The following is a 57,671-nucleotide window of genomic DNA, read 5'->3' as shown; positions in this document are numbered from 1 at the left end:
TGATTACAACCCTCAGTATGACGAGCGTCTTACCGGCGAACATAACTCCAATCCGCTTTTGGGCGATCAGCGCGAATATGAACGCCAGAATATGCATGAGGCCCTGCATCGCTTTCTTAATCACGAGCTAAATCCTCTGCAGAGAGATTTGCTGCAGGAATTTCTTCTGGAACAGATCAGCGGACCTCCTAAATCAACGGCCGAACTGATGGCTGAAGAGATGCGCAGCAGGGAGATATCCCCCGAAAGCTTTGCCCAGCTGACCCATATCGCTATCTCTCTCTACTATTACCGCAATTACATTTATCAGGCTCTCGTTCAGCACGCCAGTAAAGAGACTCCAATCAATGAATCCGGTCTGATCATGCCTCATGTTGTTGCCATGAGTGAACAGCTGATCAGCCAGATACCCTATGCCAAACCCTTCACCAACCTGGCACTGGTTATCCCTGTCGCGATCAAGCTGTTTTATGACAATATCAAGCAGGCTCGTGAAATTGATGGCCAGGGAAGAGATGGTTCAGATTTTCGAGTCAAGGCTTATGCTGCCAGCAGTTACGCGGTAATGCTGGGGCTTTTTGCCCAGGCTTCTGCAGGCTTTCTCACCAAGTTCACAACATTCCAGAGTTACCCGGCTGGCATGCTCGCCAGTGCCTATCGCAACTGGAAAACAGGGGATTTCTGGCAGGTTGCCATTGATGGTTTTATGACCCTTCAGAGCCTGAAGCATCGCAGGGGGCTGGTCTTTGCAGCTGTTGCCGCAACCGTGCTAAATCACCACAACATTCCTAATGAGGTTGAGTCCAACAGAAAATGGTATGAGCACCCGCTTGATGCCAACTACATGATCCCCACCCTGCTCTCCATATGTATGACCCACGATTGGGGCTCATCACTGGTGACGGGCTTTATCCTGGCCATGAACCAGCTTCTCTTTATGGGACGGGATAAGTTCCTGGAACCCGGGCACCTCTATGATGGCAGCCAGCCCTACATTATGGGATTTGCCGGATCAGCCATAGCCATGGCTGCGACTCTTTCCGTTTACTGGAAAAATATTCCCAGCCGGGAAAAAGCCCGAGAGGGGCTGAATTACCTGTTAACGGAAACTGCTGACTGGACCAGCTACCTGCTAATGATTAAAGGCGTTGTACGTCCTGACTGGGAGCGCAGTGGTTTCCTGAACTGGATGACTGATTACTATGCCTGGGCAACTCTCAACCGCTACCACGGCGAGCGCCATATTGTCAGTGACAACACCTGGAGCAGCGATTCTGCACGCATTCAGGGGAATGAACCCGGTTTAGGCAAAAAAATGAGCAGCTGGTACAGCTACCTTATGGGATATGACCGCAAGGATCTAACGGAAGATCTGCGAATCGATCCAGAAAATGAACCCGGTTCAGATACTCAATCTGAAGACAGTCGTGAGGAGATGTCAGCCTGGGACGAGTTTAATACTCCCCCCGAGACTGATTAACAATTTAACAAACCTGACGTTTTAGTCGGTACTGCGCGGATAGCTGCGAGCACTGATACCGGCCATGCTATGCAGGATACGATTTACCTGGCAGCTATAACCAAACTCATTGTCATACCAGACATAAAGCACTGCGCGTTTACCATCCACGATAGTGGCTTCGGCATCCACAATACCTGCATACCTTGAGCCGACAAAATCACTGGATACCACTTCCCGTGAATTCACAAAATCGATCTGCTTCTGCAGGTCTGAATACAGTGAACACCAGCGCAGGTAATTATTGAGGCTGTCCGCATCTGTCTCTTTTTCAAGATTCAGATTCAGGATGGCCATTGATACATTGGGAGTAGGAACCCTGATGGCATTACCGGTCAGTTTCCCTTCCAGCTCAGGCAGTGCCTTGGACACAGCTTTGGCGGCACCGGTTTCCGTCAGAACCATATTCAGTGCAGCACTGCGTCCACGACGGTTACCTTTGTGGTAGTTATCAATCAGGTTCTGGTCATTGGTATAGGCATGAACAGTTTCCACATGACCATTCTCCACACCGTATTTATCCATCACTGCCTTCAGAACCGGGGTAATGGCATTGGTGGTGCAGGATGCAGCCGAGAGAATACGATCATCAGTACTCAGCGCATGATCGTTTACACCGTAAACAATATTCTTGATCTCGCCCTTGCCAGGTGCTGTCAAAAGAACGCGAGATACACCCGGGCTCTTGAGGTGCAACCCAAGACCCTCAGCATCACGCCAGACACCGGTATTATCGACAACAATGGCATTTTTAATGCCGTAGTTGGTGTAATCAATACTGTCTGGAGATGAAGCGTAGATAACCTGAATCCGGACTCCGTTGGCAATCAGGCAGCTGTTCTCTTCATCAACACTGAGCGTGCCCCGGAAAGGCCCATGCACTGAATCACGGCGCAGCAGGCTGGCCCGCTTCTGCAGATCATTCTGGGCAGAACCCTTACGCACTACAATCGCCCGCAGGTTAAGACCCTCACCGCCACCAGCACGCTCAATCAGCAGGCGGGCCATCAAACGACCGATACGGCCAAATCCATACAGGACAACATCCTGTCCCTCAAGTCTTTCACTGGCTCTTCCATCAACCACATCCACCAGCTCTTCCCTGAGGAAATCCTCAAGCTCGGCAATTTTGTTCTGGCGCTGGAATTTCAGTGCCAGTTTGCCAATATCAATCCTGCACTCGCCGAGATGGAGAGAATCCAGAGTTTCCAGAACTCTTAGAGAATCCCTGACTCTCAGTTCTGTACCCTCAACCTGTCTTACAAAGCGGTGAGCCTTGATAATATCGATCACTGAACGGTTAATAAGTGGCCGTCCATAAACCGACGTTACGACATGATGCTCACGATAGAGCCGACCCACCAGTGGAATCATCGCCTCGGCACGGGCTTCCCGGTCCATCCATTCAGAAAGAGTATCCTTGGTGTTTTCTGGGTTCACTGAGCTTTACCTGCTTTGACAGCCTGACACTGTTTTTTTGTAGAAATTATTTATGCATTGCACATTTTCTTTACAGCCCCAGTCACGACCTCACCAACCGTCCTTAGGCTGTAAAGTTATAATCGCGGCTATTATCCAGCTAACACGGTTATTTCACAACAGAAATGCGTTCGCTTTTGTTTACTTATGTTCGAGCAGGGTTTAGACATCAGTAAGCATGCAAACGGAAAAAGTTTCGCAACTCTGGTGAAATAATTTCACTGCACTTAAAATTCGAGTCTTTCCTAACGGCCAGACTACAGGACGTTCATGACCCTGATCGATTTTCCACTGCCAGTCCGTGCGGGTGATCGCCGCTACTGGGGGCAGGCCATTGGTGCTGCCGGTTCCTGTGCAGTGGCTGATATTGCGCGCCAGCATCAGGGGCTGACCCTGATCATCACATCAGATACCGAAAATGCCGATCGGCTTCAGCGGGAACTGGGGTTCTTTCTTAACGGGGCTAACAGTGAAGTAGAACTGTTGCATTTTCCCGACTGGGAAACCCTGCCCTACGATACCTTCTCCCCTCACAGGGATATTATCTCCCGGCGACTGAAGACCCTCTACCAGCTGCCATCTGTTAAACAGTCGATTCTTATTGTTCCGGTGACCACACTCTTGCACAGGGTGACACCCAGCCAGTGGTTGCGCGGTAACAGCCTGGTGTTCAGGAAAGGCGATATTCTGGATCGCGATCAGTACCGGCTCGATCTTGAGGCTGCCGGATATACCTGTGTGGATACCGTTCTGGCCCATGGGGAATATGCCTTAAGGGGTTCACTTCTCGATATTTTCCCCATGGGAAGTGACAACCCCTACCGTATTGATCTTTTTGATGATGAGATTGATACCTTGCGGACATTTGACCCTGACACCCAGCGGTCTCTGGAAGATATCGACTCTGTTCAGCTGTTGCCCGCCCATGAATTTCCACTGGACAAACAGTCAAGAGACAAGTTCCGGGAGCGCTACCGGGAAGAGTTTGATGTTGACTACCGCGAATGCCCGATGTATCTCGATATTGGCAAGGGCATCGCTTCTCCGGGTATTGAGTATTTCCTGGATCTTTTCTTTGAACAGACAGAAACCCTGTTTGAACATCTGCCCCGCAACACCCTGGTTGTGACCGATAAGGATCTGCAGACCGCCATTCCTCAGTTTCTTACCGAAGCCCGCAGTCGTTATGAAAACCACCGGGTAAATCCGGAACGGCCCCTATTGTCACCGGAAAGAGTCTTTCTGGGTGAGGATGAATTATTCAGCAAACTGCTGGACTATCCACGTATCCGACTTACCAATGAAGCCCAGGCTTCAAAAAGCGGCAGGGAGAATATTCCCGCCAGAACGGTTCCGGTACTGGCTGCAGAACCCCGCAGGGAGCAGCCGCTGCAAAAGCTGCTTGATTTTCTGAACGGCAACAGCCGTGTTCTGTTTACGGCCGAATCGCCAGGGCGGCGCGAAAGCCTGCTGGAATTATTGTCTAAGGCTGGTATTCGCCCGGAAACGGCTGATAACTGGCAGCATTTTTTAGCTGGCAGCAGCCCTATCGCCATTACTGTTGCACCACTTGACACTCCTCTCTGGCTTGAACAGCCTGATATCGCACTGATCACGGAGAGTCAGCTTCTGGGCGGCCAGGTGATGCAGCGCAGACGGCGCAAGAGTACAACCGACCACTCTGACCAGATTATTCGCAACCTGAGTGAACTGCGTGAAGGGGCTCCCGTTGTTCACCTGGATCATGGTATTGGGCGCTATCGCGGCCTGCAGACCATAGAAGTCGATCAGCAGCCCCAGGAATTTCTGCAGCTTGAGTATGCTGATGAGGCCAAGCTTTATGTTCCAGTTTCATCCCTGCACCTGATTGCCCGCTTTACAGGGGCTGATGATGCCCTGGCTCCCATGAGCCGCCTGGGTAATGAACAGTGGAGCAAGGCTCGCCGCAAGGCTGCTGAAAAAGCCCGTGACAGTGCCGCTGAACTTCTGGATATTTATGCCCGCCGGGAAGCCAAGAAAGGTTATGCCTTCCCTGCCCCCGATGCCCAGTACGATGCATTCAGCGCAGCCTTCCCTTTTGAAGCTACACCGGACCAGGAAACCTCTATCAACTCAGTTGTCGCTGATATGACCGCAGGCAGACCGATGGATCGCCTGGTCTGTGGCGATGTTGGCTTCGGTAAAACAGAAGTGGCCATGCGTGCGGCATTCATAGCTGTGAACGCAGGCAGACAGGTTGCCATTCTGGTACCGACAACCCTGCTTGCCCAACAACATTATGAAAGCTTCCGTGACCGCTTTGCCGATTGGGCCATTAACATTGAAGTGATTTCACGCTTTAAAACAGCCAAACAAGTCACTGAAATGAAACAGAAACTGTCAGACGGAAAGATCGATATTATTATCGGTACCCATAAACTGCTGCAGCCTGATATTCATTTCTCCCGTCTGGGCCTGCTGATTATTGATGAAGAACACCGCTTTGGTGTCCGTCACAAAGATCGCCTCAAGTCACTGCGCTCTGAGGTTGATATTCTGACCCTGACGGCAACGCCCATTCCCCGGACATTGAATATGTCCATGTCGGGTATTCGGGATCTGTCCATTATCGCCACCCCACCGGCACAGCGTCTCTCAGTCAAAACATTTGTGCGCCAGTCGGATGAGCTGCTGATCAAAGAGGCCATTCTGCGGGAGCTGATGCGTGGTGGTCAGGTCTATTATCTGCACAACGAAGTAAAAACCATTGAGAAAACAGCCGCTGACCTTGCAGAAATGATTCCGGAAGCCCGTATTGCCGTAGGCCACGGTCAGATGCGCGAACGGGAGCTGGAAGGAGTGATGCAGGACTTCTACCACAAGCGTCATAACGTACTGGTCTGCACCACAATCATTGAAACCGGTATCGATATTCCAAGTGCTAACACCATCATTATTAACCGTGCGGACAAGTTTGGTCTGGCGCAACTTCATCAGCTGCGTGGACGTGTCGGCCGTTCTCACCATCAGGCCTATGCTTACCTGCTGACACCACCTCCCCGCTCAATAACCAAGGATGCCCAGAAGCGACTGGAAGCTATTGAACAGGCCCACGACCTGGGAGCAGGCTTTACCCTGGCAACCCATGACCTTGAGATTCGTGGTGCCGGTGAGCTGTTAGGGGAAGAGCAATCCGGACAAATCCAGAATGTTGGCTTTACTCTGTTTATGGAGATGCTGGAGCAGGCGGTGGAAGCCATCAAGAAGGGCGAAACACCTGATCTTGACCGTCCTCTCAGTCATGGAACCGAGATCAACCTGAGAGCTCCCGCACTGATCCCTGATGATTATGTCCCCGACGTCCATACCCGTCTGGTGTTCTATAAGCGCATTGCCTCGGCCAAAGATAAGGATGCTCTTAATGATCTCCAGATTGAGATGATTGATCGCTTCGGGCTGTTACCGGAACCTCTGAAACAGTTGTTCCGCCAGACCGAGCTGCGCCTGCGGGCGGAGGCATTTGGTATTGAGCGGATTGATATTGGCGCCAAGGGTGGCCGGGTTGAATTTAATATGAAACCCAATATTGACCCTATGAAAGTGATTACTTTGGTTCAGCAGCAGTCACATCTCTGGAGAATGGACGGTTCATCATCACTAAAACTGTTGAAAGGCTCAGAAAAGGTTGAGGAGCGCTTCCAGATCACCCAGAATCTACTGGACAGGCTGGCGTAATATGGCGCTGGCTAATAATTCGATAAGGAAACCCAGAAATAACATGGCATTACGTGCTTCTTTTATCTGCGGACTGCTATTTGCAGCAACGTGCTCAGCGTCTGCGGTATCAGCACAGACGCTTTCCGCAACAAACCAAGAGGATTCTGCTCAGGAGTGGTACCAGTTTGATATTCTGCTGTTCAGCCAAAAAAGTCAGAGCAGTACGAAAGAACATCCACCAGCATTGACTGAACATAAATTCCCACTGAATGCAGTCAACCTCTATACCAGCGAGCAGTTGACCGTTAAAAAGGAATTTCTGCCAACTCCCGGCCTGAGAGTTGAAGAATTACCTCCACCCCAGGCAGGAGAAATCATTGATCAGGAAACCGTTGAAGTCACCAGCGGAACGGCTGTTCCACAGGAAATACTGGGAAATCCAACACCCTTGGCAGCCCCTGTAATTGAACAGCAGAACTCGGCACCTTTTGAGTACTATGAAGATTCCATGGTTCCTGATGATGCAGAGCTGAAACCGGAAGCCCAGCAGCCTGAACTTGTTGATAGAAAACCAAACCTTGCCACCGAGGCATTTATTCTGCTGCCCGATTCCCTTTCCGGACTCAAAGCAGAAAACAGCAGCCTGCGCCGTGCCAAGGATTACAAGGTTCTTTGGAAAGCCAGTTTCCGTATGCCGCTGGATCGTGACAGACATCCGGTACCGATCAAAATTGAGGCCGGCCGTAAAGTCGGTCACACCTATCAGGTGGAAGGGACAATATCCCTGTCACAAAAACGTTTCCTGCACGCCGACACTGATCTGTGGGTGAACACCCTGAATCCGGTCCGCCCGGTGGAAGAAGTTCTTGCTGGCGACTCAGTTCTTATTCCTTTGAGTATAGAGGAGGCTTACGCAATTCAGCCTCCAGTTGCTAGTGATGACCTGCCGGAAACACTGGTGAATATTTTTCCTTATACGGAGAATATGCCGGTTAAAAGCAGCAAGAGGCTTCAGTTAAGCAAGCTGAACTTTATCGATCACCCGGATATCGGAATTCTTATTAAAGTCACCCCATACAAGCTTCCTGAGCTGGAAGCAGAGCTGACTCCGGTTTCTGATTGATAGCGAGAGAGTAAGAAGATGATTCGCCAGCGACAAGCCTATCCAAGCTGGCGGATCATATGAAAAGCATTGCCGTCTTCGCAGGATTCATAGCGAATTTCATCCATCAATCGTTCAACGATAGGGATTCCCCGACCTGAAGACAGCCAGGTTTCTGGATTCGTCGGATCAGGAACTGACATTTCAGCATCCGCCGACAGAGGCTTGCTCATGGGTGTTCCGCAGTCCCGAACCACAATCTCAAGAGAGCGGGTTGGATTGAGCATAACATCCACTTCCACAGTTTCATTTGGGCGGCCCTGGTAAGCGTGCTCTATGGCATTATTAACCACTTCTACAACACACAACTCCACCCGGTTTATCTCTTCTGCTGTCAGTGAAGTCATGCCACAGACACCGCGGACTGCCATCGCCACCAGAACAGTGTCTTCAAGCTGGCTGTCAATACACAGTGTGATGCACTGAGGCTTAATGTCTTCACTTTGGCCCTGAAGCACACTGGACATGGTTATTGTATTCCTCCGGACAGGGCATCGTTGACCGAACTATGAATGGTAAAAATCTTATCCATACAGGTTAGATCAAACAGATCGTTCACTGATTTCTGTGGGCCCGCCAACTGGATTGAACCATCGCCATTCAACTCTTTCAGCGCCCCGACAATAGCGCCAAGTCCGCTACTATCCATGAAATCAACCTGAGACAGATCCAGAACCAGATCCCTCTGGCCCTGACTGATCAGATCCGTCATATAGTCTCGAAATGGTGTGGCCTGACTTGCATCCAGCCTTGCCTCATCAATTTCTACAACGGTTTTGTCGGCTTCCTGCCGGTTACTGTATCCCATACTACTTACCTCCCTGATATTCCAGAACCAGACATGTCATGTCATCATCAAAACTGCTCTGGCCCCGCCATGCACACAGCTCTTTCCAGACCTGCTCTATCATTTCTGTCATCGGCAACTCACGGCTTTCATGCAACAGCTCCTGCAGCCGCGGCTCACCAAACTGCTCCTCCCCCGGGCTTTCACACTCTGTCATGCCATCAGAATACATAAACAGACGATCACCGGGCTTCAGCTGAATCTCCCTGGTCTCCCAGCTCATATTGGGCATCATGCCAACAGGCACACCACTGTCAGCCAGCATCTGGATATCACCGGTCTGAGGTCTTACCCAGAATGTGGCCGGATGTCCGGCATGGGTCATAGTGACGCGACCACTGGGAGTATGGACAACCCCATAGATCATGGTGAAATAGAGCATGGAATCGGCAGACGCCTGAAACCGCTGGTTCAACTTGGCAACAACCTCGTGGGGAGCAAGAACCCGGTACCACGGAGGCTTTGATAACTCTTCACGCAACATGGACGTTCGCCCATCGGCATCCATCAGCAGATTGTTGAGCGCAAACGAGAATAGCGCTGAAGGAATACCATGCCCGGCGACATCCAACTGATAGAACATGACATGCTCATCATCTACTGCATGGTAGCCAAACATATCGCCACCCAGGATTTTGCTGGGCTGAAAGTGCCACTCGAAACCGACCCCATTTATAACGGCTGGCTGAGCAAGAAGTGCTTCCTGGGTGCTGGCCGCAGACTCCAGATCCTTCTCAACTGTGAGTAGCGCCTGGGACAGCTCCATGTTTTTCTGCTCAAGGCTCTGCTCAAGAGCAACAACTCTGCCGCCACCCTTCAGGCGCACTTCTAACTCTTTGTAATCGACGGGCTTATGAAGAAAATCATCGGCACCAACAGACAGGCCGCGCACAAGAGCATCATGATCGGTCTGACCGGTGAGAAGAATAAAGTAGATGTAGCGGTCGAAACGACCATTACGAATAGATTCGCACAGTGCTATGCCGTCCATATTCGGCATCATCCAGTCGCTGACCACGATACGAATTTCAGGCTCAGCTTCCAGGATTGAAAGGGCTTCAAGACCATCCATGGCCTGGTGCACCTTATGCCCCAGCTTGCGCACGATGGCGGATAGCAAATGAAGCTGATCCCGTGCATCTTCAACAATCAGTACATCCATGTACAACTGACTTCCCTGATCGATACAGCCCAGACTGCAGGCCGGATACTGAATTTATAGCATGATCAGTGCGTCAGGCAGTTGTCATTGTGAAATCAGCCGGATAAGGCCTCCGAAATAATAGCGCAGATTTTTTCCATACCTGTCTGAAGCATGGACTGCATGGCCGCCATGGTGATTTCCTGGTCAGATTTCCCCGCAGCGCGATTGACAGCCAGAGTAATGACCGAATATTTGATACCAGCCTCCCGCGCCAATACCGCCTCAGGCATGCCGGTCATACCGACAATATCGCATCCATCCTTTTCCATACGCCGGATTTCCGCCGCTGTTTCCAATCTTGGCCCCTGGGTACATCCATAAACCCCGCCAGGTTCTGCGGGAATATCGAGTTGCATGGCTGCTTTATGGAGAGCATCCCTCAACCCTGGATCATAAGGATGAGTAAAATCGATAAAAACCGGATGTTCTGACCCTTCAAAGAAAGTGGTTTTTCGTCCCCAGGAGTAATCAATAATCTGGTCAGGGATACAGATCACGCCTGTATCCATTCTTTGCGAAATACCACCAACAGCATTGACCGCAATAATGTGCCCTACTCCAGCATCCTTGAGGGCCTGAATATTGGCTCTGTAGTTGATACAGTGAGGAGGCATATTGTAACCAGCGCCGTGTCTTGTCAGAAATACTATCTCAGCACCCTTCAGAACCCCGTATACCAAAGGTGCAGACACATCTCCCCAGCGGTTGGAGACTGATTCCTGTGACTTAACCTCTAATCCACTTAATCGGGTTAAACCTGTTCCACCGATAACTGCAGTAAGCATGATGCATCCTGTTCCGGGATATTCCTGAAACCAGATTCCTACTTATCTGGCTGATCAAATAAGGGCGCTTCGGGAAGATTAATGGTCTGCGTGGGATAGGCAACGTCTGCCCCATGGCGATGGATGATTGCCAGAACATCAAGAAGAACCTGTTCTTTCTCAATATGAAACTGGGACCAGTCACAGGTTTTGGTAAAACAGTAGATAAAAAAGTCCAGGGATGAGGGTCCATAGGTGTTGAAGTTCACCATCAGGATTTTACTATGATCAATGGCCGGACTGTTTTTCAGGTAACTACGTACATCTTCGAGAATTTCGGGCAAACGAGCCGCATCGCTATACCTCAGACCCACCGTCTCCTTGATACGACGATTCTGCATTCTGGACGGATTTTCAACAGAGATATTACTGAACGTGGCATTGGGCACATAAAGAGGACGTTTATCGAAAGTACGAATGCGAGTCTGGCGCCAGCCTATATACTCGACAGTTCCTTCAATATTTTTATCTGGAGAACGAATCCAGTCCCCCACACTGAAGGGCCGGTCAAAGTAAATCATCATTCCGCCAAAAAAGTTGGCCAGCATATCCTTGGCAGCAAAACCAACGGCAATACCACCAATCCCGCCGAAAGCCAGCACCCCGGACAGGCTGTATCCCATGGTCTGTAACACAACCAGTATCGTGGTTATTATCACCACCGCTCTCAAAAGCTTGCTGATCGCCATGGCTGTCGTGGTATCAATCCGCCCGGTAGCTTCAACAGGCTTGGCAATCACCTGTCGCTCTACCCTGCGAATAAAGCGAATAAAGAACCAGCTGACAACGATAACAACAACCAGATCATTTATTGCCGTTAATCCATTGATTATGGGGGCTCCGGATACCTGCCTGAGGATATCCATAACCCACAGCAGACCTGCCAGCCAGACAAGTGCCAGGACAGGCTTTCTGGCAGCATGGAGCAGAGCGTCATCCCAGAGATTCCGGGTCTTTGCAAAACCCTTTTCTAAACGGTTTGATACCAGGTGAACAAACAGGTGCACCATTGCGGCTAACAGCAACACCAGAAACACCTGAAAAACCCAACTGTTCTGCTGGATTAACCAATTTTTTAGAGACTCAAACAATTCCATGGTGACTTCTCCCTACACCGTCACTCTACTTGCTTGATATTCTGGTGATCATTTCGATAGCTGACTGGCGACGCTCAGATTTTTCTAACTCATCCCAGGTGATTGAAGAACAACCTCTCATAGGCGCAAGGTGAGACTGTCTGCTTTGCTCATTGAGATCATATCCTTCAAAAGCTTCAACCACCTTGCGGGCTTCACCTGGATTATTGCAGACAAGAACCAGATCACACCCTGCATCCATTGCTTTTTCTGCCCTCTGTACAACAGTGCCACCGATACTGGCACCAGCCATAGAGAGACAGTCACTAAAGACAGCTCCCTGAAAACCCATCTCATCCCTCAGAACAGTCTTTAACCAGTATTTGGAAAAGCCAGCAGCCTGCTGGTCAATAGATGGGAACTGCACATGGGCAGGCATAACAGCATCAAGACCATTGCCAATGAGCTTTCTATAAGGCTTCAAGTCTTCTTCAACTTCACTCAGTTCCCGTGCATCAACCGGTAAGGCAATATGTGAATCTGCGCCCACACCTCCATGACCAGGGAAATGTTTGCCTATAGATGCCATGCCGCCTTCATGAAGACCCTCAATAAAAGCCTTGGCCATCACGGCAATCTCATCAGGGTTTTGCGAAAAACCACGGTCACCAATGACTCGACTGATGCCCCGATCAAGGTCAAGAACTGGGGAAAGGCCCAAATCTATCCCGGTCGCCGCAAGTTCAGAGGCAACCAGCCAGCCTGTCTCAGTCAATGCCGCAAGAGCCTTGTCCGGCTCATCCTTATAGAGTTTTCCATAAGCGCCCATGGACGGAATGCGGGTAAAACCACCTTCCCGAAAACGCTGAACTCGGCCCCCTTCATGGTCAGTCATTATCAGAAGGTTGGAATCAACACTGCGAATATCACTCACCAGCTTTACAAGCTGCTGGCGACTCTGGAAATTACGGGCAAATATAATGACACCAGCAACAGCTGGACGCTCAAAAAGCCTGGCTTCATCTTCGGTTAAATGAGTGCCTTTCAGATCAAGAACCAGAATTCCCTGTTTCATGGAATAAATACCAGAATTTTGAAGCGACAGACTGATGTTGGCGACCAATGCCCCTATCGTCAATGGTAGCCGGAGGATTTCTGCAGGAGATTTACTTTTTGTTTAGAAGAGGAGACCTGAATCTACCATGCCCCTGGCATGATTTATTCAGGACAAACTTTTCGACATTCTCCAGGAAAGACATTTTCAGGAATACGCCTGAAGTCAGGCGAGCCAGCATTTTGACAGCAATTCCAGCTTATGGAAGCATTGCTGTTCTCAAAACTTCCAAGGAAGATAATCGCATGATCGGATGTCCATAAATCATAGAAATTCTGTGGATAGACATGCATGGCCTGATTACCGAGAGAAGTCTCATAATATTCCTGGTGTATTCAGAATTTATCGCAACCACCTGGTTCGATATCATCCCGCCATTGTAAGTATTCCGTGAACCCCTAGCCCCCCGCCACCGGATTAGGTAACCATCTGAGGATAACCAGAGGGAGTAAAGAGGGCCAGAATACTCTTCACATGCAATCAAGAAGAGAATTTAAAGGTGAATATTGACCTTGGTTCCATACCCAGCAAGGGGGAACAGTTCCACAACATCATCGCAGTTCATTCTGATACATCCATGAGATAGTGGCACACCCAAAGGCTCACAGTCAGGAGTACCATGTATATAGATGTAGCGACGTTGAGTATCGACAGATCCAAATCGATTGAATCCAGGCTCACAACCACAAAGCCAAAGTATCCGGCCAAGAACCCAATCTCTGCCTGGCTGCTGGGCATGCAGATCCTGAGTCCAGACTTCACCTGTAGTTCGCCGCCCCTGCAATACAGCCCGGGGGGCTAAACCATAACCAATACAAGCCCGGATATAGTGCTGCCCCAATGGGGTCTGGTAGCTGCCACTTTCCTGACCTGTACCTTTCAAACCAGTCGAAACTGGCCATTCTCTATGGATGTCTCCATTATTGAATGACAGAAGCTGCCGAGTGATATCCACACTGATTGGCATAATAGTTAGTCCTTGGTGGAGAAGTCCATATCCTTGGGAGCACGCATACCAGAAACAAGGAAAGGTCCCAGACGATGCAGCGTATCTTCAACTGTAGTTGTTACACCATAGTCCTCATCAGAAATAGCATTTAAAGCATCAAACCCAGACATGGTGAAGATTACAGATCCCATCATAAAGTTAATGCGCCAATACAGCTCCTGCATGGGAAGATCAGGAGCGGCATCCATTACCAGCTGCATATAGCGGGAAAATACCGATCCATAGGTTTGCTTAAGATGGTGGCGTAAATGCCCCTGTGTTTGGTTAAAAGCCAAAGCCAGCAACTTCATAAAGACCTTTATATCATTTTCGCCTCGAGGCTTGACCTTCATAGCCCCTTGACCCAGAAGAGCGACCAGTTTTTCCAAACCGGGAGTCATGCCAGATGACTCATAATGATCAAGCTCTGCTTCAATACCGGCAACAAAGGAATCAAGAAAACGGGTAAACACAGCTTGAATCAGGACCTTTTTCGAACCAAAGTGGTAGTTCACTGCGGCAAGGTTTACTCCGGCCTGACTGGTAATGGTTCGAAGAGATGTTTCTGCGAAGCCTTTTTCTGCAAATAAAGCTTCTGCTGCATCAAGTATCCGCTCTACAGTATCCGATTGTGCCATTCATACTCCTAACCAGTGAAATCCATACAGGTGTTTCAAACATCCGTTTATAAAAACACGTTATGTACAAACTTTCCACTCCCGACCCACTTCAGGCAAATGGTTCTGGCTGAATTCTTTACTTATCAAGATTTCATGGCAGCTGTTCTTGCAGGCTGAAATAAACTGTATATAATCACAGGTACTGTATAAAAACACAGATTACTCATCCATGATCAAGCTCACCCCAAGACAGTCCGAAATTCTGGATTTCATCAAAGATCATATTGATGACACCGGCTTTCCACCTACACGTGCGGAAATTGCAAGGCAACTGGGATTCCGTTCACCCAACGCTGCCGAAGATCACCTGAAAGCTCTGGCTCGCAAAGGTGCCATTGAAATCATTCCTGGTACATCCCGGGGTATTCGCATTCCCGCTGGCAGTGAAAGCAAAAATGATGAACAGGGCCTGCCCGTAATCGGTCAGGTTGCTGCCGGTGCCCCCATTTTGGCTCAAGAGCATATTGACTCCCATTGCCAGTTAAACCCGGATTTTTTTCATCCAAAGGCAGACTACCTGCTCAAGGTTTGTGGTATGAGCATGAAGAACATCGGCATTCTGGATGGCGACCTGCTGGCTGTCCACAAAACGACAGATGTTCATAATGGCCAGGTTGTAGTTGCCCGCATTGACGAAGAAGTCACCGTAAAACGATTTGAACGTAAGAAAAATATGGTGTGGCTGCACCCTGAAAATGAAGACTTTGAGCCTATCGTGGTAGATCTGACCCAGGAACACCTGGAAATTGAAGGTCTGAGTGTTGGTGTTATCCGTCACTGATTCATTTTCAGGAGGAAATGAACATGCATAGTTTCAGCCAAAATGCATTTCCATTCAGCCAGAAATCTGAGTCATCTCCAGATACAGGAGAGGACATTATGGTGGAAGAGCGCATCAGTGAGGTTATCCTGCCCTCTCTCGGCTTCAGTATGGCAGCCCTGATCGCTCCTATGCTGACTCAACTCAGCCGCAGCCAGGATCTGCGCTGGCTCACTTTGATCTGTACAACCTCACAAGCTACGGACATTGCTCAGTGGCTAAAAACCACAGGTGTTGTCATCAACAAATTGCTTCTACTGTCTGCCGAAGATAGCGAAGGATGCCTTGAACTTGGAAAAAAAGCACTGGCAGCAGGAACCAGCCACACTGTCGTTACCTGGCTAAACCCATTCACTACGAGCGCCCTCGCCCAGCTGGAGAATGCAGCCCAATCTGGAAATAGCGCCGGCATCGTCATCAGACAGCGCAAGGCTCATTAGACAAGAGCCTTGCTGTAATTATCTATCACATGCGGCCTTTCTGTTCACCACTCCTGCAGCTGGCCACGAATATCCTGAACAAGCTTCTGCAGGGATTGCAGATAATCCCCTTCACTTCCAACACAGCTCTGGCCAGTTCTGCTTGAAGCAATTAAATTGTGAAAAGCGTTATCAGAGTCTTGCTCTTCAATATGAAGGGTTTGCTCATAATCATTGAGCAAAACACCCAACCAGCCATGCTCTTTCAGATTCTTAACCTGCTGGAAACTTCCAGAAAGCACTTTCTCGTGTGCAAGTAGCCGCTCAGCCTCTTCAAAAGTAACCGGTTGCTGCGGACGCATTAAACATCCTTCAAGAATCTCCGCCAGCAAACCAGAAACAGCACAAGCACAGTGAAATAAAAAGCCCTCACGAAATCCCTGGCGAGTAATTCCTTCAGTATCAACTGCCGCCAGCCAGCTAACACGAGCCATCATCAGTTTTTTATTTGTATATTCAACAAACTGCCGGGACATATTCACCCCCTTAATGAATACGAGGCCAGATTACTCCAGTCAAAACAAAACAGCCACACAGATTTACCTGCGTGGCTGTTCTATGCCTGCAAAAGAAAGTTACTTTTTCTTTTTGCGTTTATCCCGAATATCCCAGGCACCATCAACAAAGAATGCCTGCCAGCCTGTAGCCTTACCGGCTTCTTCTGACATCACATATTGCTGTTTGGTCTTACGGCTGTAGCGCACCATAGTTGGATTGCCATCTGGGTCTTCAACAGGAGCTGACATCAGGAAGTTATATTTCGGATCGATCTCTGACTTATGAGGTAACAGCTCCTTGACCAGCGGCGCCCGGGTTTCCCGGTTTTTTGGAAACTGGCTGGCCGCCAGGAAAAGGCCTGATGCCCCATCACGAAGCACATAGTGATCATCAACCTTCAGGCAGTTCAGCTCCGGCATGGATACAGGATCCATTTTGGGAGGCGCAGCTTCACCACTTTTCAACAGCTTACGGGTATTTTTGCAACCCTCGGACGTACAGCCAAAGTACTTACCAAAACGGCCAGACTTGAGCTGCATATCTGCACCACACTTATCGCACTCGATAACAGGCCCTTCATAACCCTTGATTTTAAACTGGCCTTTTTCAACTTCATACCCGGCACAATCTGGGTTGTTACCACAGATATGAATCTTGCGACTCTCATCAAGCAGATAACTCTCCATCGCAGTGCCGCAGATATTGCAGCGATGCATGGCGCGCAGAGCGTTTACTTCCGCATCTTCGTCATCAGCATTGATGGCCTCATCACCGGGCACCAGGTTCATGGTCTTCTTGCAGCGCTCCTTGGGAGGCAGTGCATAACCTGAACAGCCAAGGAAAACTCCGGTACTGGCGGTTCGTATCTGCATGGGACGGTTACAGTCAGTGCAGGGAATATCGGTCATCACAGGCTCATTGGCCCGCATACCACCCTCTTTCTGCTCCGCAGCCTGCAGCTTGTTATTGAATCCCTGGTAGAACTCATTCAGGAGTTTTTTCCAGTCAAACTCACCATTGGCCACATCATCGAGACTTTCTTCCATGCGGGCTGTGAAGTTGAAATCCAGAAGATCCTGGAAATTTTCCACCAGACGGTCGGTAACAATGTCTCCCATCTTTTCCGCATAGAAACGACGGTTTTTCAGGGTGACATAACCACGATCTTGGATTGTGGAAATAATAGAGGCATAGGTCGAAGGACGGCCAATACCTTTCTTTTCCAGCTCACGAACCAGAGCCGCTTCTGAGAAACGGGCAGGAGGCTTGGTAAACAGCTGACGGGGATCCAGTACATCAAGATCAAGAGACTGTCCCTGGCTCATATCCGGCAGAATAATATCTTCCGCCTTACCAGCCACTGGTGGCAGCACCCTGGTGAAACCATCAAATTTCAGGGTACGACCGCGTGTTTTCAGCTCAAAGTCACCCGCTTCAACTACAACGGATGTGCTGAGATAACGGGCAGGGGGCATTTGGCAGGCTACGAACTGACGCCAAATCAACTCATACAGTCGCTCTGCGTCACGCTCCATGCCTTTCAGCTTTACTGGCTCCATATTTACATCAGAAGGACGAATCGCTTCGTGGGCTTCCTGAGCGCCATCCTTGCTGGAGTAAACATTTGGATTCTCGGGCAGGTACTTGTCCCCGAACTGGTCACCGATATAGTCACGAACAGCCGTTACTGCTTCGCCACTCAGGTTGGTGGAATCAGTACGCATATAAGTGATATGACCAGCTTCATAAAGGCGCTGTGCCATAGTCATGGTCTTCTTAACAGAAAAACCAAGACGGGTGCTGGCGGCCTGCTGAAGGGTGGAAGTAATAAAAGGTGCAGGTGACTTGGTTGTAGTCGGCTTGTCATCACGGCGAAGAACCTTGTAACCGGCACTTTGCAGAAGAGAAACCGCTGTATCTGCATCCTTGCCATTCGTTGGGCGGAATTTCTGACCGCCCTGCTTCTCAACCTGGAACCGGACTTTATCACCTGAGCCTGCTTTCAGGTCAGCATAGATTTCCCAGAACTCTTCAGGGACAAACTTCCTGATCTCTCTTTCGCGTTCCACTATCAGGCGGACGGCAACTGACTGCACACGACCGGCAGACAAACCACGGGCAATCTTTGCCCACAGCAGTGGTGAAACCATATAACCCACTACACGATCAAGAAAACGGCGGGCCTGCTGGGCATTGACCCTGTCGATATTCAGCTCACCGGGGTCTTTGAAGGCTTCATTGATCGCGGTCTTGGTAATTTCGTTAAAGGTTACCCGACGGTAATCAGAAACACCTTCCCCGATAGTCTGCTGCAGATGCCACGCGATTGCTTCCCCTTCGCGGTCCAAATCCGTTGCCAGATAAACAGTCGGCGCGTTTTCAGCCAGACGACGCAGTTCATCGACGACTTTTTCCTTACCTGGCAGAACTTCATATTGCGCCTGCCAGTTATTTTCAGGGTCGACACCCATCCGCTCTATCAGCTGCTTGCGGGCCTTCTCCTTCTTACGCTGTTCGCGCACCTCAGGAGAAAGCTTGCGGGATTCAGCTGCAGCTTTGGCCCTGGCTTTGGCATCGACGGGCTTGCGCTGACCACTGCCACTGACCGGGAGATCCCGAATATGTCCAACACTGGATTTAACGACATATTCCTTACCCAGGTACTTATTGATGGTTTTCGCCTTGGCTGGCGATTCCACAATGACCAGTGATTTACCCATATACGCTTAGCTCACATCCTGTATTTTTACTCACCCGGGCAAGTGTCCGAGGAGAGTATTCGCAAATTTGGACAACTATATATTTTTTACCGCACCTGTGGTCAAGGTTCTTTTACCGCAGATTCGGTGTGAATTCGTTAAAACGGTTATTTTATAGGCGATTTATACCATCTATTACCTATCTCGCCATCGTTTAAGCGTTACATGCCTGACTGGAAACCGAATATCCACCCTGCAGGCATCTTTCATTCATCAGATTGGCACCAGTTCCAGAAACTGTAAAACCAATTCTTTCACTTGATCAGGGCATGCCATTTACACCGTCCCGGTAAAGCTCTCTTTTTTTAATAAATACAGAGAGTCGACACCACTTTTCAAGAACAATTATGAAATATGACTTTTCTATTGATGTCACTCATAGCTTTAACAGGCGTTATTTAACAAATATTCGGATAGATAAGAGTCATAACTCAAGTCCGAGAGACGCAAAGATAAGTTATATGAAATCAGTCAGTTGAAAGACTTTCGTGATCATGGAACTCACCACACAAAGCAAAATAACAACGGTCACACGGTTAAGCCAGATCTGGGCTTTCATGGAAGCCAACTGACTGGAAAAGAATTTCCCTACAAGCCTGATGCGCAACAGGTCTATCCCGGAAGTCTGTGACAAACTTGACGTGGCCTTTCAGGATAGGGTGGAGCCTCACGGCTCCACTCCTCCCACAACACCCAGCTTATGGGTCCGTACTGGGCGTTTCGGTCAGTTGAGCGTCTACTACTACCACAAACATGGTAATAACAGGGTCAGTGATACGAGACTACTGCTCATAGCACCCGCCGGGCTTTCGTAATCTCACAGTGCCGATACAATCTCAGCTCTCATAGCCTCACAGATTCCGGTTCCGCCTTCTCCGCTTGATATGAGCACCAGTGTTCACTGGTATTTATCTGCGTCCGATGTATCGAAAAGTAAAAACTACTCACCACTCTGTACCGTTCAAGCCTTCGCTGACCAAGGTCAACCACTATGCCGTCTGCTGACTTCTGTATGGCGATCAGGTCACCTTACGATGACCTCATTCTGAAATATCAGACACCACACAGATCTCCCGGGGTAAGCCACACCGCCTTCACTGCACAACTGCCGGATCTACTGTCTGAATGTCCGGATGAGTATGGGACTCCGTCATCATCTGGCTGGACAGGGGAATTTTACCCCCAAGCTGTGCAACATGCCCGGCACACCAAAAGAGCCACTCGCTCTTAAGCGAGTGGCATTAGTCTTCACAGTCCGGGTTTTTTATATCTCATGATAGCTAGCTAGTAAGTTCGCGGCTCCATTTCCAGTTCTACCTGGAAACGCTCCAGAACAGCCTGTTTGATATTCTCCGCCAGTTCGAGAATATCCCGCCCCGATGCCCCACCACGATTAACCAGCACAAGAGCCTGATGTTCGTAAACACCTGCACCATTGTCCTGAGCCAGCCCGCGAAAGCCACAGCGATCAATCAACCAGCCGGCAGCCAGCTTCCAAAGCCCTTCACCGGCAGGATAGGCAACCAGATCTGGCTCTCTTGAGCTGAGTTCCTGATAGAGCTGTTCATTGATAACCGGATTTTTGAAAAAGCTTCCTGCATTGCCAACCATCTCAGGATCAGGAAGCTTCTCTTCCCGAATACGACAAATGGTGTCACTAACAAGCCTTCCTGTTACAGCATCGGTTCCAGCAGCCTTAAGCACTTCTTTCTGAAGGTGTCCATATCCCAGGCAAGGTTGAAACTCGCGACTTAGCGCAAATGTGACAGAAGTAATAATGAAACGGTCCAGGCACTCGCCCTTGAAAACAGAATCCCGATAACCGAAAGAGCACTCTTCAGCTCCCATGACCACAATTTGACCCGTCTGAATATCAAGCCCTTCCAGGCTATGAAAAACATCCTTGATCTCGACACCATAGGCACCAATATTCTGAATCGGTGCAGCACCAACACAGCCTGGAATCAAGCTCAGATTTTCAAGCCCATAAGCATTCTGCTGCAGAGTCCATCGCACCAGTTGGTGCCAGTTTTCACCAGCCCCAGTTTTAACCAGGATTTGATTACTCTCTTCATTTACTTTGAGAACCTGACGTCCGATTATTCTGATCAGAATAACCAGTCCATCATAATCACCAGCTAAAACAACGTTACTTCCCCCGCCAAGCGGAAAAACGGCAACCTGTTGCAATCTGGCCCACTGCAGTGCGGCCTGAAGCTCTTCAAGACTATGCACTTCAGCAAAGAATCGTGCTGATACTGACAGCCCCATGGTATTCAGCGATTTAAGGTCAATATTTTCCTTAAGCCACTGAGGTTTTTGTATCTCACTCACAGCTCACCATCCTGGATACGGGCAACCAGATTATCCGAAGCCTGTTCCACCAGGCTGATCACATAAGAAAAGCCTTCCGCACCACCGTAATAAGGATCTGGAACTTCTTGTTCAGTTGCGACATGCCCAAAGGGGAGGAACAGCTTTATCTTGTCTTTCAGATGATCAGGACAATAATCCAGAAGATCCTGATAATTGCTGTTATCCATTGCCAGAATTAAAGAAAACTCGTCAAAATCGTTTTCATTAACCTGCCGGGCACGTAGAGCGGAAAGATCATATCCCTGCTTTTTGGCAGCAGCGACTGAGCGCTTATCAGGTGCTTTGCCAATATGCCAGGCTGCGGTGCCTGCTGAATCAATAAAGACCCGATCCCCCAACCCTGCATCAATGATTTTCTGCTGCAGAACCCCATGAGCTGTTGGTGATCGACAGATATTCCCAATGCAGACCAGTAAAATTTTTATCACTCAGCGGTTTCTCCAACCCGGCGGGCAGCAAAGACTTCGCGCACTCTTTCCAGATCTTCCTGGGTGTCCACACCAGCCGGAGGCATTTCACAGGCTTCAGCCACATGGATACGGGCACCGTTCCAGAGGACACGCAACTGCTCAAGGCGCTCTGTGACTTCAAGTGGCGATTCACCCCAGGTCACAAACTGATTGAGCAGCCCGACCTTGTAGCCATAAATACCCAGATGACGCTGGATCAGATTATTCTCAGGGAGCTTTTCTTTGGAGACTGCAAACTGATCTCGATCCCAGGGGATGGTCGCACGACTGAAATAGAGAGCCAGCCCGTTCTTGTCAGAGACTACTTTGACCGCATTCGGATCAAACAACTCTTCCGGACTGGCAACCGGGTGAGACAAGGTGGAAACAGATGCTTCCGGGCAGGCTTTCAGGTTTTCCGCCACCTGATCAATCACGGCAGGAGGAATCAGAGGCTCATCCCCCTGCACATTCACAACAATATGTTCATCTGCCAGTTGCAGGCGGCTGACCACTTCCTGAAGACGGTCAGTACCGGTTGGGTGATCCGGGCTGGTCATACAAACTTCTGCCCCAAAACGAACAGCTACACCCTGCACGCGCTCATCATCTGTGGCGATAATCACCCTGTCGGCACCACTCAGGCAGGCCTGTTCATAAACATGCTGGATCATGGGTTTGCCGCCAATATCGGCAAGCGGCTTGCCCGGCAGACGCATTGAGGCGTACCGGGCAGGTATTACAACAGTAAATGACATGTGTCCGTTTTCTCAGAGGCGCTCATCTGTAGTCAGGGTACGGGCTTCGGGTTCCAGCATCACCGGAATACCATCCCGCACTGGGAAAGCCAGGCCGCAGGGACGGCAAATCAGTTCCTGCTTATCCTGCTCGTTCTTGAGATCACCCTTGCATAAAGGGCAGGCAAGAATTTCAAACAGCTTCTTGTCCATGAGAATACCCGCTTACCTATGTGTTCCAAGTGTTAATAAGTACTGGCTGGTTGTTCAGTTACCCAGCAAAAATCAGGTCAGATAATTTTCAGGCACCATGACCCAAAGCAGAAAGACGCGCCAGCAAACTCTCCCAAAACGGCTCTGGTAAAACGGCCTCAATGGCCAGATACCACCAGTTAGCCTGGGCAAAAGATCGGCACTTGATCGCATCCTTGCCGGTCATTATAACGGCACGCTGATCCCTGAACGACAGATCATCCTCATCATAAGCATGATGATCAGCAAAAGGGTGGCGATCAACCTCAAAACCGCAGCTTTCCAGACTGGAGAAAAACCGTTCAGGGTTACCGATCCCTGCCACACCATGAACTCGTCGCTCCTGCCACAGCCAATCAAGTGGACGAACTTCACCACCGGCAACAGGAATATACCCGGTGTTTTCCAGCTTCATTAACGTGCTTTCAAAATCAATAGCCTGTTCAATCTGGCCATTGCTGATTATGTAATCAACTGAATTTAAGCGATCAGTCGGTTCCCGCAGAGGGCCGGCAGGCAGACAGCGACCATTACCCAGCCCTCGCCTGCCATCAATAACAACAATTTCAATATCACGATGAAGCTTGTAATGCTGCAGTCCGTCATCGCTGATAACCAGATTGCAGCCTGTCTGCTGCAACAGAAACCGGACACCCTCAGCCCGGTCGGGAGAAACCACCACAGGGACACCGGTTAAATCAGCCAGCATAACCGGCTCATCTCCGCACTCCATGGGCAAATCAAGCCGGGTTACCAGACGCGGTGTCTGCGCCGCATCGGCTTTGTAACCGCGGCTGATAATACCTGGTCGATACCCTGCCTCTCGCAGACGACGAACCATAGCAGCAACCAGCGGAGTTTTCCCGGTGCCTCCCACCGTGATATTTCCTACCACGATAACCGGCACAGGTGGCTTCCATGGTGGATCACCCTGGAAAGCTTGCAGGCGCCTTTTGGCCTCCCTGGATACCAGGGCTGACAGTGGTGAAAGGGCCGACATAAAAGGAGTGAGCCTGTGCTGGTACCAGGATCGGGTAATACTTTCAGAGAGCACAGTTTTCAATCTTGAAGAAATACTGCAGGAAGCCATTATTTGGTCTCTGGCTCCCTGGTGGCGATACTTAACTTGACAAAGCCCGCCTGGCCAACTGCTTCCATGGCAACCACAACAGCCTCATGGGGAGTCTGGGCATCAGCGGAGATTATCAGCGGAATGGTATTATCACCACCTGACGCACGTTCAATAGCAGACTTGATCACTTCGACGCTGTTTCCTTCAATGACCTGCCCACCGATGGCATAACTGCCAGCCTCACTGATTTCCAGGGTAATATCCCGAGACTGAGCAGCCACTACTTCTCCAGCCGCTTCAGGAAGATCAATTTCGAGACGGGTTTCCTTGGTAAAGGTGGTGGACACCATAAAGAAAATCAGCAGCAGAAACACCACATCAATCAGCGGTGTCATGTTAATAGACACTTCCTGGGCTGGCTGACGCCTGAACTTCATGCCTTGTCACCTTCGGTGAATTCCACTTTGCGCTCACCCTGAACAACTTCGACCAGCCTGGTGGCATCCTGCTCCATGGCAACAACCAGATCATCAACCCTGCGTACCAGATAGCGATGGAAAATCAATGATGGAATGGCAACACTTAAACCTGTCGCGGTGGTAATCAGTGCCTTGGAAATACCACCAGCCAGGATCGCCGCATTACCACTGCCTTCCAACATAATCACGGTAAAAACATCAATCATCCCGATAACCGTACCCAGCAAACCCAGCAAGGGTGCAATAGCGGCAATGGTGCCCAAAGCTGTTAGATAACGTTCCAGATCATGGATAATCTTGCTGGCGGTTTCATCAATGCTTTCTTTCATAATCTCCCGGCCATGTCGGGCATTGGCCAGTCCGGCTGCCAGCAGCTCGCCGAGAGGAGAATTTTTTCGTAACTCACGCAACCGTTCATTATTGAGGTTGCCTTCCTTGAACCATTTCCAGACTTTAGGCAGTAGGTTACGCGGCGCGACCTTCTCCCTTCGTAAGGACCACAGGCGTTCAATAACAATAGCCATAGCCAAAACGGAGCAGAGAATAATGGGCAGCATCAGCCAGCCACCCGCTTTAATCAGTTCTAACACCTGCTGAAGTTCCTCCGTTAGATAGCCATAAACAAGCTCCCTTGCCCTATAAAAACGGCACTAATGCTTGTTTAAGGTTTCAATCAGCAAAATACAAGGAATTGGATGGCTTCAACTTTACCATATCGAAAGATGCAGTCTACTGAACCCGGTCACAGTTCTGCATAGTTGTGCCATCAAGGAGCTTTCTTTTCCACCAGCCCCAACCATTTCCACGGCTACAAACCGGCTCCAGTGACTTTCCCAGCAGATAAACCTGACTTCCAGTCTGGGCTGTATTCAACACCCTGATTTTTCGGAATTCCAACCGGGTAATGACATCAGAAGATGGATGGTGAAATCGATTACTGTAACCGGATGATATTGATGCATAGTCGGGCTTTACTGCTTCCAGAAACTGCTCAGAAGAAGATGTTCGGCTGCCATGATGAGGAACCAGAAAGATTTCACTCTTCAGGTTGGTTCCATATTTATCGACAAGCTGTTTTTCCCGCCTTGAAGAAATATCACCAGTAAGAAGCGCACAATTGGATTGAGAGCAGATACGCAGGACGCACGACCTGTCATTGGAACTTATATTGCCATCGGGAAGTGCATGAAGAAACTCGAAACCAACGCCATCCCACCTCCAGGGTTTTCGATCATAGCACGAGGAAGCACTGGGAAAGGCATCATATGGAATCTCTGAAAGAACCACTTCAGCATCAGGACTGAAACGCGAAAGGCTTTCCAGACCGCCAATATGATCACGGTCCCCGTGTGATACCACAATACGATCCAGTGACCGAATCCGGTGACGTCTTAACCAGGGGAGAAGCACAGCATCAGCTGCGGTAAAACCTGAGGGAAACCGGTCTCCGGTATCGTAAACAAGTGTGTGCTTCTGCGTCTGAACCACAATTGCCAGCCCCTGGCCAACATCCATAACAGCGACTTCCGCTGTTCCATAGTCTGGCCGGTCAACTTTGGGCCATAACCATGGCAGCAGACAGCAAAATCCCAGCCATCGCCACCCGAGTCCTGAAGGTGCCAGCATTATCGCAATACCGACAATAGCGGCAATAAGATCAAGACCGGTTGGAGGAGGCAGCCAGAACACCTGACCCAGATATTCCACGCTCCACTGCAGAACGAACTTCCAGATTTCCAACAAATGGCCTGCAACGCTCAACAGCCACAGTCCAGCGCTTTGAAAGAGAGCCGATACAGCTAGACTTGCCAGCATCAACGGAACAACAATCCCTCCAACCAGCGGAATGGAAACCAGATTAACCAATGGCGATAACAGACTGACCGGCTGCTGAAAACCCGCCAGAACAGGAGCAAGAGCAACAGCAATCACAAATTGGGCCATTATCAACTGTTGGACCCCATTGCGTCCTTTACGATGGGAAAACATATAGAGCAAAACAGAAACAGCCAGAAATGACAGCCAGAACCCTGAGGACGTTCCAGCAAGAGGATCAATCAGCAATACAGAAATCAGGGCGACAAGAAGAACCGTTACAATTGGCAGCCTGAAACCAAGGAGCAGACTTCCTACACCCGCTGTCAGCATAACCAAAGCCCGCTGCACAGGCAGGCCAAAGCCGGCAAGTGCTCCGTAGATAAGTGCCAGAATCAATCCACAAACAGAGGCAAATGAACTCAAAGGGATATGGTTTAGAGGCAATAACCCCAGAAGCCCGAAACCTCTCATTAATACCCATCCGACCATTGCAACCAACGATACGTGCAATCCGGAGATCACTAAAAGGTGAATGGTTCCGGTATCTCGAAAAAGCTGCCAGTCATCTGAAGTGAGGCCCCTGGTATCGCCCAGGAGAAGTGCTTTTACCAATCCAGAAAAAGAAACAGAGAGATTTTCTGTTAACCAGTTGCTTATCGGAGCTCTTATTCCAGCAGCCAAGGATGTTTTTGCATCACCCAACATTTCATTTTGCGGGGATTGCCGGACATACCCGGTGGCAATAATATTCTGTCGCATTAACCAGGCCTGATAGTCCCGAACGCCTGGGCTGACAAAACCGTTGGGGCGTTTCAGTCGAATACATAACTTCCACTTTTGGCCTGCGAGGCCATCAGGGGCATCATGCCAGTTAAGGGAAATATTACCGGAAGGCTTTTGACCTGATGGGACTTGAAAGATAAACCGGGTTGAACCTCCGCTTTCAGAAGGCAAACTGATCACCGATCCCGACAGCAGCAGGTCTTTTCCTGTCAGTTCAGCATCAACCCAGCTGTGAAATCTGCTCTGCCCTTGCCAAAAGCCATACACCATTCCTAACATCAGCGCTGCAGGCACCATAAAATACGGGAACCTGAACGCCGATAACAGTGTCATAAACAGAGAAAGCATCCCTGCAGGCCAGAGCCAGTGCGGGTCGGGAGCAACCGGGGAAAAGGATGCTGAGAGGATACCGACACTAATACCGGCAAGTATCTGCCACATATGGAGAAAACACCGAATTCAGGGCATACTAAGCGCCCTTCGAGCTGGCTTCGCCAGACCACCTGCTTTCGGAAGTTCTCCCTGGCATTTGCCATAGTCATAGCTTTATGAAACAGCTATGGAATTAGCAGTTGCGGCGGCCGCTCAGATCAACCTGTCTCGGGCACAGGATAATGTATGAACTTTAAAGGAATACAGCCTAGTATATCGGCATGGCAAGGAAACTGATTCAAAAGCTATTACCAGATCCTGCAGTGATAAGAGAGAACAAATCCCTGCAGTTTCTTGGAGAACATCTGCTTGATCCCAACCTCTGGCACCTGAACAGGCGCTCGGCCGCACTGGCATTTTTTGTCGGCGTCTTTGTCTGCTTTATTCCCATGCCATTTCAGATGGTACTGGCAGCTTTTCTTGCTCTTCTCGTTCGCTGCAACCTGCCACTGTCCGTGGCCCTTGTTTGGATATCCAACCCTGTCACCATGCCGGTGATGTTCTATTTCACCTATAAGATAGGGTGTTACATCCTGCAGACACCGGTCAGCAGTGAAGAGTTCCATATGAATCTGCAGTGGCTTCATCATGAAATTGGCCGTATCTGGATGCCTCTTTATGCAGGCTCCCTGATTACCGGTCTGGTGGTAGCGACACTCAGCTATTTCGGCATCAGACTGTTCTGGCGCTGGCATATCATTCGCTCATGGAAGCAGCGCAAAAAGAGAAAAGCGAATCCCTAGTTTTTCCTCTTTCCGGGATAAAACACCTTAATTTTTTACTTGCAGGTGGAGATTGTTAATCAGGACATCTTCACCTTATCGATTATTCCGTACCAGCCAGCCTGCTTTTCTTTTGCAAAATCTCTTTACGAAGAGAATCAGAAGGTATATTGGTATGGGTAACTGAACCACCACAAGAATCAAGAGTGCATCATGAATAGAAGTAATCGTGGCTTCAGCCGCCGTAAACCAAAGCATCAGGGCCGTGGCAAGCTGGAAGCTGTTGTCACTGACGGTCCTCACAGTGACTGGCTGGGAATGCCGGATTACTACATCCACACCCTGACTGTGGAAGGCGAAGATTACAAATATCTGAGTGCAGAGAAAGCACTGGATGTAAATGTTGGCGATCTGGTCTGCTTCCGCTATTCCGAAACAACCAAGGAAAAGCGTATTGATAAGCGCTCACTGGGTATTGCAATTGATCCGGCAACGCTCAACCTCTAATAAGAGATTCGTTACCAGAATCAAACAGCCATGAGAGGAATCACGGCTGTTTGATTGCACACTTAACCCACAGAGCTAACCCTCGACCAACTGCCCTTCTCTCAGCTGAAAAACCCTGTCCATCTTGGCGGCCAGAACGGGATCATGGGTCACCACAACAAACGAAGTATCAACCTGTTCGGCCAGTTCGAGCATCAACTGGTGAATCCGTTCGCCGGTATGAAGATCCAGGTTTCCCGTCGGCTCATCCATCAGCACAAGTGAAGGCTGTCCAACCAGCGAGCGGGCAATAGCGACCCTCTGACGTTCGCCACCGGACAGCTCCGAGGGCTTATGATGGATCCGCTGCTCAAGACCGACCGTTTTCAGAATGTCCTCGGCTCTAGATCTTGCTTCTGAAACTGCACACTCCCTGCGCAGCAGCAGTGGCATGCAAACATTCTCCAAGGCCGTAAATTCCGGCAGAAGATGGTGAAACTGATACACAAAGCCGAGATGGCGGTTGCGAAGCTGCCCCCGCTCATTTTCATTCAGAGCTGCCATATCCTGACTACAGATTGAAACACTGCCACTGGAGGCTGAATCCAGTCCGGCCAGCATATTGAGCAAGGTGGTCTTGCCGGAGCCGGAACTGCCGACAATCGCAATTCGTTCGCCCTTGCTGACCTGAAAATCTATACTATCAAGCACCGTCAGATGCTCAGGGCCTTCATCATAAACCTTGGTCAGGCCATTGCAGGACAATACAACATTACTCATAGCGCAGTGCCTCCGCAGGCTGAATGCGGGATGCCCGCCAGGATGGGTAAAGCGTTGCCAGGAAACTCAACCCGATACTGGCCACACAGATCATGGCCACATCGCTCCACAGCAGTTGCGAAGGCAGATAACTGATAAAGTAAACATCGGGACTCAGGAAGTGAATACCCAGCAGTTTTTCAATCCAGGCGACGATTTCAGGAACATTCAGGGCTGCAAGAACCCCAAGAACTGCACCAGCCAGTGTTCCCACTACCCCGATAACAGCACCCTGCACCATAAACACACCCATGATGGTACGCGGAGAAGCGCCAAAGGTTCTAAGAATGGCGATATCTGCCTGTTTATCGGTCACCACCATAACCAGGGTCGCCACAATATTAAATGCCGCCACTGCGATAATCAGAGTCAGCAGCAGGCCGACCATGGTTTTTTCCATCTGGATAGCCTGGAATAAACGCCCCTGGGTTCGGGTCCAGTCACTGATATAGTATTGTCCTGGCAGCTGCATGGCGGCTTCCCAGGCCAGCCTTGGGGCTTCAAACAGATCCCGCATTTTCAGGCGAATTCCTTCCACACCTTCCTTATAACGCATAAAGCGGCCGGCATCAGTTAAATGGATATAAGCCAGGGTACTATCCAGTTCCGCGCCTACAGCAAAGGTGCCAACTACACGGAAACGTTTCATTCGGGGAAACACACCGGCAGGATTAACCGCTGCATCCGGCAGCACAATTGTGACCTGGTCACCCACGGCGACACCCAAAGAACGAGCCAGGATATCTCCGAGCACAATATCAAACTTGCCCGGCTCCAGCTTGTCCAGTGAACCGGCAGCCATATGCTCAGGAAGGATGGAGACATTTCTTTCCAGTTTGGGATCAATACCATAAATCATGGCACCCTTGACCTGGCCACGGCTGGTCATCAATCCCTGGGCTTCTATAAATGGAGCAGACGCTTCAATACCGGGAATAGCTTCAACTGTTTTACTGAGGTCTTTCCAGTCAGTCAGTTCACCATAAGCTGCTGTGATAGTCGCATGGGGAACCATTCCCAGAATGCGCTGACGCAGTTCACGGTCAAACCCGTTCATCACCGACAGCACAATAATCAGAACCATAACACCCAGCACCAGTCCCGCCATGGAGGTGCCGGATATAAACGAAATAAAGTGATTTCTTCTTTTGGCGCGGGTATACCGCAGACCGATAAAGAACGGCAGGGGCCTGAACATCCAGTAGTCCTGTCCTGACAAAAAAAGAAAATATTATGCCATAAATGAAAAAATCAGTCTTTGTTAACAGCACCGATAGATCCATAAACCACCGCCCTTCAGGTAAATTGCACTATTTCAGTGCTTTCTTGTTGCAACATGCACCCAATGAGCCCGCTTTTGTTGTTATCGTGTAGCATTCAGCTTGTAGCGCACCAGCTCGCAGCATTGGGTCGAAAAATCGCCCTGATTTAAGGCAATTACTATGCCTGATGTGATTTGATTCCCTGAGCAGTGAAACAGGAACCCATTCACCAGGCGCAAATCAAAGGTTTCCTTTCCCGTACAGGAGACGCATAATCACCCGCCTTCATTTACCAGCAGTCATACCTCCCTATGCGCCTTGATAAATTCCTGTGCCAATGCACCGGCCTGTCCCGAACTGATGCCAAAAAAATCCTGCACAAAGGAGAAGTCACCTGCGATGGCGTAATAGTGAAAAATCCGGGATTTAAGGTTGCTGAAAACACAAGGGTCGTCATGCGAGGCAAACCGTTGAACCACAGCGGACCGCGTTACATCATGCTTAACAAACCTATAGATACTGTCTCTTCCAATACCGGAGAAGCAAACTACCCATCGATCCTGGAGCTGCTGGATATTCCTAATGCAGAAAAGCTGATGATTGCCGGACGTCTGGATGCGGATACCACCGGACTGGTGCTGTTAACCGATGATGGTCAATGGTGCCATCGCATTACATCTCCGAAAAAGGCTTGTGGCAAGCGCTACCGGGTCTGGCTCGCTGACAAAATTGACACTTCAGCAGTAAACACTTTTGCAGATGGCATCCTGTTAAGAAGCGAAAGCAAAAAGACCCTTCCAGCCCAGCTTGAAATCATTTCCGACAGCGAAGTACTTCTAACGATTACCGAAGGCAAATATCATCAGATAAAGCGCATGTTTGCAGCCATTGGTAATAAGGTCGTGAGTCTTCACAGAGAACAGGTTGGTGCCATTGAACTTGACCCGGTACTGAATGAAGGTGAGTGGCGGGAGCTGACAGAAGAGGAAATCTCCAGCATATAATTTCCCTCTCTATACTGCCTGTCAGTTTCTTTACTGGCAGGTCAGCGATGAAAACACTGGACTCGAAAAACTGGCCCCGTGGATTCGCTTCAACCACGTATCCCCGCCAATCCCGAAAAAGCCCCTAGATATCATTCCTCAAATATTTTGGGGTAAATATGACCGGCATCCTGATAAAACAGTTATGCCGGTCAATTTCACCTTTCATCATGGCCTGGCAGATGGGCACCATACTGGTATGTTTTTCCAGCAACTGGAAGCTCTACTTACAACGCCCGAGCAGCTGCTGACAATCACCTCCAGGGTGAGTTAGACACGATGAGTCAGCTTCCAGCAGCGGTGAATCTTCTGGTTACGCTTGAAATCACGATCAATGGTCTGCCCTGATATTTCCTCAACGGTAAACTTCTCGGTCAGTTGACCATCCAGCTTGAACTTACGGAAATTATTGGAAAAATACAGCACACCATCTTTAGCCAGTCGCGACATCGCACGCTCCAACAGTTCACCATGAACCGCCTGGATATCGAATACATCTCGCATTTTCTTGGAGTTGGAGAAAGTCGGCGGATCAATAAAGATCAGATCAAAAGTCTCTCTGGACTCCTTCAGCCATTTCATGCAATCGGCATTCACCAGTTGATGACGATCACTGAAACCATTCAGAGACAGGTTCTGGCGTGCCCACTCAAGATAGGTCCTGGAGAGATCGACACTGGTCGTTTGGCTGGCACCACCTGCTGCCGCATGCACTGTTGCCGCACCGGTATAGCAGAACAGGTTCAGGAAGCGCTTACCGGCAGCCTCTTTCTGAATCCGCAGACGCATGGGTCGGTGATCCAGGAACAGTCCGGTATCAAGATAATCCGCCAGGTTCACCAAAAACTTGCAGCCACCTTCCAATACTTCAAAGTGCTGCTTTTCACTGGCCAGACGACGATACTGGCTTTTCCCGGACTGACGGCTGCGCTGTTTCAGAAACACCTGATCCGGCTTAACCGGCAATACCGAAGGAATAGCCTGAAGCACATCATGCAGGCGTTCCTGGGCCTTCTGCTCATCAATACTGGCTGGTGCCTTGTATTCCTGTACCAGCACCTTATCGCGATACAGATCGATGGCAACAGCATATTCCGGCATATCGGCATCATAGGCGCGGTAACACTCGATCTTTTCCTTGCGCGCCCACTTCTGCAGCTGTTTCAGGTTTTTGCGCAGACGGTTGGCAAACATCTCGGCGCCTTTACCAAGAGAGACCTGCCCTGCCACTTCTGCAGTGCTCTTTTCAGATGAACTATCAGGGCTATCCTGTTGTTCCTGCTGCCCTTCTGCCTCCTGCGCTTTTTTATGCGCGCCAAAGTACCACTCAGGCTGAATATCAAACAGGAACAGTTTGGTTTCCAGCGCTCCGTTGTAAAAACTGTAATTTTTGCGGGCACGAAGTCCCATCCGACGGGCCAGTCCCTGGTTACTGGTAATCACAGCGCCCTGCCACTGATGAAAACAGGTACGCAGGGTTTCACCCAGATGCTGGTATAACCAGACCAGACTAGACTCTTCACCCAGGCGTTCACCATAAGGCGGGTTACTGATTACCAGGCCCTGCTTTGATTTGATGGGTTCGACATTGGCCAGCTCCCGGGTTTCGATATGAATGATCTTTTCCAAACCCGCACGGCGCAGGTTTTCGTGAGCCTGACGCACAACCCGTACATCACCTTCATAACCGATAAAGCTGTTACTGAGCTTTGCCAGACCCGCCTTGCGCCGCTCCCGCGCTTCCTCCAGCAGGTCAAGCCAGAGCTTGGGAATATGTCCGGACCACTTGTGGAACCCATAGTTAAGGCGAAGAAGACCCGGTGCAATATCTGCCGCCATCATGGCACCTTCCAGCAACAGAGTGCCGGAACCGCACAGAGGGTCAACCAAAGGCATTCCGGTCTTGCACATCTGCGGCCAGCCAGCCCGAATCAACAGAGCTGCGGCCAGGTTCTCTTTCAACGGGGCTTTACCGGTGTCAATGCGATAGCCACGGCGATGCAGACTCTCACCGGAGAGATCCAGGGAAATATCCGCACGATTCCGATTCAGGCGCACATGAATGCGCACATCGGGGGTTTTCTTGCTGATATTGGGACGAAAGCCGGACTTGTCACGCAGACGGTCACAGACCCCATCCTTCACCACCAGCGCACCAAAGTGGGTATTCTTGATAGCACCACTGGTACCGGAAAATGCAACCGCCATGGTGGCATTGGGCTCGAAATGATCTTCCCAGGGAATCGCTTTGACGCCGTCATAGAGCATTTCCCGCTCCTGGGCATCCACCTGGCGCAGCGGCAGCAGAATACGGTTGGCCAGGCGTGACCAGAGGCAACACCGGTAGGCCGTCTGCAGGGTTCCCTTAAAGCTGCAACCGGCTACTGTCTGGCGGATCTCTTCCCCACCCAGTGAAGCCAGTTCTTCAGCCAGCAGACCTTCCACACCTTTGGGGCAGGAGGCAAACAAATCGAGCTTGGCGTACATCGAAACAGTCACAAAAAGAAAACCGTGCATTGTACTCTCTGCGACAGGGAATACGACCCGTAGCGCTACCGATTTTTACCGGTTAGACCATTCATTGCTGACAAAGCGGAAAAGAAAATTCTCACTAGACAAAAAAATACAAATTGCCACGACAAACTGACAAACGGTCAAACCCATGATTTTTCATACAGTTATTTTTCTTATTTGTAAGTTTTAGAGAATTTTCAGCTAAGGAAAAGGCCTGCTATGCCTATTGGTTTCTCGACATATCCCATAGATTCCGATAGAACTTAAACCCGTAGGGATGTGATTCATTCTCATCCCTCTCCGATAAAAGGTATCAGCGCCTGCTGATGCACATAGCTAAATGCCTATCCCGCGTGACCTGCAAAGCACCGGGATGCTGTAACTCAATACAGGAGGCAAGACCTGCATGAAAAGACAAAAAAGGGATAAATCAGAAAGGGCATATGCCAAGGGTTATCAGACCGGTTTAACTGGTCGCGCCAATGACAATTGTCCCCATGACGAGATGAACCAGCGGCAGGCATGGTTAAATGGCTGGCGGGATGGCTGGTCAGATCACGTCGAAGGCTATACCGGCGTATCCGGCATTCACAAAATGAATCACCACACTCTCTAGCACCCGGTCTTATCTCTTTTTTACCGGATTCAACATCGTATCTTTTACGAAACAAGGCCCTGACTTCTCAGGGCCTTTTCTATTTATGCCTTATCCATTTTTCTTAATTCGAGATAGGCAGCCTCGGAAGCATCCGCAATCAGCGTTGGCCCACGATAAATAAAGCCCGTATAAAGCTGTACCAGGCTGGCTCCGGCCTTGATTTTCTCAGCAGCATCACCGGCATTCATGATTCCACCCACACCGATAATAGGCAGCTTACCTTCCAATGCTTCAGCAAGAACCCGGATCTTTGCTGTCGACAAACTTGTCAGAGGTGCGCCACTAAGCCCTCCGGTTTCTGTAGAATAAGGGTGACTGGCCACAGACTCTCTCTCAAGCGTGGTGTTGGTGGCAATAACGCCATCCATACCGCAGGCCACCAGTTCCCCGGCAATCTCCCGCAGCTCGTCATCGGTCATATCCGGAGCCAGCTTGATGGCAATGGGGACATAGCGACCATATTTATCCGCCAGAGCCGTCTGTTCCTCTTTCAGAGCGGAAAGCAGGGAACGAAGGTGCTCGCCAAACTGCAGTTCACGCAGCCCCGGTGTATTGGGTGAGGAAAGATTAACGGCAATATACCCAGCCCATGGGTATACCGCACGTAAGCAGGTCAGATAGTCATCATTGGCTTTCTCGAGAGGTGTGATTTTATTCTTACCAATATTCACTCCGATGACGGCATTGGTATGCGCCTTGCGCAGATTACCCACCAAATGCTCAACGCCATGATTATTAAAGCCCATCCGGTTGATAATGCCTTCATGTTCCACCAGACGAAACAGCCTTGGGCTTGGGTTTCCGGGCTGTGCCAGTGGGGTGACGGTGCCAACTTCAATAAAGCCAAAGCCCATTGCGCCAAAGGCATCAATACAGTCGCCATCCTTGTCCATACCGGCCGCCAGTCCGACAGGGTTAGGGAAGTCGATTCCCATAACCTTTACCGGGGCATCCGGTGTTTTGCGCATGCCGAGTTTTAAAAGCCCAAGTCTCTGACCGGCACCCAGCATATCCAGGGTGAGGTTATGAGCTGTTTCCGGGTTGAGACGAAACAGAAGCGAGCGAGCCAACTGATACATCGATTTTCCTTGATTTTTATAGAAGGCGGCAGAGCCTGCGCGATTATAATGACCTGCCCATGCTCAATCCAGCGCCATAATGCTTCATTTTCACGGACAAACCGGTCACCCCTGCTAACAATCCCGAGTCAAAACCTAACATCCCGCTAAGACCTTGGTCTTACTCCACGGGTATAAGGAAACTTTTTGCCAGCTTCTCCTGTCAGATATGGGGTGCAGGGAATATTTTCCCCGGAAATGGAGCATGGAGGCGACAGGCATGGAAGTTCTAAGCATTTTCAATGGCGGTATCCAGGGATTCAACTCCCTGGCTGACAGTATTACCCGGCCGATCACCGGCTCGGTAACTCCTGTGAAGCCCACAAACAGCCTCTGCCGACACTCTTCACCGGATCCCCAGTTCTATTCATTGAGCCGTTCAATGACTCTCCCAGAGCGATCTGTATCTAATCGCCCCCCTGTTGGAGAGACCGATGAAAACAAAGAAACCACCGATAGCTTTGTCTCAGCGACTTCATCTGTCAGTACCTCCATTTCCAGTGATAATGATGAACTCCCATTCGAAAGCCTGACATCCACCGTCTCCGAAGATTCATACAAGTCCATCCCTGAAGATGATGAAGATGGCGACGAGGATGAGTTCTTTGGCTGGAACAGCAAGGGAGAAATCGAAACCAACCCGGTAGAAGAGACTGATGATGATTATAAGGACAGTGAGACCTTTAACCCTGAGGTAGCATCCAGCCTCAGAGGCCTGTTCCAAACCGCATTAAACACTCTACAGACAATTTTCAACAAGCTGGGCGGCCAACCTCCAGAGCTTCTGCTTCACGGTCTGCATCAACACTCTATTCTGGTGGCTCAGTTCCGCCAGGAAAAAGAAGAGACCATTGCCCTGCTGGAAGCCCGTATCAAGGCGCTGAGAGAAGATATCGGCAAAACATTCAGCAGATTCTCTTCCAGAAAAACCCAGGCTCTGAAGGATATGGAACAACTTCAGCGTCAGCTGGATCAGTTAAAAAAGCAAAAAGATGAAGAATCCCTAAATGCACTTCTGGATGGCATCCTGGCCTACGAAACCGAGTTTGAAAAGGTTTCCTGGGTACTTCTGTCTTCACTCGCCTTTCTGAACATGGCAGAGCAAAAAGATCAACAGCTCACAGCCAGCATGAAGAAGGTTATTCCCGCACAACTTCTTGAAGCAGGGACAGCAAGCATGCTGAATCCCGGCCAGGTTCATAAATATGGCCGTGGCTATACCGGATCACGTCATATCCAGGAAGAGCTGATCACGCTGGTGCAGAAGAGAATTGAAACAATCGGAGCCGAAGATGCTTTGCAAAAGGTTGCTGGGATAGTCGATCAGCTGGACACCACAGTTCTTGGTACGCCGGAACAAGTGCGGGACCCCAAACAGGCATTCATGCAGGTTATTGAAACCCAACCAGCTCTTGCTAGCCGGATTCTGTCGACTTACTTCCAAATCTGTGACTTCGATGCAAACCAGGAAACCAAAGCAGGCGGTCAAACTATTCGGACAATTCTCGATGCCATACCTGAAGAAGACGCCAGCGAATACCTGAAAGCCAGTCTTGCCACGTTCGACGGCACTCTTGATCCCGCGCTGACGGAAATGGGCAAGTGGGTGCAAAAGCATTACCTGCGCCAGCAGAATCAACAACTTAAAGAACAAACTGCAACTCTTTTAAAGGAAGAGGTTGTCATTCCCCAGCAGCAATATGAGGAAATGACTCAGCAGGTCGAGCAGTTAAGGACTCTTGCTGCCGCACTGAATTACAACACCAATCCAATAAAATCCACAGCCCTCGAAATGCGTAAGCTGTCCGCTCAGAAAGTTATCAGGGCCATGGCAACAGGCGAACCACTCTGGCACCTGGGATCAAAGCTTCACGCTGATCCAGAGACCAACCTCCAGCAGGTAACTGACGCCATCCATGGAAAGGATAAGCACCCGTATGCTGAAGCTGTTAGAAAACTGCACGCCTATACCCTCCATAACGATAACGGGCGTGCACAGGGACTCAACAAAGGGTTACGAAAGAAAGATGAGCTGATGTGCTGTCAGCGTGACATCTACATGGATAAAGCCAGGGAACACTTTGGCGACCAACAACAGTTTGTCCATCACGCTTTCATGGCACAGTCGATAGAAGCCCTCCGTCCGAAACCCATGCTGATGAACATGTTCGAAGGCACAGCTTCGCCCATGGATGTGGCCAAGCGCCTTGGTCGCGGAGCCATGACTCCCGGTGCCCTGCCCTTTGTTCATCAGATGAAAGAACTGAAGTTGATGCATGATCTGACGTTAAGGGGATACAAGTTCGAAGACGAAGCCTGGGATCTTCTTAACTACTTACCCAGTGTCGGCAGCCATCTTTGGACAGCTGGCGGGCAAACCTATACCGATGGCAAAGCACTTGTTGGCAAACTGGCCAATATGGAGCTGGGCCCTGTTGAAGCTGCCAGGGAGGTTGTCAAACTTGGTACCGAAACTACTGACCGTTTAACCAAAGATTTCCAGGAAATCCTGACCGGGGCGGCACTGCTTGGAAAAACCAACCCCCGCTTATTAAGAGCATTGAATGGTAACCTGCGCCAGACATTAACCGTCCTGGGCAATACTGTTGGCACCAACTCAACACTGTACAACTGGTTTAATGAACTCCATAGCCGGGTCAGTGCCGAGGCGTGGACTCAATGCGTTATCGATAATCTTGATAATGAACCCGTTGACCTGAGCAAGATTCCTGAAGATCAGCTCAAAGCCGTTAAACGCCTGGTTACACTCAACCGTCTGCTGACATGTGGCCCCTATGTTCCTCATGTTCTGAATGCAGCACTGGGGACTATCCAGTCTGCGGGCAACCCTGTTTCCACTGCCTGGACATGGGCCAAGGCTGCGGCCAACATCTTCTATTCCCGACTGGTACAGACCAAAGTCAACGCCATGGAAGGTAGAGATGTCCAGGCGCTTAACACCCTGATGGATACTCTGACTGAAGGCCCTGCTTACGCAACCTGGCGCCAGCAGATGATGGAACAAAGTGGTCAGCTCATTGCTGATATCGCCTGTAAGAGACCAATCAAAGCAGCACTGGCCAGTACGGGGATATTGGGGGGATTATTGGGTGAATTCTCGATTATGGGCGTTAAACCCTTTGCCTGGTTAGGGAATATTTCCCCTCACCCTTATAAGGCAATGGTAAAACGGGTTAACGGGGCCTTTAGCAACTGGTGGCATGGTAAACCCGGTGGACGTACAGAACTGGCCATAAGAATTCTCCAGTGTGCCCCCATCGCATTACCTGCAGCGTCATTGATACCTGCACTACTGGCTCCTGGTATTCTTGGTCTGATCGGTACTGTGACCCTGGTAACACCTTTGCTTGTGGCCACACATTTTATCATTAAGGAAATCGCTCGTTTCGCGGGAATGACTGATGTTGCCGTTGTGGTCGCCAGCCATGTGCACAACTACCTCAACCGCCCGGATCTCAACGTGAAACAAGGGGTCGAAAAGCTGCTCAAGGCGACTGACTATGAAAACCACATCCAATATGTCGCAGAAAACCATGCCTTTGCTGCAATCGCAAATGGCTATTGGGATCAATGGGCGAAAAGCTGCAAGGATGAAGGTGAAAAAGCCAAGCAGGCAGAAGCAAAAATTTATGAAACCGTAGAAAAGGACTTTGCCAGCAACCCAGGGCAGTTTAACCGTCTGAAGCAGGTTAAGAAGGCTCTTGATTACCTGAAAGGGCATCTGGATAGCGGTACGCCTGAGCTGGTTGATGACGCAGAATTAAAGAAAATATTACCGGCGGAAGACGTTCCAGACCTGCCGGAAAACCATCACCGGCTTTACTGGAGCCAGGTTATGATTCAGCGCCTGCATGATGAAATGTTCAGCGCGATCGGCTTTGATGAAAAAGGTGAGGACAGTATCCCTCAAACAGAGGAGGAGCTGGAGCAACGTCTGAAGAAATTCACTGCTGATCGCTTATGCGGGGCCATGCTGGTTTCCGAATATGCCCCGGCACGTGGCAATCTGGTACGGGCTCGTGAACACTATACCAAACTGCTTATGGACAGGGTTCAGGAGCTGACAGAAGTCGATATTATGAAAGCCGTTGAACATGCCATGACCGCTGTTCGTCTGAACCGTATCAAACAGCATGCGAGCTGCAAAAATGACAAGATTAACCCTGACGACTTTGAGCAGGCCGTTAATAACGACGAAGGATTTGAGCAGGAAATGAGACGCTACATCAATGATGTGGTTATGGCTCAATACCGGGCAGCCTTTGCCTTTGTACTAGAGCGGATGAAAAGACAGCTGCGCGAGCAAAGAATTCCGGACAGCATGATTCGAGAACTCATCGCACAGCTATAACAGTCTGAAATCACGCCAAACAAGAAAGGCCGCAAGGAATCAACCCTGCGGCCTTTCGTTATCCAGGTTCTGTTGACGTAAGTTTGGCTGCTATCAGCTTCCCTGGGCCAGATCCATCAACTCCCGGGTTGCTACGGTAAACATGGCCAGCTCACCACCGGCAGCTCCTCGCAGCTCTTCCAGAATTGCCTTCCAGCGGGCCACCTGCACAGCATTCTGCTCACTCCAGTAACCAAGCCGCTCGCAGATCTCTTCAGGAGCACCTTCCAGGTTAAGCAGACTGACGGTTAAAGCACGCTGCTGCAGCGCAAGTTCGTCCCGAACCCCATCCCGTGCCAGAGACTGCCAGTGATTATCCACCTCAAGCTGGCTTAGCTCGTGATAATACCAGTGCAGATCCAGGTGCTCGCCAATGGCAAAGAAGGCACTCGCGACCCGATCCAGATCCATACCAGTCTGATCTGCAGCCTGGATAATGGAGAGCATACTGAACAGGAAGCGGAAACCCGCCATACGCTGGGCCAGTTCTTCCGGCACACCATTGGCAACTAAATGATCCAGGGATTTCTGCCAGTCGCTGCGCTGACCTTCCGAGAGCAGACCATCAAGGCTGTCTTTCAACTGGCTGATACGGTCACGATAGTGTTCAACACAAGCATCCGTCTCCCGATCAACCTCCCTCATCCGCACCAGCCAGCGGGTAGCCCGGCGCAACAGGCGCATCACCTCACCCATCAGTTCATGCTGGAGTTTGCTGTCAACCTGATGATCCAGGCTCTCGATATCCGCCCATAACTGGTCAGCACCAAAGATATCCCGGGCAATTACAAACCCGCGGACAATATCAGGAGCATTGGCCCCGGTAGATTGCTGCTGACGGCTGACAAATGTGATTCCCATCATATTTATCAGATAGTTAGACAGCTGTGTTGCCACGATTTCACGGTTCAGTCGGTGCTGTTGCAGGGGCTCCCGATACAATTTCACCAGCTGTTCAGGGAAGGCTGTTTCCAGCTCTCTGGCCAGGTAAGCATCATCGGGTACCGTGGATTCGAGCAGCTTCTCTTTTAGATCAGATTTGCTGTAAGAGATCAGCACTGACAGCTCTGGGCGCGTCAGCCCTTTCCCTGCCGCCTGACGCTCTTTCAACGCTTCATCATCCGGCAGGAACTCTATTGCCCTGTCCAGCCTGCCCGCACTCTCCAGGGCGTGGATAAAGCGCTTGTACTCTTCCATACGGGTACGTGATTCACGATCAGCCAGGCTGATGGCCTGTGCCTGACGATAATTATTGCCAAGCACCAGCCTTGAAACATCGTCAGTCATCTTTTCCAGAAGGGCATCACGCTGCTTGCGGGTCATATCACCTGCCGCAACGATCTGGTTCAGCAGGATCTTGATATTGACCTCATGGTCAGAGCAGTCCACACCACCGGCATTATCAATAAAGTCGGTGTTCAAAGCGCCGCCACCGAGGGCATATTCCATACGGCCAAGCTGGGTCAGACCCAGGTTGCCACCCTCACCGACAACCTTTGCACGCAGCATACGGCCATCAATTCGCAGGGTGTCGTTGGCCTTGTCGCCAACATCGGCATGGCTTTCCGCACTCGACTTCACATAAGTTCCGATACCCCCGTTCCAGATCAGATCCACCGGTGATTTCAGAATGGCGGTAATCAGCTCATTGGGGGTGAGGCGGCTTGCTCGAATACCAAAACGCTTTTTCATCTCTGGTGTCAAAGCAATGGATTTGGCACTGCGGGAATAAATTCCACCACCTTCAGAAATCAGTTCGCTGTTATAGTCTTCCCAGCTGGAACGGGGCAATGCAAACAGTCGCTGGCGCTCTACAAAGCTGGTAGCAGGATCGGGGTCAGGGTCCACAAAGATATGCATATGGTTGAAGGCTGCCACCAGACGCAGAGCCTTGGAGCTGAGCATACCGTTACCAAAGACATCACCGGCCATATCACCGATACCTACAACGGTGACCGGATCTTTCTGAACATCCACCCCACTTTCGCGGAAGTGGCGCTGAACGGACACCCAGGCCCCCTTGGCAGTAATGCCCATCTTCTTATGGTCATAACCAACACTGCCACCGGAAGCGAAAGCATCCCCCAGCCAGAAGCCATACTCTTCGGCAATGCCATTGGCAATGTCAGAGAACGTGGCGGTTCCCTTATCCGCAGCCACAACCAGATAGGTATCGTCTTCGTCGTAACGCATAACCCGATCTGGGTGAATAACCTTGTTATCTACCAGGTTGTCGGTGACATCCAGCAGAGCACGGATAAAGGTCTTGTAACAGCGGATGGCTTCTTCAAGCACCTCTTCCCGGCTGCCTTTTGCTGGCAGGTTCTTGGGAACAAAACCACCCTTAGCGCCGACAGGAACAATAACGGCATTCTTAACCTGCTGTGCTTTGACCAAGCCCAGCACTTCGGTACGGAAGTCCTCAGCCCTGTCCGACCAGCGCAGGCCACCACGGGCGACCTTGCCACCACGCAGATGCACACCTTCCACCGATGGTGAGTAAACAAATATCTCGAACATCGGGGCAGGTTTGGGGATATCGGGAATCTCACCGGGAGCAAATTTGAAGGAGATATAATCCTTGGCGTTGCCGTCTCCATCATGCTGATAGAAGTTAGTTCTCAGGGTTGCGGTGATCAGCTCCATATAGCGGCGCAGAACACGGTCTTCGTTGAGTACGCTGACGCCATCAAGCTCTTCCAGAATAGTCTGCTGCAGCTGCTGTCGACGGGCACTGCGCTGCCCCTCGGTCATATCCTGATCAGGGTCGAAGCACATCTCAAATAATTTAAGAAGTTTTTTGGCTATCTGGTTGTTATTGCACAAAGTATCGGCGATGTAGCTTTGACTGAAACCAAAACGAATCTGCTTCATATAGCGGGCATAGGCACGGAACATGCTGACCTGACGCCAGTCCATACCAGCCACCAGCACCAGCAGATTAAAGCGATCATTTTCCGCATGGCCATACCAGGTGCGAGAGAACGCTTCCTGGAATTTCGTCGCTACTTTGCGCAGGGGCTTTTCCTGCCCATGGGTCATGGACAGGGTAAAGTCATGCAGACAGATTTTGTCCTTGCCCTTGCGGACTTTGTATGGGTGCTCACCAATAACCTTCAGCCCCAAGTTTTCCATAATAGGAATCAGGTCAGCCAGAGGCAGGGATTTGCCATGGTGGAACAGTTTGTAATGCAGGTAACCGTCATCATCAATCGGCTGATAGAAGCTCATTGATAGCGGCTTATCGCGACTCATCCCCTGCATATGCTCGATATCAGCAACTGCGGTAAGAGGTGTAAAGGTTTCCTTGTAGCTGATTGAAAAACCAGAGGAAAATGTCTTCAAAAGGCTGTTGCCTTTGACTTCACCACGGGTTTCCAGAATGGTGTCCCGGAACTCCTCATCCCAGGAGTAAGCTGCCTGCACAATCTCAGAAGTAATCACCTTGGGATTGAAATCATCCAGGCTTTTATCGGAGAGGCGGAGAACATAATGCACCCGGGCCAGAATGGACTCGGAAAAATGAGTGGTGAATTCAGCATCCAGTGCCTTCATCCGGCGGCACAGAATCTCCTGCATTTTCAGGCGCAGATTGGTGTCATAAATCTCGCGGGGAACATAAATCAGCACGGAACAGAAGTTATTACAGGTATCGCGGCGCATAAAGACCCGAACCTGGTTGCGCTCCTGTATCTGCAGAATTCCCATGAAGGAGTCATAGAGGTCATCAACAGTCCCCAGGAACAGCTCCTCACGGGGGAACATTTCAATAATCTGGATCAGTTCCTTGCCATGGTGAGTACCCAGATCAAGCCCCGCCATGGAGACAATCTTGCTGACCTTGCTGCGCAACCAGGGAATCTTGCGCGGGCTCTGTGTATAAACCGGTGAGGTATAGAGGCCGATAATCCGGCTCTCGCCAATCACATGACCATCATTATCGAAGCGCTTGATCTGGATATAGTCGGGATACGCAGGGCGATGGACACTGGATCGAACCGCTGCCTTGCCAAAAGAAAGCAGAGCCTGATCAGCACAAAAGCTGCTATCCAGCTCCGGTTCCAGCTGGTTACGATCCAGCTGCCCTTCATGTCGGGGACGCAACAGACCGAGACGCCGCCCTTCCCTGACCCTGGTCTGGTCATCTTCACGCTCAACGGTCAGCTCTTCATAAGCCAGGAAGGTAAAGTTGTCCGCCAGCAGCCAGCGCAGGTATTCACAGGCTTCCTGCTCTTCTGAACGTTCGCAGTTTTCGAGGTTTTCCACCAGCTCAGAAACCTTGCGGCAGATGGGGCGATAATCAGAAACCACACGTCTGACATCCGCCAGCACATCCTGCAGATCCTGGCACAGAGCTTCCAGCTCTTTCTCTTTCTCCAGCCGGTCAATCTCGATATAAAGCAGTGCTTCCTTTTTGGATTGACCATTACCCGGAAAAACCATCTGGTTGGAGCCATCACGCTCAATTGCCATAACACAATTACGCAAATGGTGAATGGTGGCTCCACGCTCGGTGAGTTTCACTCTTACCGAATCAACGATAAAAGGCATATCAGGATGAACAATCTGAAGAATAGTATGGGTCGAGTGCCAGCCATTATTTTCATAATCTGGATTCAGCACCTCAACCTTCGGAGCGTTATGGTCATGGTTCTGGACAAAACGCCAGAATGCCAGGGTGCTGCCGACAAGATCCCTGCATCGGTATGTATCTAACTCTTCCGGTGTGGTGATGGCAAAAAAAGGTTTCAGAAAGAATTTCAGGCCAGCCAGTTGTTCTTCCGGAAGATGGGAAGATAACTCCCTTTCAAGTTTTCTGACAAACTCTTCCCTGGTATCTGCGTAAAGGTGCCCCATTAAAAATCCCCTGGCATGATTTCGAACAATATCGTTCCAGCGATTCCGATTTGTTCTTTCTGACAGTATACAGATTGAACAGAAGAGTCACCGGAATACACCTAAACAAAACAACAGACCATTTCGGTCAAACCTCGACCAGCGACAGATAACCGCAGCATTTGACAAATGTCCATATCTAACTACCGAAATAATTATATCTTTAAGTGATTATCGTTTCCGGTATAAATAGATAACAGGCTGAACAGTACAAATCATCCATCCCATCCGCAGGGAAACTTTTTTCTGTTTATATTGTCTGACTACAAACTTGAAATTTTGCCTGGCAACCCTTAAATAACTCAGCCTACGTTGTCGTGGTCAAACCATGACAAAAAGGCAAACGGATTGCTCAAACACTACCTGATTAAAGAAGAGAGCCCTTCACCTATGGATGCAGGTTTGACTTCAAGCTCAACACACAACTTGCTAATTTCACTAAGAAATTATTTGCGACAGGTGATTATCGGGCAGGAACGCCTGCTGGATCGCCTGTTGATCGCCCTGCTTGCCGATGGCCATATACTGGTTGAAGGGGCTCCGGGTCTGGCCAAGACCAAGGCTATCAAGGATCTGGCCGAAGGTCTTGCCGCTGGTTTTCAGCGCATTCAGTTCACTCCGGATCTTCTTCCTGCTGATATTACCGGTACCGAAATCTACCGCCCTGAAGATGGCAGCTTCCGTTTCCAGCAGGGGCCTGTGTTCCAGAATTTGGTATTGGCCGATGAGATCAACCGTGCTCCGGCCAAGGTTCAGGCTGCTCTTCTAGAAGCGATGGCAGAAAGACAGGTCAGTGTTGCCGGGACCACCCATGCACTTCCCGATCTGTTTCTGGTTATGGCTACCCAGAACCCGATTGAACAGGAAGGCACCTACCCGCTCCCAGAAGCCCAGCTGGACCGTTTCCTGATGCATGTCTGCATTGATTATCCGTCTATCCAGGCCGAGCGGGATATTCTGCGACTGGTACGCGGAGAGGCTTTGCAGCAACAACAGGTGAAACCCAGCATTCTGCCCCAGGAAGTGATTTTTGCAGCCCGACGCGAAGTGCTGGAACTGCATATGGACACGGCAGTTGAGGATTACATTATTCATCTGGTTGATGCCACCCGGCACCCGGCCAAATATCAGAAGAACCTTGGTTCACTTCTGGAATACGGCGCCAGCCCCCGGGGCACTATCGCACTGGATCGCTGCGCCCGTGCCCATGCCTGGCTGAATGGCCGGGATTTCGTGACCCCGGATGATGTTCAGTCAATTGCCCACGATGTATTGCGCCATCGAATTATTCCCAGCTATGAAGCGGAAGCCCGGGGCATGAACGCCGACCGCATCCTCACCCTGCTCATGCAGCAGGTTGCAGTCGCCTGACCACTCGTGCATATCTGAACTGGGGGAACGGCAATGAGTGGTGCTTACACAAGTCTTGATGAACTGACCAGACTGGCGAGTCTGGCCAAACATATTCCTTTATATAAACCCGGCCCGGCCAAAGCCCAGCTAACCGGCGGACACCAGTCCCGTCTGCGTGGCCGCGGTATGGATTTTGAAGAATTCCGAAACTATCAGCCAGGCGACGATATCCGCACTATCGACTGGCGGGCCAGCGCACGCACCGGGAAAACCCAGACCCGGGTTTACCGAGAAGAGCGGGAGCGTCCGGTGCTTCTTGTGGTTGACCAGGGAGCAGGTCTGTTCTTTGGCAGCCAGCTCAACTTCAAATCAGTCACTGCCGCAGAAGCTGCCGCCCTTTTGGCCTGGCGTGCTTTGAAGCATGGTGATCGGGTTGGTGCTCTTCTGGCCGGGCAGGAACAACATAAGGAGCTTCGGCCACGTCGTTCCCGGCAACATGTTCTGCAGCTGTTGCAGCAGACGGTTGAAATGAATCAGTCTCTCAAGGCTGGTCAGCCCCGCAACAGCCAGGCTCTGGATAAAATGCTGGCTCGTACCGCACAGCTGACTCATCCCGGATCACTGGTTATTGTGATCAGCGATTTTCATGGAATCAGTCCCAACGGCCTGAAAGATATGGCTCTGATTTCCCGCCACAGTGATTTGATGGCGATTCAGGTTTTTGATCCGTTAGACAGTGATCTACCTCCAGCTGGTCTGTACGCCGTCAGTGATGGTGAACGCCGTGGACTGCTGAACAGCCGGATAAAGAGCACCCGGGAAAATTATCAGCAGCAGGCTCAGCAACGGCAGAAGATGCTTGTTGAACATATGCAGAAGTACCGCATCCCGTTTCACCGGCTGAACTGCTGCCAACCCACGGAAGACCAACTGCTGCAAACCACTGTTTCTTTTCAGGCAGAACTGGAAGGAGGCAATCATGAATAATGTTGCCTCAGCCGCTCAGGGACAGAATCCTCTGGATGCCCTGGCTCCCAATATTCTTCCTGCTCCTATCGGCACATGGCCACCAGCGATAGGTTGGTGGATTTTACTGGCACTCGCTCTTGCAGCTCTTATCGCGGCAGTGCTGCTGATATTGCGCTGGTACCGGCGCAGTGTTTATCGCCGTTCAGGCTGCAGGCAACTGAAAGTGATTCGCGAACAATTCCAGCAACATAATGATCGTCAGCGTTATCTGCGGGAATGTAATTACCTGTTGAAGTCCGTTGCCCTGCAGGCTTATCCCCGCAAGGATGTCGCTTCACTCAGCGGGCAGGAGTGGCAGGTATTTCTCGATAAGAGTCTCGATAAGACACGAGATAAAGCAGGCCTATCAAAGATTTTCACCAAAGGCCCCGGCAGAGCCGTTGGCACAACCAGCTATGAGAAAGGTACCGGTGTTGATCCCGAACCACTTTATCGCACTGTCGATGTCTGGATAAGAAAGCACCATGTCTGAGTTATTACGATTTCTATCAGGTCTGGAATTCACCCTGCCCTGGATATTGATGCTGCTTCCCCTGCCCCTGCTGGTCAGACGTTTTGTGCAACCCGCCAGCCGCAGACAAAGTGCCCTGGTTGTTCCTTTCTTTGCAGACCTGCCTCTTGATGAAAGCCTTTCCGGCACTGCCCGCAGTCGCAAGGTGCCGGTTGTGTTTTCAGCGCTGGCCTGGCTGATGCTCTTGCTGGCTGCGGCCGGGCCAAGATGGGTCGGTGATCCGATCAAGCTGCCTGTTTCAGGGCGGGATACATTTCTGGCTGTTGACCTTTCAGCCAGTATGGAGATTGAAGACCTGAAGCTGAATGGTCACCAGGTCAACCGCCTGGAAGTAATCAAGGATGTTGTATCCAGATTTATTGATGGGCGTAAAGGTGACCGGCTTGGCCTGGTACTGTTCGGTACTCAGGCTTATCTGCAGGCTCCCCTGACCTTCGATATTGAAACCGTTCGTACCCTGCTTAATGAAGCCACTATAGGTATTGCCGGTGAGAGAACAGCCATTGGCGATGCCATCGGCCTATCCGTCCGCCAGCTGCGTAAACGCCCCAAGGAACAGCGGGTTATGATTCTTCTGACTGACGGGGCCAATACTGCAGGCAACCTCAGCCCCGAAAAAGCCGCCGAACTGGCAGCCAAGGAAGGTGTCACCATTTACACCATTGGTGTGGGCGCTGAGGAAATGATTCAGCCCGGTATTTTTGGGACCAGTTTTGGTGCACAGAGGGTTAATCCTTCCGCTGATCTTGATGAAGAGATGCTGAAACAGATCGCCAATCTGAGCGGCGGCAGATACTTCCGCGCCCGCTCTACCGATGAACTGAAGGACGTGTACAAAACCATCGACAAAATGGAACCGGTTGAACAGGCCAAAGAGACGTTCCGCCCGGTACGTGATCTGTTCTTCTGGCCACTGAGTGTGTTCTTTATTCTGGCAGGGCTGCTGGCGATGCTCAGTACTCTGAACCATTGGGTCAGGAGGAGTGCCTGATGGATATAGCCTCAATATTTTCAAACTTTCATCTACTGCGCCCCTGGTGGTTACTGGGTGCTATTCCCGTTTTTCTGCTGATCTGGAAACTGTGGCAGCAGAGACAGCAATCAGGTAAGTGGCAGAAAATTATTCCTGCGCATCTGCTTTCTCACCTTGTAGAAAATGATGACCAGCCTTTCAGCCGTTTACCGGCCTTGCTGACATTAATCGCTGGACTGATTACAGTGATTGCTCTTTCCGGTCCAGCCTGGCGCCAGATCAGTACACCGGTTGAAAAAAGCCGGTCTCCGCTGGTTCTGGTTGTTGATCTGTCCCAGTCCATGCTGGCTGCCGATCCCAGCCCAAACCGGCTTACCCGAGCAAAGCAGAAATTGACGGATATTTTAAGACTGCGGCAGGATGGCCTGACCGGCCTGATCACCTTTGCCGGCAGCAGCCATATTGTCGCCCCACTGACAGATGACAATGCCACCCTTGTTAATCTTGTTCGTTCCCTGCATCCCAATATTATGCCGATAGCTGGCAGCCATCCCGAGAAAGCTATTGCCCAGGCGGTTGAACTTTTGCGTCAGGGTGCTGGGCAGGCGGGTGAAATTCTTATGCTGACTGATGAAATCACTTCCAGTCAGGCTAAGGCAATCAACGGCGAGCTTGCGGGAACCGGCGATACACTTTCCATCCTGGGGATAGGCACAGAAGCGGGTGCACCGATTCCTGCAGAAAGTGGTGGTTTTATCAGGAATCGTGACGGCGCCATTGTGATGGCCCAGCTGGATCGCAGTGCTCTGCAGAATGCAGCTGCCCAGAATGGTGGCCTGTACCGTGACCTTAGCCTTGATAACAGCGATATAAACTCGCTGCTGCCAAAGGCTTCTGTCACCGACGAAACCGTTCGGGTTGATCGCACCTGGGACAGCTGGCACGACGAAGGGCGCTGGCTGGCACTGTTGATTCTCCCCTTTGCAGCACTGGCATTCCGTCGTGGCTGGCTATTTTCACTGTTTATTCTCTGTTTTGCTCTTCCGCCACAGAACAGTTATGCCTTTGAGTGGAATGATCTCTGGCAAACCCGTGACCAGACAGCCATGAAGCTTATCGAAGAAGATCCCAAAAAAGCTACTGAGATCTTTGAAAACCCGGTCTGGAAAGCCGAAGCGCTCGATCGTAGCGGTGACTTCAGTGAAGCTGCAAAATTGTTTGGAGAGCAGGACACACCCGAGAATTATTACAATCAGGGCAATGCCCTGGCCCGTGGTGGCGAGCTGGAAAAAGCACTCAAGGCTTATGATAAGGCTTTAGCAGGTAAACCTGATTTTGCAGCTGCAAAGGGAAACCGTAAGATTGTTGAAGATCTTCTGAAACAGCAGCAACAGCAAGAGCAGAAGAATCAAAATCAGCAAAACCAGAATCAGGATAATTCCGAAAATCAGAAACAGGACAATAACCAACCACAACAGGATTCTGACCAGAGCAATAATGATCAGAATCAAGGTCAGAACAAAGACGACAACCAGAACTCTGATCAAGACGATCAAAATCAGGATAACTCTTCTAAAGAGGAACAAAACAAGAAGGATCAGTCTTCAAGCCAGAACAATGATTCTGCTAATGATCAGCAGGACAAAGACAACCCTCAGCAACAAAATCAAGCTGAGCAAGAGCAGGAAGAGAACCAGGAGCAGTACAGCTCTCCCATGGAAACTCAAAACGAAGAAAGCAGTCAGGACAGCGCTGATACTAACGCTTGGCTTAGACGTATCCCGGATGATCCCGGAGGCCTGCTGCGTCGCAAGTTTGAACAGCAACAACAGCAACGGGCACCTGTGCAGCAGGGAGAAAAGACATGGTAAAACCCATCAAAAGCATTTTTTTACAACTTACACCGTTGCTGGCCCTGTTCAGTTCCCTGGTATTTGCTGATTTAAGTGCAACCATTGATCGTAATGTCATTACCGATGGCGAAGTGGTGAATTACACCCTGCGCAGTGATGGCCAGACCTTCAGCGGTTCACCTGATCTTTCCCCTCTGGAGAAGGACTTTAATATCCTTAACTCTCGCCAGAGCAGCCAGATCCGTATGATCAATGGCCGCAGTGAGTCCTGGGTGGAGTGGGATATTGCCCTGCTGCCAAAGCGTGTTGGGGCAGTGACGATTCCCAGCCTGAAACATAATGGTGATACCAGTAACCCAATCACGATTGAGGTGAGGAAAGGTTCTTCCACTCAAGGTGCTCCTGCCAGTTCTCCGGTGTTTATGCGTGCCAGCATCGGAAAAGATGAAGTCTGGCAGAACCAGGAAACCATACTGACCCTGAAGATTTTCGTCCGCGCCCAGTTTGCCGACTCCCCCAACCTGACACCGCCGGAAACCGAAGGGGCAATTTTTAAAATCCTGGGAGAAGACCAGAATGAAGAACGGATAATTGATGGTATCCGATACCAGATCATCACCCGTCAGTACGTTGTAACGCCAACACGTCCGGGAACCCTGAAAATTCCCGGACAAGTACTGACCGGTTCCATTCTTGAAGATGACCCTTATGGTAATCGCAGTCTGCTGCGGATGACCCGCACCAAGCCATTCCGAATCACATCACCGGAAATGGAGCTTAAGGTCAACCCGGTTCCGGCCAGCTGGCCATCCGATAAACCCTGGCTGCCAGCAGAAGAAGTCACTATCTCAGAATCATGGAGTGAGAGCCTGAATGAACTTAAGGCTGGTGATTCCATTACCCGTACAGTAATGGTGATGGCAAGAGGCAGTAACAGTGCCCAGATTCCACCACTGCCAGCTTTAAATATTTCCGGCATGCGCAGCTATCCCGATCAACCAACACTGGACGATAAGCGCGATGTTCACGGAGCTTTTGGTACGCGTAGCGAATCCACAGCCATAGTGCCTACTCGTGGGGGACGGTTTAGTGTTCCGGCAATTGATATCACTTGGTTTAATACCAAAACTGGGCAGGTTGAGGTCAGTCGACTGGAGGGACAACAGCTTAACATCAAAGCGGGATCAGCCATTGAGCAGACCCAGCCCGCACCTTCTCTGCCACAACCCAGCTTTAATGAAACACCTGCCACCAAGCCCGAGTCAGTTAATCAATCAGAAATCATCGATAAACAGTCGTTAATTTACTGGCAGATAGCGACTTTCCTGCTCGGAGGGTTGTGGTTGATTACACTCTTTGCCTGGTGGCGAAAAGACTTAGCTGGCAAAACTCAGGTGATACTTGCTTCATCAACTCAGACCAGAGATGTATCGGAAAACGAAGCTTTCCAGAGCCTTCTTAAACAGTGCTCAACTGATAATTTGCCTGCTGTAGAAATGGCTCTGATTCACTGGGGAAAAATTCACTTTTCAAACCCGGATATTTACCAGGCCAGTATAATTATCGAGAAAATAAGGAGCAGCCAGCTGACAAGTGCATGGCATGAGTTGCAGCGCACTAAATATCAGCAAGAATCAAAAAATAAGGTTTCTACAACTCAATTATTATCTTTACTCAAAGACGTTAGAAAAAAATGTAAAACGAAAACCCAAGACAGCTACAACTATCAATCGATAAACCCATAACTTAACCGAGATACATACGGAGGACATTAAGGGTTTGCAGACTTGGAACAGTTGCCTCATAACCTGAGGTTTATCTAGTTTTGATAGTGTTAGTTTCGCAAACAAAGTTGCCACCCACCTTGAACTCAGAGTCTCTTTTTCCAATCCCTAAGTACTCGGACGTTTGTTTTTGGGGCCATCTTGCCCGCATTCATAGGGATACAGAGAGCTCGATATTCGATTACGAATATCCATGTACTTAACCATGGAGAATCCCTATGGACACCACTGCATAAGTTCCACTGCAATGCCCTCACAGGCCTTTCTGAAGACAAACTTGCAGGGCTACTTAACAATCATTGTAAACAGGCCAGTATTAAGACGAATCAAACCAATGCCATTGTAAAATACTATAGAGACGCGATGTGTGACTTTTCTTTATAAGTCCTGACGGGGCATGACCACTGTTTAATATCTATTTGCCATAACACACCAGACAGTGACGGCCATGCCCCTCGAAGAGTTTATCATCAGTGTCTTCTGTCTGATCGACGATTTGTACTTCTCCTGCATCACTGAACCCATCCGTAAGCGTGGGACACCACCCAAGCTTGCTGACAGTGAAGTTCTCACCATGGAAGTTGTCGCTGAATGGCTTGGCATCCATGAAGATAAAGCAATGTGGAAGTATTTTCATCGGGAGTGGCTCCACTTTTTTCCCTCTCTCCCTAATCGCTCACAATTTGTTCGCCAGGGTGCCAATCTCTGGAAGGTTAAACAGCTGCTGAACGCAGAGCTGTTGCACCTCCTCAAGGTTGACCGTTCCGATATCCACATCATTGATGGTTTCCCCATTGAGGTCTGCATCAGAACACGAGTGGCCAGAAGTCGCTGCTTTAAAGGTGAGGCGTGGTTCGGGTACTGTGCTGCAAAGAAGAAGGATTTTTATGGCTTTCAGGGGCATGTCGTTGTAGACATAAGAGGTATTCCCTCAGCTTTTCAACTCACAGCTGCCAACGTTGATGAACGCGACACAGCCTATGATTTTTTGGACGACATAGCCGGACTGCTCCTGGGTGATAAAGGGTATATAAGGCCTGAATTAAAACGTGATTGCCAAGCAGCAGGTATCGACTTGCAGACACCATTGCGTCGAAACATGGATGATGATCGTCCCAAATGGTTTGTCAGGCTCATTATGCGTATTCGGCGAAGAGTCGAGACAACCATTGGTCAGTTGGTGAAGTATTTTGACATTGAGCATTGCGGCTGTCGGGATATGTGGCATCTGACCAGCCGTATGGGCCGAAAATTTCTTGCTTTCACCGTGGGCGCATATTTGAATATCAAAGCTGGGTTAGTTATTTTAATTGATCAAGCAGGAGGCGGGATTGCTCCCACCATCCTCTTACACCACAGCATAAACGGTTCCGTATTACTGTGGTTTAGCTGCTGTTAACTCATTTTGCGGCGGCGCAAGCCCAACAGAGACAACAGCCCCAGGCTCAGCATTGGGAAACCGAAGCTGCCGCCGCCATCGCCACTATTTACACCTTCTTCACCTGGTTCAGTTTTGGTCAGATCCAGATCAATCAACACTGGATCATGGTCTGACGAGCGAAATGGTGAAGATTCACCCTGAGTAACATATTTATCAAACCACTCATCCTGCTGCCCAGAAGCACTTGCTTTGTATTCCGTTGGTTCCTTGCCCTTATAGTCACGATAAAATTCATCGTTATAATCCATTCCAGGCAATTCACGGGAGTTAATAGCCCAGTCAGACACTTGCTCAACCTTAGCTTTTAACGATGGACTGGCCAAAGCGTGATCAAGAGCTCCAGACTCACTTTTGTAAACATAAGATACGGGATTATTGCCGCCTAAATTAGAATAGCCAAGGTGGTAGTCTGTCGTTTCAACAGCATATGTTCCGTCTGATGCTCTCACAGATTTTTCAATAGTCCGCCCAGTATCATCTCTTGTTAAAACCAGAACTGGATCCTCCTTCGCATAGGCGTTCAAATCTCCTATCAACAATACATCTTTGTTAACATGATTAGCTTGCAAAAATTTACCTAGAGTTTCTGCAGCTGAAACGCGCTGGCGATTACAATTCCCTTGACCGAAAGTATCTTCCTTATCAGCCAAATCATCGCAGTCAGACCCTTTTGACTTAAAATGATTAATAACTACAGTCAGCTCTTTGTCTGTGTTTTTTTGCTTAAAGGTTTGAACCATTGGGGGGCGGTGCTTACCAGTTACCTCATCAAAGGGATACGCCTTCAAAATAGTAGGCTGCCCTACAGTTTCAACTGAATTTTTATCATAGATAATAGATACTTTAATTACGTCATTGCCAATAAACTGATCGGACGAGCGAACGAAGTCATAGTTCTTCCCTTGAGGTTTATCAGAAGAGGCATTCAACTGGTTAACCAGATTCTGAATGGCGCTATACTCACCCCAGCCATCATTCTCCATCTCTAGAACACCGACGATATCGGCTTCCATTCGAGCCATTGCAACTGCAATTTTAGAACTTTGACGACCAAATTCGGCGGCAGTATTCGCTCCACGAGAATTCCCCTTATCGGACTTTGCCCAATCAATGGTTCCATCACCATTGCGGAAACCATTGAAATAGTTTAATACATTAAAACTAGCTACACGCAAGATACCCGCAGCAGGGGATGCTGGATTTGCGACCCTCGGATTAGAACTAGAGTCTAGAGTAATTTTACCTGCAGGCACCAAGCGATAACTACCAAAGCCTTGACTTATAATACCCTGCATCCCTGAATCAATACGATCACCAACTCTCACAGGATTATTGAAATCAAGATCTGGAAGATAATTAACTTTTGATAGATACGATCTGGAGTCTCCATCATCAATCACTATCTTATTCTTATTATTCTTTTCCTGTTGTTCTTTTGCTTCAGCGCTAGCAGCTGGATATTTATTGGTCGGTTTAATCAAATTTCCGCCACTGGAAACAACAAGGTCGGCATATCTATTTACACCATACACATCGGAAACATAAAAACCATCGTCGCTCACACCATCACTATTGCCATCACCTGTCATGGGTGAAAGTACAACATTCATGCTCTCATACGGCTCATAATTTCCATTTTCTGGCATGCTAATCGATGTTTGCGGCACTGACTGGCCAGAGCTGCACTTAAGGAACTTTCCGCTTTTAATGTCTTTCAGCTGTGTAACATCTGAATATTCTACAACCCAACCCTGAACAGTGACCTCGTCACCAACTTCGGGTTTATTTACTGAATCGTAAACCCGGATTGCAACGGAAGCACCTTCGGAATCAGCAGAAGTACGCTCCTGCTCAATAAAGTACTGCTTGTAGAGAGTACGCGTAACAACACCTTTTAACTGCACATATCTCTTTTCAACAGCAATATTCCCAGTTCCCTGAACAGATGAAATCCTGCGATCAGCATCTACACATGATACAAATGGAGGAATTACATACTCTTCACCGGGCTTGAACCCAAAACCGAAAACACTTGTTTTACTCTTTGCATCCCATTGATCAGACCGAAATGCAGTTGATGCAACAAGACCGGTAGTTTTACGGGAAAGCACCTTATCTTTCCCAAAGTCCACATCACCGAACTCACCAAGTGTATCAACAACAGTTCCATTCAAGCGCTGAATCTGCAATGAATCATCACCATTAAAGTTTGCAACCTGATGTATCTTGCTTGGATATACTCCATCAACCTTGTTGCTGACAGCGACTACAAAAGTTTCTTCTGGAGCCAAAAGCCCATCAGCGCCAGTAAATTCAAGAGCATAACCTTTGCTCTGATCACCATCAGTGAATTTAACTATTTTGTAGTCTGATAGTTGAATGTTTGAACTACCGTTATTATATATCTCAAAAGCCTTGTTATCATTCCCAGAACCTTCAACATATTCGCTAAAAATCAATTCTGCAGAAGCCATTGGCGTGGCTGCCATAACAGCGACCGCCAGCGCACTCAGCGCAATTGTGTGTGTGGTTTTATTCGGCACAAAAAACTCCAACTGTGCGACAATCCGAAAAATCCCCCCTGGAAAGCGAGCTACTTATCATTATTTCGGGGGGGGCGATTGAGTGATACAGCAGGAATAATACGGATTCCAAATTGATAGATAGCTGTCTCAGGTCATAAAAGAGGGGGACATTGAACGGAACATTTTTTACGATCGAATATTAATTGAACAGGTCGAAATCAGGCGATTGATAGCCGACCATGTCGGCATTCTAAATTCATCCATTTCCTACTTAATATTGCAGGGTTTGTATTTGTTCTTATTGCCAATCCTGGACTCTTTCCGCATGAGATGCCTAAGTACTCAGACAGTTTCTTTCATATGTTATGGCGAGTGGATTTTTTCACCCTTCAAGGCACAACGTCGAGAGCGTAGCCATAGCTACGTGACCAAAGTTGTAACGCCGCAAGGGCGGGAAAAGAGGCCGTCAGAATATATGAAAGCAACTGCCTGGGTACTTAGGAACTGTCTAAAAATAACTTCCCTGCTTATCCAATAGCATCAGGAATGGCAACATAGTTCCATTTTGGAAGCAGTTCGTCGAACTGAATGACCATCTTCTCTTTAAAATCTGCTGCATACTTGCGTCCCGCTTTGTAAAGCTTGTCGATGACCCTGACTTTGACTCTGAGTCCTGTCGCTGTGCCTGTTTTTTCCATGTAGTGTTTCGCAGTCTCTACGCTTTCAAGCG

43 protein-coding genes and 1 pseudogene (1 of these 44 running past the window's edge) are annotated in these 57,671 nt (G+C 49.7%); 18 read left to right on the top strand and 26 right to left on the bottom strand.

Annotated elements, in window-relative coordinates; genetic code table 11:
- Positions 1-1,480: the 3' portion of a hypothetical protein gene (locus tag M3P05_RS07655; protein ID WP_249698907.1), read on the top strand. 545 nt of this gene lie to the left of the window's left edge; 1,480 of the gene's 2,025 nt are visible here — the last part of the coding sequence; the start codon falls outside the window, past its left edge; its stop codon occupies positions 1,478-1,480.
- Between the two features lie 21 nt (positions 1,481-1,501).
- Here the strand turns inward: M3P05_RS07655 and M3P05_RS07650 are convergent, their stop codons facing one another.
- Complete coding sequence (locus M3P05_RS07650; RefSeq protein WP_332842004.1) at positions 1,502-2,959, bottom strand: glyceraldehyde-3-phosphate dehydrogenase; 1,458 nt, start codon at positions 2,957-2,959, stop codon at positions 1,502-1,504.
- A 309-nt stretch (positions 2,960-3,268) separates the two neighbouring features.
- Between M3P05_RS07650 and mfd the strand changes: the two genes are divergently transcribed.
- Both mfd and M3P05_RS07640 read left to right on the top strand, forming a co-directional pair.
- The gene (gene mfd / locus M3P05_RS07645) at positions 3,269-6,712 is read left to right on the top strand and encodes a transcription-repair coupling factor (RefSeq protein WP_249698905.1); all 3,444 of its coding nucleotides are present in this window, start codon (positions 3,269-3,271) and stop codon (positions 6,710-6,712) included.
- A 43-nt stretch (positions 6,713-6,755) separates the two neighbouring features.
- On the top strand, positions 6,756-7,817 hold the full coding sequence (locus M3P05_RS07640) for a CsiV family protein (protein ID WP_249698904.1): 1,062 nt from the start codon (positions 6,756-6,758) through the stop codon (positions 7,815-7,817).
- A gap of 38 nt (positions 7,818-7,855) precedes the next feature.
- On the opposite strand, the gene M3P05_RS07635 is transcribed toward M3P05_RS07640, so the two are convergent.
- From M3P05_RS07635 to M3P05_RS07600, 8 genes are all read right to left on the bottom strand, one after another.
- Positions 7,856-8,323, bottom strand: coding sequence for an ATP-binding protein (locus tag M3P05_RS07635; protein ID WP_249698903.1), 468 nt, complete (start codon positions 8,321-8,323; stop codon positions 7,856-7,858).
- A gap of 2 nt (positions 8,324-8,325) precedes the next feature.
- Complete coding sequence (locus M3P05_RS07630) at positions 8,326-8,664, bottom strand: STAS domain-containing protein (RefSeq protein ID WP_249698902.1); 339 nt, start codon at positions 8,662-8,664, stop codon at positions 8,326-8,328.
- A gap of 1 nt (position 8,665) precedes the next feature.
- Complete coding sequence (locus M3P05_RS07625) at positions 8,666-9,865, bottom strand: PP2C family protein-serine/threonine phosphatase (RefSeq protein ID WP_249698901.1); 1,200 nt, start codon at positions 9,863-9,865, stop codon at positions 8,666-8,668.
- A 95-nt stretch (positions 9,866-9,960) separates the two neighbouring features.
- On the bottom strand, positions 9,961-10,692 hold the full coding sequence (locus M3P05_RS07620; protein WP_249698900.1) for an S-methyl-5'-thioinosine phosphorylase: 732 nt from the start codon (positions 10,690-10,692) through the stop codon (positions 9,961-9,963).
- A 38-nt stretch (positions 10,693-10,730) separates the two neighbouring features.
- Positions 10,731-11,828 carry a mechanosensitive ion channel family protein gene (locus M3P05_RS07615; protein ID WP_249698899.1) on the bottom strand — a complete coding sequence of 366 codons (1,098 nt, stop codon included), beginning with the start codon at positions 11,826-11,828 and terminating at the stop codon, positions 10,731-10,733.
- Positions 11,829-11,853: 25 nt separating this feature from the next.
- Positions 11,854-12,882, bottom strand: a complete 1,029-nt coding sequence (nagZ, locus tag M3P05_RS07610) for a beta-N-acetylhexosaminidase (protein WP_249698898.1) — start codon at positions 12,880-12,882, stop codon at positions 11,854-11,856.
- A gap of 532 nt (positions 12,883-13,414) precedes the next feature.
- Positions 13,415-13,888 (bottom strand): L,D-transpeptidase, encoded by a 474-nt coding sequence (locus M3P05_RS07605; RefSeq protein ID WP_249698897.1) that lies wholly within the window; start codon positions 13,886-13,888, stop codon positions 13,415-13,417.
- Positions 13,889-13,893: 5 nt separating this feature from the next.
- Positions 13,894-14,547: a TetR/AcrR family transcriptional regulator gene (locus M3P05_RS07600; RefSeq protein ID WP_249698895.1), complete on the bottom strand. Its 654-nt coding sequence runs from the start codon at positions 14,545-14,547 to the stop codon at positions 13,894-13,896.
- A gap of 211 nt (positions 14,548-14,758) precedes the next feature.
- On the opposite strand from M3P05_RS07600, the gene lexA reads away from it, so the two are divergent.
- Together lexA and M3P05_RS07590 are read left to right on the top strand one after the other, a co-directional pair.
- The gene (lexA, locus tag M3P05_RS07595) at positions 14,759-15,370 is read left to right on the top strand and encodes a transcriptional repressor LexA (protein WP_249698894.1); all 612 of its coding nucleotides are present in this window, start codon (positions 14,759-14,761) and stop codon (positions 15,368-15,370) included.
- 23 nt (positions 15,371-15,393) lie between these two features.
- Positions 15,394-15,849: a cell division inhibitor SulA gene (locus tag M3P05_RS07590; RefSeq protein ID WP_249698892.1), complete on the top strand. Its 456-nt coding sequence runs from the start codon at positions 15,394-15,396 to the stop codon at positions 15,847-15,849.
- 44 nt (positions 15,850-15,893) lie between these two features.
- Here M3P05_RS07590 and M3P05_RS07585 read toward each other — a convergent pair whose 3' ends face one another.
- The 10 genes from M3P05_RS07585 to M3P05_RS07540 all read right to left on the bottom strand — a co-directional run bounded on the left by M3P05_RS07585 (position 15,894) and on the right by M3P05_RS07540 (position 27,552).
- On the bottom strand, positions 15,894-16,364 hold the full coding sequence (locus tag M3P05_RS07585) for a DUF6586 family protein (RefSeq protein WP_249698891.1): 471 nt from the start codon (positions 16,362-16,364) through the stop codon (positions 15,894-15,896).
- Positions 16,365-16,463: 99 nt separating this feature from the next.
- Complete coding sequence (gene topA, locus M3P05_RS07580) at positions 16,464-19,106, bottom strand: type I DNA topoisomerase (protein ID WP_249698890.1); 2,643 nt, start codon at positions 19,104-19,106, stop codon at positions 16,464-16,466.
- A 1,323-nt stretch (positions 19,107-20,429) separates the two neighbouring features.
- The gene (murB, locus tag M3P05_RS07575; protein WP_249698889.1) at positions 20,430-21,479 is read right to left on the bottom strand and encodes a UDP-N-acetylmuramate dehydrogenase; all 1,050 of its coding nucleotides are present in this window, start codon (positions 21,477-21,479) and stop codon (positions 20,430-20,432) included.
- Entirely contained in the window at positions 21,476-21,949 is a 474-nt protein-coding gene (locus tag M3P05_RS07570; protein WP_249698888.1) for a low molecular weight protein-tyrosine-phosphatase, read from the bottom strand. The genes murB and M3P05_RS07570 overlap by 4 nt, the downstream gene beginning before the upstream one ends.
- The gene (kdsB, locus tag M3P05_RS07565; RefSeq protein WP_249698887.1) at positions 21,946-22,728 is read right to left on the bottom strand and encodes a 3-deoxy-manno-octulosonate cytidylyltransferase; all 783 of its coding nucleotides are present in this window, start codon (positions 22,726-22,728) and stop codon (positions 21,946-21,948) included. The genes M3P05_RS07570 and kdsB overlap by 4 nt, the downstream gene beginning before the upstream one ends.
- A gap of 12 nt (positions 22,729-22,740) precedes the next feature.
- Complete coding sequence (locus M3P05_RS07560) at positions 22,741-22,920, bottom strand: Trm112 family protein (protein WP_249698886.1); 180 nt, start codon at positions 22,918-22,920, stop codon at positions 22,741-22,743.
- A gap of 88 nt (positions 22,921-23,008) precedes the next feature.
- A complete protein-coding gene (gene lpxK / locus M3P05_RS07555; protein WP_249698885.1) occupies positions 23,009-24,049 on the bottom strand; it encodes a tetraacyldisaccharide 4'-kinase in 1,041 nt (346 codons plus the stop codon).
- The gene (locus M3P05_RS07550; protein WP_249698884.1) at positions 24,049-24,468 is read right to left on the bottom strand and encodes an ExbD/TolR family protein; all 420 of its coding nucleotides are present in this window, start codon (positions 24,466-24,468) and stop codon (positions 24,049-24,051) included. Before M3P05_RS07550 ends, lpxK begins: the two co-directional genes overlap by 1 nt.
- On the bottom strand, positions 24,465-25,100 hold the full coding sequence (locus M3P05_RS07545; RefSeq protein ID WP_249698883.1) for a MotA/TolQ/ExbB proton channel family protein: 636 nt from the start codon (positions 25,098-25,100) through the stop codon (positions 24,465-24,467). Before M3P05_RS07545 ends, M3P05_RS07550 begins: the two co-directional genes overlap by 4 nt.
- 139 nt (positions 25,101-25,239) lie before the next feature.
- Positions 25,240-27,552 carry a DNA internalization-related competence protein ComEC/Rec2 gene (locus tag M3P05_RS07540; protein ID WP_249698881.1) on the bottom strand — a complete coding sequence of 771 codons (2,313 nt, stop codon included), beginning with the start codon at positions 27,550-27,552 and terminating at the stop codon, positions 25,240-25,242.
- A 212-nt stretch (positions 27,553-27,764) separates the two neighbouring features.
- On the opposite strand from M3P05_RS07540, the gene M3P05_RS07535 reads away from it, so the two are divergent.
- Positions 27,765-28,286, top strand: a complete 522-nt coding sequence (locus M3P05_RS07535; protein WP_249698880.1) for a DUF2062 domain-containing protein — start codon at positions 27,765-27,767, stop codon at positions 28,284-28,286.
- A 192-nt stretch (positions 28,287-28,478) separates the two neighbouring features.
- On the top strand, positions 28,479-28,772 hold the full coding sequence (locus tag M3P05_RS07530) for a hypothetical protein (protein WP_249698879.1): 294 nt from the start codon (positions 28,479-28,481) through the stop codon (positions 28,770-28,772).
- 75 nt (positions 28,773-28,847) lie between these two features.
- Here the strand turns inward: M3P05_RS07530 and lolD are convergent, their stop codons facing one another.
- Together lolD and M3P05_RS07520 are read right to left on the bottom strand one after the other, a co-directional pair.
- Positions 28,848-29,531, bottom strand: a complete 684-nt coding sequence (lolD, locus tag M3P05_RS07525) for a lipoprotein-releasing ABC transporter ATP-binding protein LolD (protein ID WP_249698878.1) — start codon at positions 29,529-29,531, stop codon at positions 28,848-28,850.
- Positions 29,524-30,768, bottom strand: a complete 1,245-nt coding sequence (locus M3P05_RS07520) for a lipoprotein-releasing ABC transporter permease subunit (RefSeq protein ID WP_249698877.1) — start codon at positions 30,766-30,768, stop codon at positions 29,524-29,526. Before M3P05_RS07520 ends, lolD begins: the two co-directional genes overlap by 8 nt.
- A gap of 375 nt (positions 30,769-31,143) precedes the next feature.
- Between M3P05_RS07520 and rsuA the strand changes: the two genes are divergently transcribed.
- Together rsuA and M3P05_RS21225 are read left to right on the top strand one after the other, a co-directional pair.
- The gene (rsuA, locus tag M3P05_RS07515; protein ID WP_249698876.1) at positions 31,144-31,836 is read left to right on the top strand and encodes a 16S rRNA pseudouridine(516) synthase RsuA; all 693 of its coding nucleotides are present in this window, start codon (positions 31,144-31,146) and stop codon (positions 31,834-31,836) included.
- Between the two features lie 70 nt (positions 31,837-31,906).
- The gene (locus M3P05_RS21225; RefSeq protein WP_408635882.1) at positions 31,907-32,149 is read left to right on the top strand and encodes a CatA-like O-acetyltransferase; all 243 of its coding nucleotides are present in this window, start codon (positions 31,907-31,909) and stop codon (positions 32,147-32,149) included.
- On the opposite strand, the gene rlmKL is transcribed toward M3P05_RS21225, so the two are convergent.
- A complete protein-coding gene (gene rlmKL / locus M3P05_RS07510; protein WP_249698875.1) occupies positions 32,146-34,392 on the bottom strand; it encodes a bifunctional 23S rRNA (guanine(2069)-N(7))-methyltransferase RlmK/23S rRNA (guanine(2445)-N(2))-methyltransferase RlmL in 2,247 nt (748 codons plus the stop codon). The genes M3P05_RS21225 and rlmKL overlap by 4 nt on opposite strands.
- A 403-nt stretch (positions 34,393-34,795) precedes the next feature.
- Here rlmKL and rmf point away from each other — a divergent pair, with 403 nt between their 5' ends.
- Positions 34,796-35,005: a ribosome modulation factor gene (gene rmf, locus M3P05_RS07505; protein WP_249698874.1), complete on the top strand. Its 210-nt coding sequence runs from the start codon at positions 34,796-34,798 to the stop codon at positions 35,003-35,005.
- A gap of 83 nt (positions 35,006-35,088) precedes the next feature.
- On the opposite strand, the gene M3P05_RS07500 is transcribed toward rmf, so the two are convergent.
- A complete protein-coding gene (locus M3P05_RS07500; protein ID WP_249698873.1) occupies positions 35,089-36,126 on the bottom strand; it encodes a quinone-dependent dihydroorotate dehydrogenase in 1,038 nt (345 codons plus the stop codon).
- 259 nt (positions 36,127-36,385) lie between these two features.
- Here M3P05_RS07500 and M3P05_RS07495 point away from each other — a divergent pair, with 259 nt between their 5' ends.
- On the top strand, positions 36,386-40,537 hold the full coding sequence (locus M3P05_RS07495) for a hypothetical protein (protein ID WP_249698871.1): 4,152 nt from the start codon (positions 36,386-36,388) through the stop codon (positions 40,535-40,537).
- A gap of 93 nt (positions 40,538-40,630) precedes the next feature.
- Here the strand turns inward: M3P05_RS07495 and M3P05_RS07490 are convergent, their stop codons facing one another.
- A complete protein-coding gene (locus M3P05_RS07490) occupies positions 40,631-45,433 on the bottom strand; it encodes an NAD-glutamate dehydrogenase (RefSeq protein WP_249698870.1) in 4,803 nt (1,600 codons plus the stop codon).
- Positions 45,434-45,922: 489 nt separating this feature from the next.
- Between M3P05_RS07490 and M3P05_RS07485 the strand changes: the two genes are divergently transcribed.
- The 7 genes and pseudogenes from M3P05_RS07485 to M3P05_RS07455 all read left to right on the top strand — a co-directional run.
- Positions 45,923-46,843: an AAA family ATPase gene (locus M3P05_RS07485; RefSeq protein WP_249698869.1), complete on the top strand. Its 921-nt coding sequence runs from the start codon at positions 45,923-45,925 to the stop codon at positions 46,841-46,843.
- Positions 46,844-46,876: 33 nt separating this feature from the next.
- Positions 46,877-47,812: a DUF58 domain-containing protein gene (locus M3P05_RS07480; protein ID WP_249698868.1), complete on the top strand. Its 936-nt coding sequence runs from the start codon at positions 46,877-46,879 to the stop codon at positions 47,810-47,812.
- Positions 47,805-48,326 carry a DUF4381 domain-containing protein gene (locus M3P05_RS07475; protein WP_249698867.1) on the top strand — a complete coding sequence of 174 codons (522 nt, stop codon included), beginning with the start codon at positions 47,805-47,807 and terminating at the stop codon, positions 48,324-48,326. Before M3P05_RS07480 ends, M3P05_RS07475 begins: the two co-directional genes overlap by 8 nt.
- On the top strand, positions 48,319-49,356 hold the full coding sequence (locus tag M3P05_RS07470) for a vWA domain-containing protein (protein WP_249698866.1): 1,038 nt from the start codon (positions 48,319-48,321) through the stop codon (positions 49,354-49,356). The genes M3P05_RS07475 and M3P05_RS07470 overlap by 8 nt, the downstream gene beginning before the upstream one ends.
- Complete coding sequence (locus M3P05_RS07465) at positions 49,356-51,209, top strand: vWA domain-containing protein (protein WP_249698865.1); 1,854 nt, start codon at positions 49,356-49,358, stop codon at positions 51,207-51,209. Before M3P05_RS07470 ends, M3P05_RS07465 begins: the two co-directional genes overlap by 1 nt.
- Entirely contained in the window at positions 51,203-52,936 is a 1,734-nt protein-coding gene (locus M3P05_RS07460; protein ID WP_249698864.1) for a BatD family protein, read from the top strand. The genes M3P05_RS07465 and M3P05_RS07460 overlap by 7 nt, the downstream gene beginning before the upstream one ends.
- 487 nt (positions 52,937-53,423) lie before the next feature.
- Positions 53,424-54,260, top strand: a pseudogene (locus M3P05_RS07455) (IS982 family transposase); the annotation flags it as partial.
- 110 nt (positions 54,261-54,370) lie between these two features.
- Here the strand turns inward: M3P05_RS07455 and M3P05_RS07450 are convergent.
- Positions 54,371-56,959: an ExeM/NucH family extracellular endonuclease gene (locus tag M3P05_RS07450; protein WP_249698863.1), complete on the bottom strand. Its 2,589-nt coding sequence runs from the start codon at positions 56,957-56,959 to the stop codon at positions 54,371-54,373.
- Positions 56,960-57,468: 509 nt separating this feature from the next.
- A partial coding sequence (locus M3P05_RS07445) for an ISAzo13-like element transposase-related protein (RefSeq protein ID WP_408635877.1) occupies positions 57,469-57,671 on the bottom strand: 203 nt, incomplete at its 5' end.

The organism is Parendozoicomonas callyspongiae (genome assembly GCF_023502345.1).
GTDB classification, from domain to species: domain Bacteria; phylum Pseudomonadota; class Gammaproteobacteria; order Pseudomonadales; family Endozoicomonadaceae; genus Sansalvadorimonas; species Sansalvadorimonas callyspongiae.
Note: the sequence above shows the minus strand (reverse complement) of the source record. Positions and strands in the feature narration are given on the sequence as shown.

Bases quoted from the DNA above. Each gene is read 5' to 3' on its own strand.
- mfd (WP_249698905.1), top strand. From the start codon at position 3,269: ATGACCCTGATCGATTTTCCACTGCCAGTCCGTGCGGGTGATCGCCGC.
- M3P05_RS07640 (WP_249698904.1), top strand. From the start codon at position 6,756: ATGGCATTACGTGCTTCTTTTATCTGCGGACTGCTATTTGCAGCAACG.
- M3P05_RS07635 (WP_249698903.1), bottom strand. From the start codon at position 8,323: ATGTCCAGTGTGCTTCAGGGCCAAAGTGAAGACATTAAGCCTCAGTGC.
- M3P05_RS07630 (WP_249698902.1), bottom strand. From the start codon at position 8,664: ATGGGATACAGTAACCGGCAGGAAGCCGACAAAACCGTTGTAGAAATT.
- M3P05_RS07625 (WP_249698901.1), bottom strand. From the start codon at position 9,865: ATGGATGTACTGATTGTTGAAGATGCACGGGATCAGCTTCATTTGCTA.
- M3P05_RS07620 (WP_249698900.1), bottom strand. From the start codon at position 10,692: ATGCTTACTGCAGTTATCGGTGGAACAGGTTTAACCCGATTAAGTGGA.
- M3P05_RS07615 (WP_249698899.1), bottom strand. From the start codon at position 11,828: ATGGAATTGTTTGAGTCTCTAAAAAATTGGTTAATCCAGCAGAACAGT.
- nagZ (WP_249698898.1), bottom strand. From the start codon at position 12,882: ATGAAACAGGGAATTCTGGTTCTTGATCTGAAAGGCACTCATTTAACC.
- M3P05_RS07605 (WP_249698897.1), bottom strand. From the start codon at position 13,888: ATGCCAATCAGTGTGGATATCACTCGGCAGCTTCTGTCATTCAATAAT.
- M3P05_RS07600 (WP_249698895.1), bottom strand. From the start codon at position 14,547: ATGGCACAATCGGATACTGTAGAGCGGATACTTGATGCAGCAGAAGCT.
- lexA (WP_249698894.1), top strand. From the start codon at position 14,759: ATGATCAAGCTCACCCCAAGACAGTCCGAAATTCTGGATTTCATCAAA.
- M3P05_RS07590 (WP_249698892.1), top strand. From the start codon at position 15,394: ATGCATAGTTTCAGCCAAAATGCATTTCCATTCAGCCAGAAATCTGAG.
- M3P05_RS07585 (WP_249698891.1), bottom strand. From the start codon at position 16,364: ATGTCCCGGCAGTTTGTTGAATATACAAATAAAAAACTGATGATGGCT.
- topA (WP_249698890.1), bottom strand. From the start codon at position 19,106: ATGGGTAAATCACTGGTCATTGTGGAATCGCCAGCCAAGGCGAAAACC.
- kdsB (WP_249698887.1), bottom strand. From the start codon at position 22,728: ATGTCATTTACTGTTGTAATACCTGCCCGGTACGCCTCAATGCGTCTG.
- M3P05_RS07560 (WP_249698886.1), bottom strand. From the start codon at position 22,920: ATGGACAAGAAGCTGTTTGAAATTCTTGCCTGCCCTTTATGCAAGGGT.
- lpxK (WP_249698885.1), bottom strand. From the start codon at position 24,049: ATGGCTTCCTGCAGTATTTCTTCAAGATTGAAAACTGTGCTCTCTGAA.
- M3P05_RS07550 (WP_249698884.1), bottom strand. From the start codon at position 24,468: ATGAAGTTCAGGCGTCAGCCAGCCCAGGAAGTGTCTATTAACATGACA.
- M3P05_RS07540 (WP_249698881.1), bottom strand. From the start codon at position 27,552: ATGTGGCAGATACTTGCCGGTATTAGTGTCGGTATCCTCTCAGCATCC.
- M3P05_RS07535 (WP_249698880.1), top strand. From the start codon at position 27,765: ATGGCAAGGAAACTGATTCAAAAGCTATTACCAGATCCTGCAGTGATA.
- M3P05_RS07530 (WP_249698879.1), top strand. From the start codon at position 28,479: ATGAATAGAAGTAATCGTGGCTTCAGCCGCCGTAAACCAAAGCATCAG.
- lolD (WP_249698878.1), bottom strand. From the start codon at position 29,531: ATGAGTAATGTTGTATTGTCCTGCAATGGCCTGACCAAGGTTTATGAT.
- M3P05_RS07520 (WP_249698877.1), bottom strand. From the start codon at position 30,768: ATGTTCAGGCCCCTGCCGTTCTTTATCGGTCTGCGGTATACCCGCGCC.
- rsuA (WP_249698876.1), top strand. From the start codon at position 31,144: ATGCGCCTTGATAAATTCCTGTGCCAATGCACCGGCCTGTCCCGAACT.
- rlmKL (WP_249698875.1), bottom strand. From the start codon at position 34,392: ATGCACGGTTTTCTTTTTGTGACTGTTTCGATGTACGCCAAGCTCGAT.
- rmf (WP_249698874.1), top strand. From the start codon at position 34,796: ATGAAAAGACAAAAAAGGGATAAATCAGAAAGGGCATATGCCAAGGGT.
- M3P05_RS07500 (WP_249698873.1), bottom strand. From the start codon at position 36,126: ATGTATCAGTTGGCTCGCTCGCTTCTGTTTCGTCTCAACCCGGAAACA.
- M3P05_RS07495 (WP_249698871.1), top strand. From the start codon at position 36,386: ATGGAAGTTCTAAGCATTTTCAATGGCGGTATCCAGGGATTCAACTCC.
- M3P05_RS07490 (WP_249698870.1), bottom strand. From the start codon at position 45,433: ATGGGGCACCTTTACGCAGATACCAGGGAAGAGTTTGTCAGAAAACTT.
- M3P05_RS07480 (WP_249698868.1), top strand. From the start codon at position 46,877: ATGAGTGGTGCTTACACAAGTCTTGATGAACTGACCAGACTGGCGAGT.
- M3P05_RS07475 (WP_249698867.1), top strand. From the start codon at position 47,805: ATGAATAATGTTGCCTCAGCCGCTCAGGGACAGAATCCTCTGGATGCC.
- M3P05_RS07470 (WP_249698866.1), top strand. From the start codon at position 48,319: ATGTCTGAGTTATTACGATTTCTATCAGGTCTGGAATTCACCCTGCCC.
- M3P05_RS07465 (WP_249698865.1), top strand. From the start codon at position 49,356: ATGGATATAGCCTCAATATTTTCAAACTTTCATCTACTGCGCCCCTGG.
- M3P05_RS07460 (WP_249698864.1), top strand. From the start codon at position 51,203: ATGGTAAAACCCATCAAAAGCATTTTTTTACAACTTACACCGTTGCTG.